Source organism: Pseudomonas sp. DW-iso3 (assembly GCF_058725305.1).
On record NZ_JBZXDZ010000002.1, the window covers coordinates 185,182 to 241,924 of the forward strand.

45 protein-coding genes and 8 pseudogenes (1 of these 53 cut by a window edge) are annotated in these 56,743 nt (G+C 61.0%); 21 read left to right on the forward strand and 32 right to left on the reverse strand.

The features are described 5' to 3' along the window. Nucleotides 1–204 precede the first annotated feature (204 nt). A complete protein-coding gene (locus tag AC4PS7_RS06555) occupies nt 205–1,914 on the reverse strand; it encodes an amidase (protein WP_492179239.1) in 1,710 nt (569 codons plus the stop codon). Nucleotides 1,915–1,967: 53 nt separating this feature from the next. Beyond that, nucleotides 1,968–2,756 carry a helix-turn-helix domain-containing protein gene (locus AC4PS7_RS06560; RefSeq protein ID WP_045792042.1) on the reverse strand — a complete coding sequence of 263 codons (789 nt, stop codon included), beginning with the start codon at nt 2,754–2,756 and terminating at the stop codon, nt 1,968–1,970. An 83-nt stretch (nt 2,757–2,839) separates the two neighbouring features. Between AC4PS7_RS06560 and AC4PS7_RS06565 the strand changes: the two genes are divergently transcribed. After that, the gene (locus tag AC4PS7_RS06565; protein ID WP_106119161.1) at nt 2,840–3,145 is read left to right on the forward strand and encodes a DUF2834 domain-containing protein; all 306 of its coding nucleotides are present in this window, start codon (nt 2,840–2,842) and stop codon (nt 3,143–3,145) included. 84 nt (nt 3,146–3,229) lie between these two features. Here AC4PS7_RS06565 and AC4PS7_RS06570 read toward each other — a convergent pair whose 3' ends face one another. After that, a complete protein-coding gene (locus tag AC4PS7_RS06570; protein ID WP_029529132.1) occupies nt 3,230–4,396 on the reverse strand; it encodes a GGDEF domain-containing protein in 1,167 nt (388 codons plus the stop codon). A gap of 109 nt (nt 4,397–4,505) precedes the next feature. Continuing rightward, the gene (locus tag AC4PS7_RS06575; protein WP_137206024.1) at nt 4,506–5,717 is read right to left on the reverse strand and encodes an MFS transporter; all 1,212 of its coding nucleotides are present in this window, start codon (nt 5,715–5,717) and stop codon (nt 4,506–4,508) included. A 98-nt stretch (nt 5,718–5,815) separates the two neighbouring features. Between AC4PS7_RS06575 and AC4PS7_RS06580 the strand changes: the two genes are divergently transcribed. Next, nucleotides 5,816–6,637 carry an AraC family transcriptional regulator gene (locus AC4PS7_RS06580; RefSeq protein ID WP_021492999.1) on the forward strand — a complete coding sequence of 274 codons (822 nt, stop codon included), beginning with the start codon at nt 5,816–5,818 and terminating at the stop codon, nt 6,635–6,637. On the opposite strand, the gene AC4PS7_RS06585 is transcribed toward AC4PS7_RS06580, so the two are convergent. After that, entirely contained in the window at nt 6,630–9,212 is a 2,583-nt protein-coding gene (locus tag AC4PS7_RS06585) for a bifunctional diguanylate cyclase/phosphodiesterase (protein WP_492179240.1), read from the reverse strand. The genes AC4PS7_RS06580 and AC4PS7_RS06585 overlap by 8 nt on opposite strands. 94 nt (nt 9,213–9,306) lie before the next feature. Between AC4PS7_RS06585 and AC4PS7_RS06590 the strand changes: the two are divergent. Then, nucleotides 9,307–9,408: pseudogene (locus AC4PS7_RS06590) on the forward strand (AraC family transcriptional regulator N-terminal domain-containing protein); the annotation flags it as partial. 48 nt (nt 9,409–9,456) lie between these two features. Here the strand turns inward: AC4PS7_RS06590 and AC4PS7_RS06595 are convergent. After that, a complete protein-coding gene (locus tag AC4PS7_RS06595; protein ID WP_010210129.1) occupies nt 9,457–9,960 on the reverse strand; it encodes a GAF domain-containing protein in 504 nt (167 codons plus the stop codon). A 51-nt stretch (nt 9,961–10,011) separates the two neighbouring features. Next, on the reverse strand, nt 10,012–11,514 hold the full coding sequence (proP, locus tag AC4PS7_RS06600; RefSeq protein ID WP_010210130.1) for a glycine betaine/L-proline transporter ProP: 1,503 nt from the start codon (nt 11,512–11,514) through the stop codon (nt 10,012–10,014). Nucleotides 11,515–11,667: 153 nt separating this feature from the next. On the opposite strand from proP, the gene AC4PS7_RS06605 reads away from it, so the two are divergent. Together AC4PS7_RS06605 and AC4PS7_RS06610 are read left to right on the forward strand one after the other, a co-directional pair. Further along, complete coding sequence (locus AC4PS7_RS06605; RefSeq protein ID WP_010210131.1) at nt 11,668–12,198, forward strand: GNAT family N-acetyltransferase; 531 nt, start codon at nt 11,668–11,670, stop codon at nt 12,196–12,198. Nucleotides 12,199–12,341: 143 nt separating this feature from the next. Next, nucleotides 12,342–13,745 (forward strand): MFS transporter, encoded by a 1,404-nt coding sequence (locus AC4PS7_RS06610; protein ID WP_010210132.1) that lies wholly within the window; start codon nt 12,342–12,344, stop codon nt 13,743–13,745. Nucleotides 13,746–13,782: 37 nt separating this feature from the next. Here AC4PS7_RS06610 and AC4PS7_RS06615 read toward each other — a convergent pair whose 3' ends face one another. The 3 genes from AC4PS7_RS06615 to AC4PS7_RS06625 form a co-directional block, all read right to left on the reverse strand. Beyond that, the gene (locus AC4PS7_RS06615) at nt 13,783–14,703 is read right to left on the reverse strand and encodes a bifunctional helix-turn-helix transcriptional regulator/GNAT family N-acetyltransferase (protein ID WP_010210133.1); all 921 of its coding nucleotides are present in this window, start codon (nt 14,701–14,703) and stop codon (nt 13,783–13,785) included. Between the two features lie 70 nt (nt 14,704–14,773). Then, the gene (locus AC4PS7_RS06620; protein ID WP_010210134.1) at nt 14,774–16,066 is read right to left on the reverse strand and encodes a PQQ-dependent sugar dehydrogenase; all 1,293 of its coding nucleotides are present in this window, start codon (nt 16,064–16,066) and stop codon (nt 14,774–14,776) included. Beyond that, complete coding sequence (locus tag AC4PS7_RS06625; RefSeq protein ID WP_044287268.1) at nt 16,063–16,476, reverse strand: DUF2231 domain-containing protein; 414 nt, start codon at nt 16,474–16,476, stop codon at nt 16,063–16,065. The genes AC4PS7_RS06620 and AC4PS7_RS06625 overlap by 4 nt, the downstream gene beginning before the upstream one ends. Before the next feature lie 172 nt (nt 16,477–16,648). Between AC4PS7_RS06625 and AC4PS7_RS06630 the strand changes: the two genes are divergently transcribed. Both AC4PS7_RS06630 and AC4PS7_RS06635 read left to right on the forward strand, forming a co-directional pair. Further along, entirely contained in the window at nt 16,649–17,680 is a 1,032-nt protein-coding gene (locus AC4PS7_RS06630; RefSeq protein ID WP_042572270.1) for a UV damage endonuclease UvsE, read from the forward strand. Nucleotides 17,681–17,783: 103 nt separating this feature from the next. Next, entirely contained in the window at nt 17,784–18,560 is a 777-nt protein-coding gene (locus AC4PS7_RS06635; protein ID WP_252959490.1) for a nucleotidyltransferase domain-containing protein, read from the forward strand. 40 nt (nt 18,561–18,600) lie between these two features. Here the strand turns inward: AC4PS7_RS06635 and AC4PS7_RS06640 are convergent, their stop codons facing one another. The 3 genes and pseudogenes from AC4PS7_RS06640 to AC4PS7_RS06650 all read right to left on the reverse strand — a co-directional run bounded on the left by AC4PS7_RS06640 (nt 18,601) and on the right by AC4PS7_RS06650 (nt 24,664). After that, complete coding sequence (locus AC4PS7_RS06640; RefSeq protein ID WP_492179350.1) at nt 18,601–19,368, reverse strand: methyl-accepting chemotaxis protein; 768 nt, start codon at nt 19,366–19,368, stop codon at nt 18,601–18,603. 87 nt (nt 19,369–19,455) lie between these two features. Further along, a pseudogene (locus AC4PS7_RS06645) lies at nt 19,456–20,550 on the reverse strand (cache domain-containing protein); the annotation flags it as partial. Nucleotides 20,551–20,689: 139 nt separating this feature from the next. Then, nucleotides 20,690–24,664: a bifunctional nitrate reductase/sulfite reductase flavoprotein subunit alpha gene (locus tag AC4PS7_RS06650; protein WP_492179241.1), complete on the reverse strand. Its 3,975-nt coding sequence runs from the start codon at nt 24,662–24,664 to the stop codon at nt 20,690–20,692. 576 nt (nt 24,665–25,240) lie between these two features. Between AC4PS7_RS06650 and nirB the strand changes: the two genes are divergently transcribed. Both nirB and nirD read left to right on the forward strand, forming a co-directional pair. Further along, complete coding sequence (gene nirB / locus AC4PS7_RS06655) at nt 25,241–27,781, forward strand: nitrite reductase large subunit NirB (protein WP_457244280.1); 2,541 nt, start codon at nt 25,241–25,243, stop codon at nt 27,779–27,781. Then, a complete protein-coding gene (gene nirD, locus AC4PS7_RS06660) occupies nt 27,781–28,143 on the forward strand; it encodes a nitrite reductase small subunit NirD (protein WP_010210145.1) in 363 nt (120 codons plus the stop codon). Before nirB ends, nirD begins: the two co-directional genes overlap by 1 nt. Before the next feature lie 52 nt (nt 28,144–28,195). Here nirD and AC4PS7_RS06665 read toward each other — a convergent pair whose 3' ends face one another. Further along, entirely contained in the window at nt 28,196–28,609 is a 414-nt protein-coding gene (locus AC4PS7_RS06665; RefSeq protein ID WP_021493010.1) for a MarR family winged helix-turn-helix transcriptional regulator, read from the reverse strand. 134 nt (nt 28,610–28,743) lie between these two features. Here AC4PS7_RS06665 and AC4PS7_RS06670 point away from each other — a divergent pair, with 134 nt between their 5' ends. After that, nucleotides 28,744–30,231: an FAD-dependent oxidoreductase gene (locus AC4PS7_RS06670; RefSeq protein WP_069672999.1), complete on the forward strand. Its 1,488-nt coding sequence runs from the start codon at nt 28,744–28,746 to the stop codon at nt 30,229–30,231. Between the two features lie 34 nt (nt 30,232–30,265). Here AC4PS7_RS06670 and AC4PS7_RS06675 read toward each other — a convergent pair whose 3' ends face one another. Next, on the reverse strand, nt 30,266–30,826 hold the full coding sequence (locus AC4PS7_RS06675; RefSeq protein WP_010210149.1) for a cysteine hydrolase family protein: 561 nt from the start codon (nt 30,824–30,826) through the stop codon (nt 30,266–30,268). A 164-nt stretch (nt 30,827–30,990) separates the two neighbouring features. Here AC4PS7_RS06675 and AC4PS7_RS06680 point away from each other — a divergent pair. From AC4PS7_RS06680 to AC4PS7_RS06690, 3 genes and pseudogenes are all read left to right on the forward strand, one after another. Continuing rightward, nucleotides 30,991–31,537: pseudogene (locus AC4PS7_RS06680) on the forward strand (GNAT family N-acetyltransferase). Beyond that, nucleotides 31,524–32,000 (forward strand): DUF6882 domain-containing protein, encoded by a 477-nt coding sequence (locus AC4PS7_RS06685; protein ID WP_010210154.1) that lies wholly within the window; start codon nt 31,524–31,526, stop codon nt 31,998–32,000. Before AC4PS7_RS06680 ends, AC4PS7_RS06685 begins: the two are co-directional and overlap by 14 nt. A 110-nt stretch (nt 32,001–32,110) precedes the next feature. Further along, complete coding sequence (locus tag AC4PS7_RS06690) at nt 32,111–32,533, forward strand: DUF7832 domain-containing protein (RefSeq protein WP_021493014.1); 423 nt, start codon at nt 32,111–32,113, stop codon at nt 32,531–32,533. Between the two features lie 176 nt (nt 32,534–32,709). On the opposite strand, the gene AC4PS7_RS06695 is transcribed toward AC4PS7_RS06690, so the two are convergent. The 3 genes from AC4PS7_RS06695 to AC4PS7_RS06705 all read right to left on the reverse strand — a co-directional run bounded on the left by AC4PS7_RS06695 (nt 32,710) and on the right by AC4PS7_RS06705 (nt 36,604). Beyond that, nucleotides 32,710–33,075, reverse strand: a complete 366-nt coding sequence (locus tag AC4PS7_RS06695; protein WP_010210159.1) for a hypothetical protein — start codon at nt 33,073–33,075, stop codon at nt 32,710–32,712. 262 nt (nt 33,076–33,337) lie between these two features. Further along, a complete protein-coding gene (locus tag AC4PS7_RS06700; protein WP_031291295.1) occupies nt 33,338–34,993 on the reverse strand; it encodes a methyl-accepting chemotaxis protein in 1,656 nt (551 codons plus the stop codon). Between the two features lie 708 nt (nt 34,994–35,701). After that, nucleotides 35,702–36,604: a LysR family transcriptional regulator gene (locus AC4PS7_RS06705; protein WP_044287262.1), complete on the reverse strand. Its 903-nt coding sequence runs from the start codon at nt 36,602–36,604 to the stop codon at nt 35,702–35,704. 123 nt (nt 36,605–36,727) lie between these two features. Here AC4PS7_RS06705 and AC4PS7_RS06710 point away from each other — a divergent pair, with 123 nt between their 5' ends. After that, nucleotides 36,728–38,158, forward strand: coding sequence for an aldehyde dehydrogenase family protein (locus tag AC4PS7_RS06710; protein ID WP_492179242.1), 1,431 nt, complete (start codon nt 36,728–36,730; stop codon nt 38,156–38,158). A 154-nt stretch (nt 38,159–38,312) separates the two neighbouring features. Here AC4PS7_RS06710 and AC4PS7_RS06715 read toward each other — a convergent pair whose 3' ends face one another. Together AC4PS7_RS06715 and AC4PS7_RS06720 are read right to left on the reverse strand one after the other, a co-directional pair. Continuing rightward, a complete protein-coding gene (locus AC4PS7_RS06715; protein ID WP_010210163.1) occupies nt 38,313–38,585 on the reverse strand; it encodes a hypothetical protein in 273 nt (90 codons plus the stop codon). Nucleotides 38,586–38,614: 29 nt separating this feature from the next. Next, nucleotides 38,615–38,962 (reverse strand): annotated as a pseudogene (locus tag AC4PS7_RS06720) (TetR/AcrR family transcriptional regulator); the annotation flags it as partial. Nucleotides 38,963–38,964: 2 nt separating this feature from the next. On the opposite strand from AC4PS7_RS06720, the pseudogene AC4PS7_RS06725 reads away from it, so the two are divergent. Next, nucleotides 38,965–39,477: pseudogene (locus tag AC4PS7_RS06725) on the forward strand (O-methyltransferase); the annotation flags it as partial. 60 nt (nt 39,478–39,537) lie between these two features. Here AC4PS7_RS06725 and AC4PS7_RS06730 read toward each other — a convergent pair. The 3 genes and pseudogenes from AC4PS7_RS06730 to AC4PS7_RS06740 all read right to left on the reverse strand — a co-directional run. Beyond that, on the reverse strand, nt 39,538–40,158 hold the full coding sequence (locus tag AC4PS7_RS06730) for a LysE family translocator (protein ID WP_492179243.1): 621 nt from the start codon (nt 40,156–40,158) through the stop codon (nt 39,538–39,540). Nucleotides 40,159–40,285: 127 nt separating this feature from the next. Beyond that, nucleotides 40,286–41,350 carry a methyl-accepting chemotaxis protein gene (locus AC4PS7_RS06735; RefSeq protein WP_412177532.1) on the reverse strand — a complete coding sequence of 355 codons (1,065 nt, stop codon included), beginning with the start codon at nt 41,348–41,350 and terminating at the stop codon, nt 40,286–40,288. A gap of 228 nt (nt 41,351–41,578) precedes the next feature. Then, a pseudogene (locus AC4PS7_RS06740) lies at nt 41,579–41,851 on the reverse strand (PAS domain-containing protein); the annotation flags it as partial. Between the two features lie 162 nt (nt 41,852–42,013). On the opposite strand from AC4PS7_RS06740, the gene AC4PS7_RS06745 reads away from it, so the two are divergent. Further along, entirely contained in the window at nt 42,014–44,212 is a 2,199-nt protein-coding gene (locus AC4PS7_RS06745; protein WP_021493020.1) for an OsmC domain/YcaO domain-containing protein, read from the forward strand. 182 nt (nt 44,213–44,394) lie between these two features. On the opposite strand, the gene dapA is transcribed toward AC4PS7_RS06745, so the two are convergent. Continuing rightward, on the reverse strand, nt 44,395–45,258 hold the full coding sequence (dapA, locus tag AC4PS7_RS06750; protein ID WP_492179244.1) for a 4-hydroxy-tetrahydrodipicolinate synthase: 864 nt from the start codon (nt 45,256–45,258) through the stop codon (nt 44,395–44,397). A gap of 385 nt (nt 45,259–45,643) precedes the next feature. Here dapA and AC4PS7_RS06755 point away from each other — a divergent pair, with 385 nt between their 5' ends. Then, complete coding sequence (locus AC4PS7_RS06755) at nt 45,644–46,540, forward strand: SGNH/GDSL hydrolase family protein (RefSeq protein ID WP_492179245.1); 897 nt, start codon at nt 45,644–45,646, stop codon at nt 46,538–46,540. On the opposite strand, the gene AC4PS7_RS06760 is transcribed toward AC4PS7_RS06755, so the two are convergent. From AC4PS7_RS06760 to AC4PS7_RS06780, 5 genes and pseudogenes are all read right to left on the reverse strand, one after another. Continuing rightward, a complete protein-coding gene (locus AC4PS7_RS06760; RefSeq protein ID WP_047541762.1) occupies nt 46,537–47,019 on the reverse strand; it encodes a VOC family protein in 483 nt (160 codons plus the stop codon). The genes AC4PS7_RS06755 and AC4PS7_RS06760 overlap by 4 nt on opposite strands. Nucleotides 47,020–47,096: 77 nt before the next feature. Next, nucleotides 47,097–47,231 (reverse strand): annotated as a pseudogene (locus AC4PS7_RS06765) (SDR family NAD(P)-dependent oxidoreductase); the annotation flags it as partial. Nucleotides 47,232–48,423: 1,192 nt separating this feature from the next. Further along, nucleotides 48,424–49,044, reverse strand: coding sequence for a LysE family translocator (locus AC4PS7_RS06770; RefSeq protein WP_187516816.1), 621 nt, complete (start codon nt 49,042–49,044; stop codon nt 48,424–48,426). A gap of 86 nt (nt 49,045–49,130) precedes the next feature. Then, complete coding sequence (locus AC4PS7_RS06775) at nt 49,131–49,673, reverse strand: ATP-binding protein (protein WP_045792055.1); 543 nt, start codon at nt 49,671–49,673, stop codon at nt 49,131–49,133. Between the two features lie 147 nt (nt 49,674–49,820). Further along, the gene (locus AC4PS7_RS06780) at nt 49,821–50,177 is read right to left on the reverse strand and encodes a VOC family protein (RefSeq protein ID WP_492179246.1); all 357 of its coding nucleotides are present in this window, start codon (nt 50,175–50,177) and stop codon (nt 49,821–49,823) included. Nucleotides 50,178–50,293: 116 nt separating this feature from the next. Here AC4PS7_RS06780 and AC4PS7_RS06785 point away from each other — a divergent pair, with 116 nt between their 5' ends. Next, entirely contained in the window at nt 50,294–51,067 is a 774-nt protein-coding gene (locus AC4PS7_RS06785) for an NAD(P)-binding domain-containing protein (RefSeq protein ID WP_492179247.1), read from the forward strand. Here the strand turns inward: AC4PS7_RS06785 and AC4PS7_RS06790 are convergent. After that, the gene (locus tag AC4PS7_RS06790) at nt 51,062–51,955 is read right to left on the reverse strand and encodes a LysR family transcriptional regulator (RefSeq protein WP_031291303.1); all 894 of its coding nucleotides are present in this window, start codon (nt 51,953–51,955) and stop codon (nt 51,062–51,064) included. The genes AC4PS7_RS06785 and AC4PS7_RS06790 overlap by 6 nt on opposite strands. A gap of 94 nt (nt 51,956–52,049) precedes the next feature. Between AC4PS7_RS06790 and AC4PS7_RS06795 the strand changes: the two genes are divergently transcribed. Together AC4PS7_RS06795 and AC4PS7_RS06800 are read left to right on the forward strand one after the other, a co-directional pair. Beyond that, complete coding sequence (locus AC4PS7_RS06795) at nt 52,050–53,216, forward strand: MFS transporter (protein ID WP_010210185.1); 1,167 nt, start codon at nt 52,050–52,052, stop codon at nt 53,214–53,216. An 80-nt stretch (nt 53,217–53,296) separates the two neighbouring features. Continuing rightward, the gene (locus tag AC4PS7_RS06800) at nt 53,297–54,427 is read left to right on the forward strand and encodes a saccharopine dehydrogenase family protein (RefSeq protein ID WP_492179351.1); all 1,131 of its coding nucleotides are present in this window, start codon (nt 53,297–53,299) and stop codon (nt 54,425–54,427) included. Here AC4PS7_RS06800 and AC4PS7_RS06805 read toward each other — a convergent pair. After that, nucleotides 54,424–55,761, reverse strand: a complete 1,338-nt coding sequence (locus AC4PS7_RS06805) for an MFS transporter (protein ID WP_021493030.1) — start codon at nt 55,759–55,761, stop codon at nt 54,424–54,426. The two genes, AC4PS7_RS06800 and AC4PS7_RS06805, sit on opposite strands and share 4 nt — an antisense overlap. A 235-nt stretch (nt 55,762–55,996) precedes the next feature. On the opposite strand from AC4PS7_RS06805, the pseudogene AC4PS7_RS06810 reads away from it, so the two are divergent. Next, nucleotides 55,997–56,185, forward strand: a pseudogene (locus tag AC4PS7_RS06810) (putative 2OG-Fe(II) oxygenase); the annotation flags it as partial. 13 nt (nt 56,186–56,198) lie between these two features. Here the strand turns inward: AC4PS7_RS06810 and AC4PS7_RS06815 are convergent. Continuing rightward, nucleotides 56,199–56,743, reverse strand: partial view of a methyl-accepting chemotaxis protein gene (locus AC4PS7_RS06815; RefSeq protein WP_042572287.1) — the final stretch only. 949 nt of this gene lie beyond the right edge of the window; the window shows 545 of its 1,494 coding nt (coding positions 950–1,494); the start codon falls outside the window, past its right edge — the gene reads right to left on this strand; the stop codon is at nt 56,199–56,201.

Consider the following 56,743-nt stretch of genomic DNA (forward strand, 5'->3'; position numbering starts at 1 on the left):
AGCCAGCTCCCACAGTTGGACCGCGTTCTGGCGTGTACTGTCGATGGCTTTATAGGTTGATGCACCGCTCAGTCAATTTGAAATGCGGTGAAAAATGTGGGAGCTGGCTTGCCTGCGAAAGCGGTGGGTCAGTCGGTATATCCGTCACTGAAAGACCGCATTCGCGAGCAAGCCCGCTCCCACATTTTGATTGCGTTGAGTCAGTTACATCGGCGCCAACGGCGGTGTGCGCGGTGGAATCTGGCGTTTGCTGCCCGTCGCTTCATACGCCGAGGCAAACCGCAGCAGCGCCGAATCATCATAGGCGCGCCCGGCGAATGTCAGCCCTATCGGCATGCCGATATCCGCCATTACACCCATCGGCACGGTAACGGTCGGCACGCCCAGGTGGCGGATGGCGAGGTTGCCGTTAGCCACCCAGACGCCGTTGCTCCAGGCGATGTCGGCAGAGGCTTCGTTCACGTCGGCGTCCGCCGGGCCGACGTCGGCGACGGTCGGGAACAGCACTGCGTCGAGACCGAGCTTATCCATCCAGTCTTCCAGGTCGATCCGCCGGGTCTGTTCCAACCCGCGCAGGCCATCGGGGACTGTGCTGATCTCGTTCCACGGGGTGATGCCGCGTTCGGCCATGCGCACGTATTCGTCCATGCCGGCGGCCAAGTCGTCCTCACGGTTGGGCAGGGTGCCGGGGTCGTGGGGGAAGATCTTCGGCCCGTCCACATCGGCCAAGCGGTTGAGCGCCGGGTCGTTGTTGGCGCGCAGGAAGTCATCGAAGGCCCAGGCCGACAGTTCCCACAGTTCATCGTGGAGGAATTCCTTGGACACCAGCCCCCGGGTGAACACGGTGGGTGCGCCAGGGCGGTCGCCTTCGCAGTTGGACACCAGCGGGAAATCCACATCGATCACTTCTGCGCCGGCGGCTGTCAGCGCCTGGCGTGCGTCTTGCCACAGGTCGATCACGCTGGCGCGGGCGTTGATTTTCTGCCCGGTCGGGCCACCGATCCCAGGTTTTTCGCTGGTGCCAGCGTCGGGGTCGGCGTTGATGTACATGCGCGGCACGCCAAAGCGTTTGCCGGCGAGGGACTCGGCAGTCGACGCCAATTCAGCGTAGCAAGCAGGGCGTACCGAGGTGACGCTCGGGATCGGCACCCACGGCTGCAGGCGCCACAGGTCGCCACGGGTGTCCGGGTCTTCGGCGACTACCACGTCGAGCACTTCCAGCAGGTCGGCCATGGTGCGGGCGTAAGGCACCACCACGTCCATGGTCGGCGTGAGCGGCCAGTTGCCGCGCACCGAAATCACCCCGCGGGACGGGGTGTAGGCGCACAGGCCATTGTTGGACGCCGGGCCGCGCCCGCTTGACCAGGTTTCTTCTGCCAGGCCAAAGGCCGCAAAGCTCGCCGCCGTCGCGGTGCCAGCGCCGTTGGACGAGCCGGAGGCAAACGGCGCGGTCAGGTAATCGGCGTTATACGGGCTTTCTGCGCGGCCATACACGCCACGTTGCATCCCGCCATTGGCCATCGGCGGCATATTGGTCTTGCCCAGGCAGATGGCACCGCCGGCGCGCAGGCGCTCGATGGTGAACGCATCACGCTGGGCGACCAGCTTGGCAAACGCCGGGCTGCCGGATGCCGCAGTCAGGCCCTTGACCAGGTAGCTGTCTTTGGCGGTGTAAGGAATGCCATCCAATGGCCCCAGGGTTTCGCCTTTGGCCCGGCGTGCATCGGACGCCTCGGCTTCCTTCAGCGCTTCGGGGTTGCGCACCACCACGGCGTTCAAGGCGGTGGCGGTCTGCGGACCGTCATAGGCATCGATCCGTGCCAGGTAGGCTTTTACCAGTTCTACGGCCGTGGTCTGGCCGGATTCAAGCGCAGCGCGCAATTGGGCAATGGAGACTTCGGTAACTTGCATCACGTTTTTTCGCCGCCTTCAAATGGGGGTATGGCGGCAGTCTACGTACAGATATTTCACAAAACCAGCGTCGCATAATCCGCATAGGCGCCGCGCATCACCTGCCACGTGGCCTCGTCAGCGGGAATCAGGTGTTCGATACGCAGGGAGGTGAGGGTGATGTCCTGGGGCATGCCGAAGGTGGTGAAGGTGGACAGAAAATTCAGCTCGCCCTGGCTTGAGCGCACACGGGTCAGCACCAGCGGTGGCAGGTGCGCAGGCAGGTCGGTGTTGGCGGGTGTCGGCAACCCCGCCAGCAGCGCCGCCAGTTCGGGGTTGCCCAGCGCTTCTCGGGTGGCGCGTTGCCAGGCCAGGATGCGGATCTCGTCGGCATTGATCAGATGATCGCCCAGGCCGCCAGGTTGCAGCAGCGTCGTCAGCAAGTTCACGCCCTCGGCCGCATCCTGACGAATACCCACCAACTCAAATAACACGCCGGTACTGGCATTCGCCGCCAGCACTTGCCACTGGCTGCCCAACAGAATGGCCGGGGCTGGATTGTTGGCGTGCAGTACATGGCTGACCGCTTCACGAATCGCCGCCATGGCGGGCGAGGCGAGTGGGGTGGCGGCATAGCGTGGGGCGTATCCGGCGGCGAGGAATATGCGGTTGCACTGCTCCAGCGGTGCCTCCAGCGCGGTCAACAGGTTGTGTAACGTTCCGGGACTCGGCTTGGCGCGTCCGGTTTCGATGCAACTGAGGTGGCGCTGGGAAATGCCGGTGATCAGGGCCAGGTCGAGTTGGCTCAACGTGGCGTGCCGGCGCAATTGGCGCAGTTGTTCGCCGGCAGTAACAGGGTTGTCCATGGCGGAATCATGACCTCCGAGGTCATTGCGAAGGGCCGAACCCTATCACTAACGTGGGCCTTTATCACTTCAAGGACGCGACCATGAAAAGACCTTATGTTGCCCTGGCTGGTTTGCTCGGGTTTTCGCTGTACACCCTGGCGACGATGCTCACGGCTGATCAGTCGCTGCTGGCCTTTGGACAGGAGCTGCTGTCACGGCCGGACACCGCGCAAGTGGTGATCGACCTGTACCTGATGGCGGTGCTGGCATGCGTATGGATGTACCGGGATACGCAGCGGCGCGGTCGGTCGGTGGCGTCGGTGCTGCCCTATTTTTTGCTCACGGCGGTGTTTGTGTCGGTGGGGCCGTTGCTTTATCTGGTGGTGATCGGAGGCCGGGATGAATGAGCGTTTGCACCTCGATGCGCGGTGTGTGCTGACGGGGGCGGTGAGCGTGCTTGCGTTCGTCACGAGCACGCTCGTTGACGAGCTCTAGCCGTAGGAGCTGGCGCCGGTCCGGTCCACCAGACGAATATTGTCGCGCCCACCGCGCTTGGTTTCATACAGCGCGGTATCCCCTTGCTCAATCAACGCCGCCAGGCTCGGCGGCGGTTGATCGAACAGGTTGGCGCCGATGCTCAGGGTCACTGGCGCCGGGGTGTTGAAGGTCTGCGAGGCGAGTTGGTGAAACTGGTCGCGCAGGCTGCTGCCCAGTTCGACGATCTGTTCGGTGGACGCCGGGTTGAGCAGGATCACGAATTCATCCCCGCCCAGGCGTGCCGCCAGCGCGCCCTGGGGCACCACGCCGCGGATCATTTCGCTCAAGGCGATCAGCAGGCGGTCGCCGGCGGTATGGCCGTGGAGGTCGTTGACCGATTTGAAGTTGTCGATGTCGATCAGCAACAGCGCTCCCGGTTGCGCCGGCGACACTTGGGCAAGCAGGCGCGGTGCGCGCAGGTCGAGGGCGCGGCGGTTGTAGAGGGCGGTCAGCGGGTCGCGGGCGGCGAGGCGGGCGATCTGTTGTTCGCGGCGGTAGCGTTCGGAGCCGGTCATCGACAGTGCAATCAGCATGATCGCCATGGCGCCTTCCACCAGGGAAATCTGAATGATCTCGCCTTTGAAGGCGGCCAGGTCGATCAAGGTGCCGGGGATCAGCACCGACAGCGCCTTGGCCACATAAAACCCACCATGAATCAGCAGCACATACCGCAACTGCACCGCGCCGATGCTCAAGGATTTGCCGTGGGGCCGTAGCAGGAAACTGGCGCGCAGCGTCGGCAATGCCACTAACAGTGACTGCACAGCCAGCATCGCTTTGGACCATAAAGGGTCGGCCGGCAACATCAGCATGCCCAGCCAGACCACCAGCATCAGCAGCCACAGTCGCGACAGGCGCGTTTGGGTGAACCGCGCCACGCCGAGCAAAAACAGGAAGTGCGCAGTCACCAGCAAGCCGTTGGCAAACCAGATGCCGATCATCAGGTAGCCATTGATGCGCAGCAGGGCGAGGGTTGAACCGATGCAGATGGTGGCGAAACCGGTGCTCCAGCACAGCAGCGAAGGTTCGCGCACGCTGCGCCATTCAACGGCCAGGTACAGGGCGGCAGCGGCTGCCAGGGCAACGGTGAGTGCCAAAATCGTAGGAGGGTCGAGCGTCATTTCTTGCCGGGTCTGCCTGGTGTGCGTTTAGAACCGGGATTGTAAGCGCACACGCAGGTTTTTCAGAGCGTTCATCGTGATGGCACACAGCCAGGCGATGATCGGCAGGTCAGGCGCCTTTGGTCGTGGGCAACAAGACCGTGAGGATGCCCACCAACGGCAGGAACGAGCACAGTTTGTACACGTACTCGATACCGTGGGTATCGGCGAGCAAACCGAGCAACGCCGCACCGATCCCGCTGAAGCCGAACATCAGGCCGAAGAAGATCCCGGCGATCATGCCCACGTTGCCGGGCACCAGTTCCTGGGCATACACCACGATGGCCGAGAAGGCCGACGCGATGATAAAGCCGATCACCACACTCAACACCGCCGTCCAGAACAGGTCGACGTAGGGCAGGGCCAGGGTGAACGGCGCGGCGCCGAGGATGGAGAACCAGATGACTTTCTTGCGGCCGATCTTGTCGCCGATCGGGCCGCCCGCAAAGGTGCCGACGGCCACGGCGCCGAGGAACAGAAACAGGTACATCTGGGAGCTGGAAACCGACAGCTGGAATTTCTCGATCAGGTAGAACGTGAAGTAACTGGTCAGGCTGGTCATGTACCAGTATTTGGAGAACACCAGCACGGCCAGCACCACCAGGGCAAACGTCACGCGGCCTTTGGACAGGCCGTGGGTGGCTTTGCCGCCTTGCTTGAGCTTGAACAGGTTGAGGTGGTGGCGGTACCAGCGACTCAGGCCGTACAGCACAAGGATGGCGAACACCGCAAACAGCCCGAACCAGGCGATATGGCCCTGGCCGTAGGGAATGATGATCGCGGCCGCGAGCAACGGGCCCAAGGCGCTGCCGGTGTTGCCGCCGACCTGGAACGTCGACTGCGCCAAGCCGTAGCGCCCGCCGGAGGCCAGGCGCGCGACGCGGGAGGTTTCCGGGTGGAAGGTCGACGAGCCAACGCCGACCAAGCCGGCAGCGAGCAGAATCGCCGGGAAGCTGCCGACAAACGCCAGCATCAAAATGCCGATCAGGGTGCACACCATACCCGCCGGCAGCAGCCATGGTTTTGGGTGGCGGTCGGTGTGGTAGCCGATCCATGGCTGCAGCAGCGAGGCGGTCAGTTGGAAGGTCAGGGTGATCAGGCCCACTTGGGTAAACGACAGGCCGTAGTTGGCCTTGAGCATCGGGTAGATCGACGGCAGCACGGCCTGGATCAGGTCATTGATCAAATGCGCCAGGGCGCAGGCGCCGAGGATACGCATGACCAAGGGGCTGGCTTGGGGTGTCGTGGTTGCAGCGGCGGGTGACGCAGTGAGGGTCGACATGCAGGCATTCCATACAAGGCAGCTAATCAGAGGCGGCCACTTCTTAAGTCGGCCATCCATTACAAAATGATTCGGCGTTCATGCTAGATTCGTCAGGAATGCCTGTCTCGCGTAATTCGGGCGACAACTATCGCAAAAAGGGCGAAATGATTAAACCACTGAACGAATTCCTCCAGGAAATCAATGAAGGCGCCTGGGCGGTCATCAGTTCCGCCACGGATTACCCGGAAAACTGGGTGATCCCCGAGCATAGCCACGAGAAGCACCAACTGCTCTATGCCATCGAAGGCGTGATGGTGGTGTACTCGGCGCTCAACCAATGGACGGTGCCGCCCAATCGCGGGATCTGGATGCCCGCCGGGCAGGTGCATTCCCTGCGTTGCGTGGGCACCCTGAAAATGCGCAGCGTGTTTGTGCGCCCGGATCGCTTCCCGAACATGCCCGGCGAGCCGAAGACCGTGAGCATCTCGCCGTTGCTGAGCGAGCTGATCAAGGCGTCGGTGAGCCTGAAACCGCCGTACGCCGAGGACTCGCGGGACGCGCGGATCATGCACCTGATCCTTGACGAACTCGCCATCCTGCCCGCATTGCCACTGTCTTTGCCCCAGCCCGCCGACCCGCGCCTGCAGCGCATCTGCCTCGCGTTGCAAGATGAACCGGGTGACGCTTCGACTGTGGCGCATTGGAGTGAGCGCCTGAGCCTGGACCAGAAAACCATCCAGCGCCTGTTCCGCAAGGAAACCGGCATGACCTTCGGCCAGTGGCGCCAGCAGGCGCGCTTGCTGCTGGCGTTGGAGCGCATTGCGGTGGGGGAGAAGGTGATCGATATCGCCCTGGAGCTGGGCTATGAAAGCCCGAGCGCCTTTACCAGCATGTTCAAGAAGCAGTTCGGCAAGACGCCGAGTCATTTCTTCAGGTAGCACCCTGCGTGACGTTGGCGTGCAGGTCCAGCAGGCCGTTGAACCCGTCGAAGTCCAGCGGTCGGCTGAGGAAATAGCCTTGGCCCTCTTCAGAGGCCACGCTCTTGAGCATTGCCAAGTGCTCAGCGGTTTCGATGCCTTCGGCTGTCACCGTCAGGGCCAGGGCTCGGCCCAGACCGACAATCGCGTGGATGATTGCCTTGTCATCGTCGCTTTCTTCCAGGCGGGTCAGGAAGCTGCGGTCGATCTTCAAACCATCGAATGGGAACGCCCGCAGATAGCTCAGGGATGAGTAGCCGGTGCCGAAATCATCCATGGCGATGCGTAGGCCCAAGCGCTTGAGCGTGTGCATGACCTCCAGTGCGCCGCTGGCATCTTCAAGCATGACGCTTTCGGTGATTTCAAGTTCCACCCGCGCCGGGTCGATACCGGAGACCGCCAGTGCCTGGCGTGTGCGCTCCACCAGGTTGCCCCGCTTGAACTCGGTGGGTGACAGGTTCACCGACACAAACAGATGTTCCGGCCATTGGGCAGCGCACGCGCAGGCGGTTTCGAGTACCCAGTCGCTCAACGCCAGGATCAGCCCCGATTCTTCGGCAATCGGGATGAAGGTGTCAGGTGCAATCAGCCCACGCACAGGATGTTGCCAGCGCACCAAGGCTTCGGCGCCTACCATTTGCCCGTCGGCGATGCGATAGCGCGGCTGGAAATACAAGCGCAGCTCGCCGTGCTTGATGCCGTAGCGCAGATCGCTCTCCAGGCGTCGACGTTCGATGATCCGCGCGTTCATGTCGCCGGAGTAGAACCGCCAGGTATTACGGCCTGCCGCTTTGGCTTCGTACAGGGCAATGTCAGCGTAGCGCAGCAGTTCCGCGGCCTCGCGGGCATCGTTGGGGGCGATGGCGATCCCGATGCTGGCGCTGACGAACACCTCTTGCTCGTCGATTCTGATCGTGCGCTCTATGGATTCGATCAGGCGCTTGCACAGGATTTCGACTTCGTCTTGCGTACCTGCATCCGTCAGGATCAGTACAAACTCATCACCGCCAATACGGGCGACCAGATCGCCATGGCGTACGCAGTCGGCCAGTCGGGAAGACACTTCGTTGAGCACCCGATCACCGGCAGCGTGTCCAAGCAGGTCATTGACCGGCTTGAATCGATCGAGGTCCAGGCTGAGCATGACCAGGGGCTGCTCCGAGGTGGGCATGGCCTTGAACTTGCCTTCCAGGAACGCTTGCAGCCGCGTGCGATTGGGCAGCCCGGTGAGGGCGTCATGCTGGGACAAGAACTCGATGCGTCGACGGGCTTCGACTTCTTCCGTCACATCGGTGGCGGTGCCGCGAAACCCGCCACACGGCATCTGCCGTGCGGACAGCCGGGTGCTGCGTTCCAGCCCCAGTGCATCGACGTAACGACACTGCACGCTGATATCCGGGCGACGCCCAGGTGCGCTGAGCCACTGGGACAGCAGGCCGGTTTCGGTTTCCAGCAAATCGTTTATCGTGGCGCCGATCCAGGCATCGCGCACCAGCCCGGTCACACCTTCGAAGCGTTCCGACAGGTAGGTAAAGCGCCAGTCGCCGTCGATTTCCCAGACCCAATCGGAACTGGCTTCCACCACATCGCGAAAACGTGCTTCGCTGGTGGCCAGGGCATTCTGGCTGTTCTGCAGCGAGGAATGGCTGGCGTCCAGGGCGAGCGCGGCCGCCGTCGTGCGGCGCGAAATGACCCAAGACATCAAGCACACCAGCAACGCAGCCAGGCCCAACAAGGGCAGGCCTACACTCATCAGGCGCAAACCGGGGCGAGCCGGCTCCCAGTGCAGGCTGCCGGCCGCACCGTTGTCGCCGAGGGGCAAGAGCAAGGTCTTGCCGATTTCATCGGGGGTAGCGATGTGCAGTTTGTCCACGCCGAACTCATCGCCGATCGCTGTCAGTTTCGCGCTGTCCAGGATGTCGACAAAGATCAGCACCGACGCCGGTCGGCCGTCGGGCAACACCGTGGGGTCGGTGCCGGGGGTGATGGCGGCGGCGGCCACCAAAGCAGGGCTGCCGCGCACGTTGATAAAGGTCGTGGCGGATGTCTCGCTGTCTGCACCGGCGCGAGCCTGCTCGATAATTCCAGTGATGGGCCCGTCGAGCCACTGGGTGAGTTCGACTGTCTGCAATTGGCCGTCAACGACGGCATACACCGTGCGGTTGGCGTCGTCGACCACGAACAGGCCTTGAAAGCCGAAGTCGTCGAACAGCGACGCGCCGATGTTGCCCCGGACAAAGGCCCAATCGTCGTCCACTTTCACGTGCAAGTGCCGGTAGGCATCACTCCAGAAGGCGTAGTCCTTGACGGTCACCCGCAGGGATTTTTCCAGAGACTGCACGGCTCTACGGGTGTAGAACGCGCTTTCAACCTGCTCGGAGCGGTCCAGTTCTTGGGCAAGGAAAATCAGCGAGTAAGCGGCGACTGCAAAGACCACGGCCAGCAAGGCCATGAACCTGAAGAGTGAGGTGCGCGCCAGCGACAGGCTGGTGCGATCGGACAGTGAGCGGACGATAGGAGCGAGAGAGTTCGGCATTGTTTCCCGCAGGGCGTCGCTGCAAGTCAGGGGGTATCACGTGCTATCGGCTGCGCCGGGAAAATATTGAGACCGCTGGCGCGTGCTGCCAGCCACGGCGACCGATGGCATGCTGGCGTCGTTCGCGCGCCTGGCGGCGCTGCTCGATGAGCCTGAAGCAAGCCCCGTGCTAGCACCATTGATCCAGCGTGGCGTTCAAGGTGGCTATGAACGCCCTTCGCAGTTCAGCCGTGAGTACGGCCGGTCAATGATCGGACGTCAAATTAGCAAAGAATATGCAGCCGATCAGTCGCGCAAACAGGCTCAGGGTTTCCGGCAGGTTGGGGTCTTCAAACAGCATCGCCCTGGAATCGAGCGCACACAGCGCGCCAAAAAGGCGGCCATCGGGCAGAAAGATCGGGGCGCCGGCGTAACTCTCGATGGCGAATTGCTTGACCACCGGGCGGGCGGCGTAGCGGCCGTTCTGGCTGATCTGCGGGATGAACAAGGTTTGCGGGTTGATGCAGAACTCGCTGCACAGGGTGGTTTCCAGGGCGAGCACGTCGTCGACATGGATGCCCAAGTCGATGGTGTCATGGACTGAACACACCACCCATTCCAGGTCGGTGAATTTGGCGATGCCGGCGAAGCGCATCCCGGTCAGGCGGGTGACCAATTGCAGGATGCTGGTGGTGGCTTCTATTTCGGCGATAGCGGCGCGTTCGTTTGCGCTGAGTAAGGACTGCGAAGCGGTGACGCTTGGAACCATGGGTGACACTCCAATGGCAGGGTGGCCAGGGCCACCCTGTATGTTCAGGTTTTAATTGATGCGCGGATGCTGCTCTACAAGGTTCTTGCGCTTGGCTTCCAACTCGGCAATCTCGGCATCGATGTCTTCGATCTTCTGCTCGATGTTGTCGTGATGTTCCTGCAGCAATTCCTTGGCTTCTTCCATGTCCGAAGCCGCCGGTGCGGCGCCACGCAGCGGCTTGTTGGCGGTTTCCTTCATGGTCAGGCCGGTGATCAGGCCGACCACGGCAAACACCATCAGGTAGTAGGCGGGCATGTACAGGTCGTTGGTGCTTTCCACCAGCCAGGCCACGGCGGTCGGGGTGAGGCCGGCGATCAGTACCGACACGTTGAACGCACTGGCCAGCGCACTATAGCGCAGGTGGGTGGGGAACATTGCCGGCAACGTCGAAGCCATCACGCCGATGAAGAAGTTGAGGATCACGGCGAGAATCAGCAAACCGGCGAAGATCAGGCCGATCTTGCCGCTGGTGATCAGCATGAACGCAGGGATGGACAGGAACAACAGGCCGATACTGCCGGCAATGATGAAGGGCTTGCGGCCGATCTTGTCGCTGATAAAACCAATGAAAGGCTGCACGAACAGCATGCCGACCATGATCGCGATGATGATCAGTACGCCGCTGTTTTCTTTGTAGTGCAGGTTGTGCGACAGGTAGCTCGGCATGTAGGTGAGCAACATGTAGTAGGTCACGTTGGTCGCCGCAACAATCCCGATGCAGGTCAACAGGCTACGCCAGTGCTTGGTCGCGACTTCCTTGAACGAGACTTTGGGGCCGTGTGTCAGGCCTTCGCGGTCACCTTGCTCCATTTTGTCCATGTGCTGCTGGAAGGCTGGGGTTTCCTCCAGCGCATGACGCAGGTACAGGCCGATGATGCCCAACGGCAGGGCAAGGAAGAACGGCAGGCGCCAGCCCCACGACTCGAAGTCGGCTTCGCCCAGGATGCTGGAAATCAGTACCACCACGCCCGCGCCCAGCACGAAACCGGCGATGGAGCCGAAGTCGAGCCAACTGCCGAGAAAGCCGCGCTTGCGGTCCGGGGCATACTCGGCGACGAAGATTGACGCGCCGGTGTATTCACCCCCTACCGAGAAACCCTGGGCCATTTTGCACAGCAACAGCAAAATCGGCGCCCAGATACCAATAGAGGCGTAGGAGGGGATCAGGCCGATGGCGAAGGTGCTCAGGGACATGATCACGATGGTCGCGGCAAGGACCTTCTGCCGCCCGTACTTATCGCCCAGTGCGCCGAAGAACAGGCCACCCAGTGGGCGGATCAGGAACGGCACGGAGAAGGTGCCGAGTGCGGCGATCATTTGTACGCTGGGTGAGGCGTCCGGGAAGAACACCTTGCCCAGCACATAGGCGACAAAACCGTAGACGCCAAAGTCGAACCATTCCATGGCGTTACCCAGGGCTGCGGCGGTGATTGCCTTGCGCACCTTGGTGTCGTCGACGATGGTGATGTCTTTCAATCCGATGGGCTTGACGCTTTTCTTACGTAATTTCATGCGGAGCACTCTAAAGCAGAACAGGGGAGGTGCCATCGTTGCGATGGCACCGCTCTGTCAGTTCAGATACAAGCGGACATGAAATAATTCAGCTCTATTTGCGTTTTTTTGCAGAAAGCTTGAACTTTACAGATTCACAGGGGAGTAATCCGTATGTCGGCCGTCGCGTCACGCCTGATCTACCGCCCACCCCAAGCGTGCGACGTGCAGCGATTGTTCGCGATCTACGGCGATCCGCAGACCAATGTGTTCAACCCCTCTGGCCCCATCGCCAGTCTTGAGGGGGCGCAACGCTTGCTGGATAAATGGCTTGAACAATGGGCCACCCAGGGCTACGGCTGGTGGGCGATTGCACGCACTGAAACGCCGCATCACATCATAGGCTTTGGTGGAATCGCGCCGCTCGACTACCTGGCCGAACGGCGTATCAACCTGGGGTACCGTTTTGCGGTGCAAGCCTGGGGGCAGGGCTACGCCACCGAGTTGGGCCGTGATGCCTTGGCGCTGGCATTCCAGACGCTCGGCCTGGGCGAGGTGTTCGGCCTGGTGCGACCGGACCATGGGGCATCAATCCGCGTACTGGAAAAGATCGGCATGCAGCGTTTCGGCGTGCTCGATGATGTGCCGGGGAAGGCACCAAGCCTGGTTTTTCGGATTTGTCATCCTACAACTGATTTTTCCTGATATTTCAAATACCCACGCAATACCGGGATAAGCGGCAATCTTTCAGATTGACAGCGTTCAGGCGTCCCGATATAAAAGCCACAGTTGTACGACGACATATGACGTTACATATGTCCTATCTAACAAAAATAAAAAGTGATGCCATGAACTTGAACGAGCCCATCAACGCGCACCGCGTTGGCCAAGCTGTAGGCAACTATCGCTGGACCATCTGCGCGATGCTGTTTTTCGCGACCACCGTCAACTACCTCGATCGCCAGGTGCTCAGCTTGCTGGCGCCTCAGTTGTCGACGCAATTTGGCTGGAGCAACACTGACTACGCGAACATTGCGGCTGTGTTCCAGTTCGTCTACGCGATCTCCATGCTGTTTGCCGGGCGCTTTGTCGACAAGATCGGCACCAAGGCGGCTTATGTGGTGGCAATCGCCATCTGGTCCACGGGCGCTATCATGCATGCGTTCTCGGTGCCCATGGGCGAGGGCATTGCGGCCATCAGTGGTGCGATTGGCCTGGCGGTGATCCCGGTGTCGATTGCCGGTTTCATGTTGTCCCGTGCGGTACTGGCGATTGGCGAAGCGGGCAACTTCCCGATTGCGATCAAGGCGACTGCTGAGTATTTCCCCAAAAAGGAACGCTCGCTGGCCACGGGTATCTTCAACTCCGGTGCCAACGTCGGCGCAATCCTGGCGCCGATCTGCGTGCCGTTGATTGCCGGTCTGTGGGGGTGGGAAGCGGCGTTTATCGTGATCGGCGGCCTGGGCTTCGTGTGGGTTGTGGTGTGGATCGCGCTTTACCAGAAGCCGGAGGAGCAGAAACGCCTGTCGCCCGAAGAACTGGCGTATATCCGTAGTGATCAGACCGTGCAGCCCTTCACCCCAGCGCCGGCCGGCGCCCCGGAAAAGAAAGTCTCCTGGTTCAAGTTGCTCACCTACCGTCAGACCTGGGCGTTTGCCTTCGGCAAGTTCATGACGGACGGCGTGTGGTGGTTTTTCCTGTTCTGGCTGCCCACCTACCTGTCGGCGCAATACGGCATGAAAGGCGCCGATATCGTCATGCCGCTGGCGGTGCTGTACAGCATGACGATGGTCGGCAGCATCGGCGGCGGCTGGTTCCCCAGCTACTTCATGGCGCGCGGTGATGCACCCTACGATGGCCGCATGAAAGCCATGCTGGTGATCGCGCTGTTCCCGCTGGTGGTGTTGCTGGCACAGCCGTTGGGCTACATCAGCTTCTGGGTGCCGGTATTGCTGATCGGCGTGGGCGCCTCGGCGCACCAGGCGTGGTCATGCAACATCTTCACCACCGTGTCGGACATGTTCCCGCAGAAAACCGTGGCCTCGGTGGTCGGTATCGGCGGCATGGCCGGCGGCCTGGGCGGCGTGGTAATGACCAAGATCGGCGGTTGGGTGTTCGACTACTACAAGTCGGTCGGTGACATCCACACCGGCTACATGATCATGTTCGCCATCTGCGCGCTGGCCTACTTGGTGGCCTGGAGTGTGATGAAGACACTGGTGCCGCGTCACAAGGAAATCACTGACTTGTAAGGTCCGATGTCCCGCGCCGCAACGGCGCGGGCCTCTTTCACAACGCACGGGCCCAGGTCTGGCTGACCAGGGATTTGCCGAAGCTGTCCATCGTTTCTTCCTCGACCAATTCGAACCCGGCTTTCTGATAGAGCTTGCGCGCATCGCTGAGGACGTCCACCGTCCACAGCTGCATGCGCTGGTAGCCGACCTGCCGGGCAAAGCGTACGCACTCATCCACCAGCCGTTGGCCGATACCCATGCCCCGCGCGCTGGCATCCACGTAAAGCATGCGCAGCTTGGCCGTGGTGTCGTCGTGGCGGATCACGAACACCGAACCCACCACTTCAGCGTCTTTTTCCGCGATCCAGCAACGCTCGCAGGTGGGATCAAACGCCCTCAGGTATTTGGCGACAGTCTCCGCCACCAGCGCTTCGAACTCCCAGTTCCAACCGTATTCACGGGCATACAACGCGGTTTGTTGCTGCACCACCACGCCCATGTCGCCGGGTTGAGGATCGCGCAGCAGGTAGTTGGGCGCCGTGCCTTGCAGCAGGGCCTGGATGCGTTTCATGGCGTCGGTGAGTTGCCGCTGTTGTGGTTCAGGCAAGTTCTCGAGCAGGGTGATGACTTCGTTCTGGGTCTGCTGTTCCAGGGGCTTCAGCACCGCACGGCCGTGGTCGGTGAGATGCAGTTGCACCGCCCGTGCATCGGTAGCGGAGCGGACTTTCTGGATCAGGCCCTTCTTTTCGAAGCCACTGGTCAATCGGCTCAAGTAGCCCGCGTCGAGGCTGAGCATCTGACACAGGTCCGCGCTGGTGAGATCGCCGCGGGTAGACAATTCGTACATCACGCGGATTTCGGTGAGCGAATAGTCGCTTTGCAGCAGGTGTTCCTGCAGTACGCCGATCTGGTGGGTGTAGAAGCGATTGAAACTGCGCACGATGCCGGCGCGTTCGACAAGCAAGGGAGTGGACATGCTGAAATGCTCGAATAGTTGCCTGAAGCAATTATATTGTTGCTTCAGGCAACCATGTCAAACGGTTTGCTTAGCGGTTACGTGTCACCCGCCAAATGGTATTGGCCAAGTCATCGGCGATGATCAGCGCACCTTTCGGATCCACCGTCACGCCGACCGGGCGCCCACGGGTCTTGCCGTCGTCGCCGCGAAAGCCGGTGGCGAAGTCGATCGGCTCGCCGGACGGTTTGCCGTTGCTGAACGGCACGAAGATCACTTTGTAGCCCACCGGGTTGTCGCGGTTCCAACTGCCGTGTTCACCGACGAATACGCCGTCTGCAAACTGCTCGCCCATTTCGGGGATAGAGAAGTCCACGCCAAGGGCTGCCACGTGGGAGCCCAGGCTGTAATCCGGCTTGATCGCGGCGGCAACCTTGGCCGGGTTCTGTGGCTGGGCGCGCGGGTCGACATTCTGGCCCCAGTAGCTGTACGGCCAGCCGTAGAACGCGCCTTCACGCACGGAGGTCAGGTAGTCTGGCACCAGGTCGGGGCCCAGTTCGTCGCGTTCGTTCACAACGGTCCACAGTTGACCGGTGTCAGGCTGCAGGGTCAGCGCCGTCGGGTTGCGCAGGCCCGTTGCATAAGGCTTGTGCGCGCCGGTCGCGGCGTCGATCTGCCAGACCATCGCGCGATCGATCTCCACTTCCATGCCACGTTCGGTGATGTTGCTGTTGGAGCCGATACCCACGTAGAGCTGGCTGCCGTCAGCACTCACCGCCAGGGACTTGGTCCAGTGGTGGTTGATCTGCGCCGGCAGGTCGGTGACCTTGGTGGGTGGGCCAGCGGCCTTGGTCTGGCCGTCGGCGTAGTCGAAACTCACCAGTGCATCCTGGTTGGCCACGTAGAGCTTGCCGTTGGCAAATGCCAGGCCGTATGGCGCGTTGAGGTTTTCGGCGAACACGGTCTTGAGTTCATAGGTGCCGTCTCCATCGGCGTCACGCAGCAACGTCAGGCGGTTGCCGCTCTTGACCTTGGTGTTGCCTTCGGCCTTGATCAGGCTGGCGATCACATCCTTGGGCTTGAGCTTGGCCGCGCTGCCGCCACGGCCTTCGGCAACGAGGATGTCGCCGTTGGGCAGCACCAGGGTCTGGCGCGGGATGGCCAGGTCAGTGGCGATGGCGGTGACGCTGTAGCCTTGCGGCACCTTGGGTTTCTGTTCGCCCCAGGGGGCCGGCTCGGCAATCTTCATGCTGGGTAGCAGGCTGCTTTGCTGTTCCGGCAACTTGGGATCGGGGCCACGGGCCTGGGTCTTGTCGCCTTCACCACCACATGCGGTCAGCAGCAGCGCAGCGCTTAATAGGGTCAGGGTGCTGGACGTTTTCATTTAACACCTCCCGAGCGCAGGCCGGTCCAGGTGGCCGCCAACGTCAGCAGCAAGACAATCGCCGACAGGATCAGGCCGCCGGGCATCGAGGCGTAGGCGTCCTTGGCGTGTTGGAAGGCATTGACCAGGCCGAGTATCCAGGTGACCAGCAGCAACAGGACATATCGTGTGGGTTGCCCGGCCTTGCGTTCGGCACGGAGCAGGTTGACCAGCGCAAACAAAAACGCAAAGCCTGCGAATACCAGTGCACCGGCAATCAGCCAGGCCGAGAAGTTGGCCCATTGAATCTGGTAGGTCTGGGTGTAAGCAATGTCGCTGAGCAAGGCACCGAGAAACAACGGCACGGTGCCGGCGAGCAAGGTCGCATGCAGCGGCCCGGGTGCGTATCGGTAGGCGGGAAGGGTAGTCATAGGGGGGCGGCTCCTTGTTGTACAACGCCCCTGGACGGGGCAGCGCATAAGAAGTGAACGCAGCGTGTGTGAGAAAGTTCAGCGTGAAACGTTTCGAAATAGTGGGAACCCTCTAGGGCGGCGCCGGCCTAACGCCGTATCATTCCATTCTTTGCTTTCGCCAGGCGCCTCCATGACCCACCCCCGCATCGGCTTTGCGTGCCAGTACCGACATCCCGAGCGCCTGCTGTCCGCCAGTGCCTTGAAGTTGATCGAAGGCCCCTTCAACCCGCGCACCACCACGTTGCGCTGGATGGACAGCGTCACGCCGCAAGTGGCCCGCGACAAGCTGGTGGAAGTGGTCACTCACAACCTGGCCGCCCAATTGCGCTTGCTGGCCTATGTCGCCGAACTGCCGCCGACCTTGCGCATGCTGCGCCTGAGCAGCGATTTGCTGCCGTTTTACAGCCACCCAAAAGTCGCCGCCGTGTACACAGACCCGGCCATCGAGCGTCAATTGGAGGAAGGCTTCGCGGCCATTGGCGAGCTGGCGCGTGCGTCGGATATCCGCCTGTCGTTCCACCCCGGCCAGTACTGCGTGCTCGGTTCGGAGAACCCCGGTGTGGTGGAAAACAGCCTGGCCGAGTTTGAATACCACGCCGACATGATCCGCATGATGGGCTACGGCCGGCGCTTCCAGGACCTCAAATGCAACGTGCATATCGCCGGTCGCCTGGGTGTGGAAGGCACCCGCGCGGTGTGGGCGCGGCTGTCGGAAGTGGCGCGCAACTGCATCACCTTCGAGAACGACGAAAAAACCTATGGCCTCGACCATTGCCTGCAAGTTGCCGACCTGGCGCCGGTGGTGCTGGATATCCATCATTGCTGGATCAATGAAAACGAGTACATCGACCCGCACTCGGAACGGGTCGCCCGCGTGATTGAAAGCTGGCGCGGCGTGCGCCCTACCATGCATTACTCTCAGCCCCAGGAAGTCTTGCAGGCGCTCGGTTTCGACGCCGAGCACAAACTGGAAATGGATGCGCTGTTGAAGGTGGTCGCCAAGCGCGACCTATACGCCCACAGCGCGCAAATGTGGAACCGCTGGACCAACGACTACGCGCTGCAGTTTTTCGATCGCTTCGACATCATGCTGGAGTCCAAGGACAAGAATGTGGCAGCGTGGGCGTTTTATGAGCATTTCAAGCGACGTTCAGTTCAGTGAGGGAGCCTGCAACCATGCCAACCCTGCAGCTATTGTGCGGCAAGATCGCCTCGGGCCAATCAACGTTCGCGTGGGAGGAGGGGGGGATTGAGGTGCTTCGTTCGTGAGTGCAACGCATTTTAACGGCGTCGACGCCGAAGGTTTTGTCCTCACAATCCCAGAAACGCCCGTGCAGAGCGAGTTTCAGTCATTGCTTGAAGATGCCTGCACCACGCTCTCGCACGAAGAGCTAGGAGTGGAGGGCATCTACCTCTATGGCAGTGTGGCGCGCGGTGATGCCGTCCCTGGTGTTTCCGATCTTGATCTCACGCTGGTGCTGCGCCAGCCGCCGACTTCACAGGTACTGGAACGGTTGGAAGCAATCCGGCGCGACCTGGAGCGCCGGCATTCGCAAGTCACCAAGGTCGATTTCGATATTGGCAGCCGTGGGGAAGTAGTGGCGGCCGAAAACCTGAACAGCTGGGGATTCTGGCTCAAGCACCATTGCCGATGCGTGTGGGGGGAGGACCTTGCGCTGCACGTTGAGCGGTTTCGGCCTTCCGTGGAAATTGCCTTGGCCATGAACGGTGACTTCGAAAAGGTTTTGACCGACTACCTCACACGCATCGCAGGCGCCGACAGCGAATTGGAGCGGCTTCGCTGGCAGCGTGAGGCGTCACGCAAGTTGATCAGGGCGACCCATGTATTCCGTTCGCCCGATGCGGCTACGTGGCCGCAGACACTCGAAGAGCACGTTGCGCTGTTCGTCCAGGTGCATCCGACGATGATGATTCAGGTGGCGTTCTTCCTGTTTGAAGCCCGCAACCCTAGTGCCGATGGTGAAAAATTCTCAGCCCGACTTCAGGCCTTTCTGAGCTGGATGGTTTCACAGCGAGCGTAGTGCTACGGGTGCTCGCCGGTATAACCAAACCACACGGGTCCTACGACTCGAACCGTCCCACCAGCCCATTCAACTCATCCGAGAGGTTGGACAACCGTCCCGAATCGTCCTGCGCCGAGTTGGCCAGGCTTTCCACCAGGCGGGCCTCGTCGTAGATCTGCTGGATGTGCCGATTGATCTCTTCCGCCACGCTGTGTTGTTCCTCGGCGGCGGCGGAGATCTGCAGGTTCTGGTCGCGGATTTCGTTGACCGACGTCTGGATGCCTTCAAAGCTGTCCCGCGCGCTTTCGATGGACGACACGCTGGCCCGCGACAGGTCCAGGCAACTGCCCATCTTTTGCGTGACTTCCTGGGTCTTGTTTTCCAGGGTGCCGAGCAGTTGTTCGATTTCGCCGGTGGAGTCGGAGGTGCGTTTGGCCAGGGCGCGTACTTCGTCGGCCACCACCGCAAAACCACGGCCCTGATCACCGGCACGGGCGGCCTCGATAGCCGCGTTGAGCGCCAGCAGGTTGGTCTGTTCGGCAATCGCACGGATGGTGCCGAGGATCTGGTTGATGCTGCGGCTGCCGGCTTCCAGTTCGACCATGGCCTGGGATGATTCCGTCAGGCGGCGCCCCAGGCGGTTGACGTTATCGGTGGTGACTTCGATCTGCTGCTTGCCCTCGGCCACGCGACGGTGCCCGTTCTCGGCGGATTCCGCCGCGCCGCTGCAGGACCGTGCGACTTCGTTGGCAGTGGCGACCATCTCGTTGAACGCAGTGGATACAAGCTCGACCGCCTCACGCTGGCGTCCGGCCGCCTCATTCATATTGTGCGCCACCTCACTGTTGACCTTGGAGGCGTTCTGCAAATTGGCCGAGGCCGCGCCGATGTGTTGGATCAGTTGACGGATCGCCGCGAGAAACTTGTTGAACCAGCCTGCGAGTTCGGCGGTTTCATCCTTGCCCTGGACCTGCAGTTCGTGGCGCAAGTCGCCTTCACCCTGGGCAATGGACTGCAACCCGGTGCTGACCTGCCCGATAGGCTTGACGATGACCTTGGAGAAGGCCGCCGCGATCAGTCCGAAGATCAGCACCAGCACACCGACAATAAGGGCGGTGAGGTAGGTCATGCGTGTGGCTTCGGCCATGACTTCACGGTGTTCGATCAGCCCGATATAACGCCAGCCCAGACCGGGGGACGTCCACACGTTGGCCATGTAGTGCACGCCGTCGATCACCACGTCAGTGGAGCCCTGTGGTGTCTCGGCCAACTGTGCATAGGCCGCGCCCAGGCCCTTGAGCGGCTTGAAATTGTGCGCGGCGTTGCGCGGGTCCACCAGCACCACGCCGTCTTCGACCAGCATCACGTAGCCGCTTTCGCCCAACTTGATGCTCTTGACCAGTTCGGTGAGGTTTTTCAGCGAGACGCTGACCACGAATACGCCCTTGGCCTTGCCGTTTTCCAGCAGGGCGCGCGCGGTGCCCACCAGGGCGACGTCGTCTTTGTCGTAGTAATACGCGGGGGTGCGCACGGTCTTGCCGGGGCTGGCCATGGCTGCTTTGTACCAGGGCCGGGTGCGCGGGTCGTACTTGGCCAGTTGCGGGTCATCCGGCCATTTGGCGTAGGTGCCGTCTTCCAGGCCGATGGACAGGATCGCTGCTGCTGGGTGTGTGGCGCCATAGCGCGCGAAGCGCTCGATCACCGTTTGCGCTTCGGCGGGCATGGGCTGGCTGGCCGCGTCCGCGGGCTGATAGTTCTTCAGTGTGTTGACGGAGGTGTATACAGAATCGGTGGCCATCTGATCGACGTTCTGCAGCGTGCCGTCGAAGAATTGGCGGATGTTGCCATCGATCTGGCGGATTTCCCGGGTGCTGCCGTCGATGAACTGATCCACCGCTTCGGTTCGTGCGTTCATGACTGAAATCACGGCCACCAGGCTTACCGGAATGAAAGCAACCGAGACAAAGGCGAGTACCAGCTTATTTTTTATTTTCATCGAGACGACCATCAGCGTGAAGGGCGGCCAAATCGTCGCGCGCCTGTATCAGGTTTGCGGCGATTTGCTATCACTGCTGTTTCGGCCCGTAGCCGGTAAATCTTTAGGGTTTTTTGTACACAATACAAAGTGCTTATTGTTCTGTATCCAATCAGTACACATCACGCAAATAACGCTTCTGCTCACTCAGCTGACGCCAGTAATCCACGGCACCCTCAACGCCAAGCCCGCCGTGGGTTTGCGCGACGTGGCGCAGGGCCTGGTCGACATCTTTCGCCATATGGCTGGCATCGCCGCAGATGTACAGCTTGGCGCCATCCTGCAACCAGCGCCACAGCTCGGCACCCTGTTCGCGGATGCGGTCCTGCACGTAGACCTTTTGCGCCTGGTCGCGGGAAAACGCCAGGCTCAAATGGCTGAGCAGGCCGTCGCGTTGCATGCCTTGCAGTTCATCCTGGTAGTAGAAATCACTGGCCGCGTGCTGTTCGCCGAAAAACAACCAGTTGCGACCCTGATGACCCAGCGCGCGACGCTCCTGCAAGAACGCACGGAATGGGGCGATTCCTGTACCGGGGCCAATCATGATCATCGGCACGTCGCCGTCAGTGGGTGTGCGGAAGTGTTTGGAGGGCTGCACGAACAGCGGCACTTCGCCGTCGCCGACACGGTCGGCCAGGAAGGTCGAGGACACGCCCTTACGCTTGCCATATCGCACGGCAGCCACGGTGAGGTGCACTTCATGGGGGTGGGCCTTGGCGCTTGATGCGATTGAATACAGGCGCGGTTGCAGGCGTTTGAGCGTGCCCAGCAGCTCATCCGCCGAACACTCGATGGGGTATTCCTGTAGCACATCCGCCAGTTGCCGGCCCCACAGCCAGTCATTCAGTTCGGCCTTATGCTCGGGGTTGAGCAAGTGCTTGAGGCCAGGGTTGGCGCTGCGCTCGGCGATGAAGGCGAGGGTGTCGCTGCTGGGCCGGGCGATTTCGAAGTGCTGAGTGAGGGCCTGTTGCAGGGGCACGTCGCCGAACGTGTCGACGTTCACGCAGGTACTGGCCTTCAAGCGGGTGAGGTCGAGCAGTTCGTTGACCAGTTCGGGGCAGTTGCGTGGCCGTACGCCCAGCGCATCACCGGCTTCATAAGTCAGCCCGGAGTCGGCTAGGTCCAGGGCGAACTGGCGGGTTTCCTTGTGGGCGCTCAGCGGGTTGAGCTGGCGGTTAAGCAGCAGGCGTGAACCATACAGCTTGGTTTTACCCGCGGGTGTGGCGAGTGCGACGGGTTTTGCCGGGGCGAGGGTTTGCTGGAAGCGCACTAGCCAGGCATCGGCCAGCGCTTCAAATTCGGTATCGCAGTCGACGCGTTCCAGCAGGCGGGTGGCGCCCAGTTCCAGCAGGCGTTGGTCGAGTTGTTTGCCGTGGTTGCAGAACTGGTCGTAATTCGGATCGCCCAGGGCCAGCACCGCGAAGCGCAGCGACTCCAGGCGCGTCTCGGCGGTGCTGAGGCTGTGCCAGAAACCTTCACCGTTGTCCGGTGGGTCGCCGTCGCCAAAGGTGCTGCTGATCAACGCCAGGGTGTGGGTGCTCGCCAGTTTGCTCGCCGGGAAGTCCGACATCGCGCTCAGTTCCACGCTGATACCCGCGTCGCGCAGGCGCTTGGCAAAACGTTCGGCCAAGGCCTCGGCGTTGCCGGTTTGCGAGGCCCACAACAAGGTGACGGCCGGGGAGGGGGTTGCGAGGGATTCTGTAGGGCTGAACAGTGCGCCGAGCAAGCCGTTCAGCCACAGCCGCGAGGCATCCGCCAATGGCGCATTCGTGGGCATGGTCGGGATGCCGACGGCCTGGCGTGCGGCGTTGGCTTGCAGGCCGCTGAGGAAGCCAGCGAGGTAGGTGCGCTCACTGTCGCTCAGTGGCGGCGCAGACAGGTGGCGGATGCCGGCGATTTCGGCGAAGGCGTCGAGGCGCGACATGGCGGTGTCCTCAGCTACAGGGGAAGGGCGGTCGAGGGACTGCAGGCCGATCAGCTCAACGCGGGCCAGGGCGACGGCGCAGCATTTGAACTCCGGTTGCAAGGAGATCGGGTCGACGGCGTCGTTGGTCACCGCGTTGATCGCCAGGTTGTCGCCGAACACATCGTTCCAATGGAAGGGCGCAAAGCAGTTGCCTGGCCGCACGCGGTCGGTGATCACGGCGGGCAGCACCGCGTGGCCGCGGCGGGAACGTATTTCAACCCGGTCCTTGTCTTTGACGCCCAGGCGGGCGGCGTCTTCGGCGTGCAATTCGACGAAGGGGCCGGGGTTGAGTTTGTTCAGGGTGGCGACCTTGCCGGTCTTGGTCAGGGTGTGCCATTGGTGCTGCACACGGCCGGTATTGAGCACAAAGGGGAACGCCTCATCGGGCAGTTCCGCCGGCGGCATATGAGGTCGGGCGAGGAACTGGGCTTTGCCGTTGTCGGTGGCGAAGGTGACGGGGCCTTTGTCCACGTAGCGGATCGGGTTGCGGTCCGCTGCAGCGTCCGATGCGCAGGGCCATTGCAGCGGCTTCTCACGCAGGCGCGGGTAACTCGCGCCGCGAATGTCGTAGCCGGTCTTGGGGTTCCAGGCGCGTTTGATTTCCTCAAACACCTCGGACGCCGAGGCGTAAGTGAAGGCCTCGGCAAAACCCATCTCACTGGCGACCCTGGCGATGATCTGCCAGTCGGGCAAGGTTTCGCCGGGAGCGTCGACGGCCTTTTGCATCAATGTCAGGTTGCGCTCGGAGTTGATCATCACCCCTTCGGCCTCGGCCCAAAGCGCGCCGGGCAACAGGATATCGGCGTAGCGGTTGGTCTCTGTGTCGAGAAAGGCGTCCTGGGTGATCACCAGCTCGGCGGTTTGCAGGCCCTTGATGACGGTTTGCCGATTGGGCACGCTGGCGACCGGGTTGGTGCAGATGATCCAGCAGGCCTTGATCTGCCCGGCGGCCATCTGTTCGAACATCGCCACGGTGCCCGCTCCGGCCTGGCGCGGCAGGCTGTCAGGGGGGATCTGCCACAAGTCCTCGATAAAGGCGCGGTCGGCCTCGACCAGCACCGAACGTTGCCCCGGTAACCCAGGGCCCATGTAGCCCATTTCGCGCCCGCCCATGGCGTTGGGTTGACCGGTGAGGGAAAACGGCCCGCTGCCTGGTCGGCAAATGGCGCCGGTGGCCAGGTGCAGGTTGCACAGGGCGTTGGTGTTCCAGGTGCCGTGGGTGCTCTGGTTGAGGCCCATGGTCCAGCAGCTCATCCACTTCGCGGCCTGGCCGATCCAGTCGGCGGCTTGGCGGATATCTGCTTCGGCCAGGCCGGTGATCACGGCGACGTGCTCTGGCGAATAGTCCTCCAGGAACGCGGGCATCGCCTCCCAGCCGTCGGTGAAGGCGGCGATAAAGGCAGGGTCGGTGTGGCCGTTTTTCACCAGCAGATGCAGCAAGCCATTGAGCAGCGCAAGGTCGGTGCCGGGTTTGATCGGCAGGAACAGGTTGGCCTTGTCCGCCGTGGCATTGCGCCGTGGGTCGACTACGATCAGCTTCGCCCCGGCCTTGACCCGGTCCATCATGCGCAGGAACAGGATGGGGTGACAGTCAGCCATGTTTGCGCCGATCACGAAGAACAGGTCGGCCCGATCGAAATCTTCATAGGACCCCGGCGGGCCGTCGGCGCCGAGGGAGAGTTTGTAGCCACTGCCGGCGCTGGCCATGCACAGCCGAGAGTTGGACTCGATGTGGTGGGTGCGTACGAAGCCCTTGGCCAATTTGTTGATCAGGTACTGGGCTTCCAGCGACATCTGCCCTGACACATAGAACGCCAATGCCTGCGGCCCGTGCGTGTCGAGGGTGTGGCGCAGGCGGCGCGCGGTTTCGCTGATGGCTTTGTCTATACCGATGCGCACCGGGTCATGCTCCCGGGCCTGGCGGACATATGCGTTTTCCATGCGGCCGGAGTCGGCGATGGCTTGCCCGCAGGTGGTGCCCTTGGTGCACAGACGGCCGAAGTTGGTGGGGTGGGCCGTGTCTCCGATCACCTTGACCACTTTATTGTTTTCTACCTGCATGACGATGCCGCAGCCCACGCCACAATAGGGACACACACTGCGTATGCTCTGATTGGCCATCTAAAACCTGCGTAAACAAAAAAGGCGCCTTGCAACCCTCCGTTGAGAACGGGGATTACACGGCGCCTTTGTCGTGAGAGGGCAGTCAGCGTTGACTGCTTGGTTGGGGTGTCCCTAGCAAGTCACGCGCCAGGTTGTCCAAGGCGCGGTTTGTTGAGGAACGCGGCCTGTCGTGATGAGCGGGCCTGCCCCGCACCGGGCTGCGCAGCAACTCTCCTGAGACCGAGGCGCGGGGCAAGTCCGCTCACCCCAGAAAACGGTTCGGCAGAGGATGGGGTGTGCACATTTATGAAGCGGGGCGCACCAGTTGGAGGCGCCGCGGGCGGTGTTTTAGCGTGGGTTGTCGACGCCAGCGGCGTTGCAGCGGGGTATCCGACGGCTTGGCACAGACCCTGCAAGCTCCCCCTCAACCCACTTCGGTCAACGACGATCGACACCAGGGGCAATAGCGGAGAATCCGGCGCAGTCGCCTGATCCGAACCCGCATAAGAACAGGCAAAGACGCCTGGAACCGCAAGGTTTCAGGCGTTTTTTTTTGCTTTTTTAAACCGTGATGAGCTTTGTCGGGTGCTTTATATGAACAATCTCAAAACCTTGATCGTCGTCGGCAATGGCATGGTCGGCCACCACTGTGTGGCGCAATTGATCGAGCGCGGCGCACTGGATCACTACCGTTTGCATGTGTTCAGCGAGGAGCCGATGCGCGCCTATGACCGGGTGCATCTGTCCGAATATTTCAGCGGGCGCGACGCCGAGTCGTTGGCCTTGTCCGACGCCTCGTTGTACCAGACGCCGGGTGTAACCCTGCATCTCGGCGTGCCGGTGTTGGAGATTGACCGCGCCCGCTGCGAGGTGATTACCGCTGACGGCTGCGTCGCCTATGACAAGCTGGTGCTGGCCACCGGCTCCTATCCGTTCGTGCCACCTATCGACGGCGCCGAAGGTGATTCACGACTGGTGTATCGCACCCTTGAAGACTTGGACGCGATCCGCAAGGCCGCTGCCAATGCGCGGCGCGGCGTGGTGGTGGGCGGAGGACTGCTGGGCCTGGAAGCTGCCAACGCGCTGAAAAGCCTGGGCCTTGAAGCCCATGTGGTGGAGTTCGCGCCGCGCTTGATGCCGGTGCAACTCGACGACTTTGGCGGCCTGGCGCTCAAGGCGCAGATCGAGCGGTTGGGCGTGGGGGTGCATTTGTCGCGCGCCACCCAATCCATCAGTGCGGGCGAGCACTACCGTTACCGCATGAATTTTGCCAATGACGAGTTCCTCGAAACCGACCTGATCGTGTTCTCCGCGGGCATCCGCGCCCAGGACGCGTTGGCGCGGAAGGCAGGCCTGGACATCGGCCCGCGCGGCGGCGTGGTAATCAATGATGAGTGCCTGAGTTGCGACCCGAACATCTACGCAATCGGTGAGTGCGCCTCTTGGAACGGTAGCCTGTTCGGCCTGGTCGCACCGGGCTACCAGATGGCCCGAGGCGTCGCTGCGCTGCTCTGCGAGCAGACCGCCGAGCCGTTTGTGGGCGCCGACATGTCGACCAAACTCAAGTTGCTCGGCGTGGACGTGGGCTCTATCGGCGACGCCCATGCCCACACCCCCGGCGCCCGCAGCTATCAGTTCATCGACGAAGCCAGCGCCAGCTATCGACGCCTGGTGGTGGATGCCTCGGGCAAGCAGGTGATCGGCGCCGTATTGGTGGGCGACAACAGCTACTACGACACCCTGCTGCAATACATGCAGAACGGCATCGCACTGCCATCCGAACCGGCCAGCCTGATCCTGCCATCCTCCGCCGGCGCGCCGACCCTGGGCCCTGGCGCGTTGCCGGAATCGGCCACCGTGTGCTCTTGCCATAACGTGACCAAAGGCGCGATCTGCTCGGCCATCGACAGCGGCTGCAGCGACCTCGGCCTGCTCAAATCCCAGACAAAAGCCTGCACCGGTTGCGGTGGCTGCGCCGGGTTGCTCAAGCAAGTGTTCGAGCATGAGCTGATTGCGCGTGGGGTCAGCGTCGACAAGAGCCTGTGCGAACATTTCGCCTATACCCGGCAGGAGTTGTACGCCCTGGTGCGCGTGGAAGGCATCATTACCTTCGACGAACTGCTGGCCAAACACGGCCGTGGCCATACCGGTTGCGACGTGTGCAAACCGGCGGTGGGTTCGATCCTGGCCTCGTGCTGGAACCAGCCGATCATGGATGCGTCCCTGGTGCCGTTGCAGGATACCAACGACACGTTCATGGCCAACATGCAGAAGAACGGCACCTACTCGGTGGTGCCGCGTATTCCGGGCGGCGAGATCACCGCGGATAAACTCATTGTGATCGGCGAAGTGGCGAAGAAATACGACCTCTATACCAAGATCACCGGCGGCCAGCGTATCGACCTGTTTGGGGCGCAACTGCACGAACTGCCGGATATCTGGAGCGAACTGATCGCCGCCGGGTTTGAAACCGGGCATGCCTACGGCAAATCCACGCGCACGGTAAAGTCCTGCGTGGGCAGCACCTGGTGCCGCTACGGCGTGCAGGACAGTGTGAAAATGGCGCTGCAGATCGAAGACCGCTACAAGGGCCTGCGCTCGCCGCACAAACTCAAGTTCGCGGTGTCCGGGTGTACCCGCGAGTGCGCGGAGGCCCAGAGCAAGGACGTCGGCGTAATCGCCACCGAGAAGGGCTGGAACCTCTACATCGCCGGCAACGGTGGCATGCGCCCGCGTCATGCGGAACTGTTCGCCACCGACCTGGACGACGCCACGCTGATCCAATACATCGACCGTTTCATGATGTTTTACATCCGCACCGCCGACAAGCTGCAACGCACCTCGGTATGGCGCGAAAGCCTGGAAGGCGGCCTGGATTTCCTCAAGGATGTGATCCTGCACGACAGCCTGGGCCTGGGTGCCGAGCTGGAAGCGCAGATGCAACAAGTCGTCGACCGTTACGAATGCGAGTGGGCCAACGCCCTCGCAGACCCGGAAAAACTCAAGCGCTTCCGCACCTTCGTCAACGACAAACGCCCCGACCCGGACATCCACTTCGTCCAGGAACGCGGTCAGCGTCGGCCGATCATGGCGGCCGAACTCAACCTGATTCCCGTCACCGAGGAGATTGCCTGATGAGTCAGCTCAATACCCAACGCAACCTGGCCACCTGGAAACGTGTGTGCAGCGAGTCCGACCTGGTGAGCAATTCCGGCGTGGTGGTGTGGTTGGACGGCGCGCAAGTGGCGCTGTTCTACCTGCCGGGCGCGCAGGACCAGACCTTGTACGCGATTGACAACCATGACCCGGAATCCGGTGCCAATGTTATCGGACGTGGCTTGATCGGCAGTATCAAGGGCGACCTGGTGGTGGCGGCGCCGATCTATAAGCAGCATTACCGCTTGGAAGATGGGCAATGCCTGGAGGCACCGGACCAGCGCCTGCGGGTGTGGCCGGTGCGGTTGAACGGTGGGGGGGTGGAACTGGCACTGGATTGACGCAGTGTGGCGAGCGGGCTTGCCCCGCTTGCCACAGGAAACGTAGATGGCCCTAGGCGATGCCCTCCGTCGCACGCACTGAATCGGCCTTGATGTCCTCTGCAAACTTGCGCATCAACCGCACCAGGTTGTCGAAATCACCTTCCTCCCAAGTGGAGAAGATCGACACACCGATCCTCTCCCGCGCGTCATCGACACGGTCAGTCATGGCCTTGCCTTTATCGGTAATCACCGACTCTCGCACGCGGCGATCAATTGCGCTTGCCTGGCGCAACACCAGGCCCAAGCTTTCCAGCTTGGTCACCTGCCGGCTCACCGTGGTGTAGTCGCGGCCTACGCGGTCGGCCAGTTCGACCACACCAATCGGACCCAGCCGCTCTACCAGCACCAGCAATGGAAACAGGGCGCGGTCCAGGGAAATCCCAGCTTCGCGGACCATCGCCTCGTCGCGTTGCGGGCGGTTCATCACCCCCACGATCTCAACTAATGAGCCATGCAGGTCACGCAGTTGGGCAGATATATGTGCGTTTTGCACATATTTTATTGACACAGTGTTGGCCTCTCTTAATATGTGCGTATTGCACATATAGGTGATCCAGTATGAAAACGCAATTCGCTGTCGATGTACTGATTTGCGGTGCCGGTGCCGCTGGCCTGACCTTGGCGATCGACCTGGCGAGAAGGGGCATCACCTTTCGCTTGATCGAAAAGAACCAGCAGCCTTTCCCCGGCTCCCGTGGCAAGGGCATCCAGCCCAGGTCTCAGGAAGTCTTCGAAGACCTGGGGCTTCTCGATCGTTTGATGGCCGTGGGTGGAGTCTATCCGACTGACCGGCGCTACCGCGACGATGGCAGCTACCGCGACGTCGAATTCACCCAAACCAACGCCCCGACACCCGCTGAGCCCTACCAGCAACCGTTGATGGTGCCGCAGTTTTTGACCGAACAGGTGATGCGCGAACGTTTGCTTGAACTGGGCCACCAGCCTGAGTTTGGTTGTGAGCTGGTGGGGTTCGAACAGGATGCCGAGGGCGTCACCGCGCGACTGCTCGGCAAAGCCGGCGAAGAAAGCGTTCGCGCACGTTGGCTGGTGGGTGCCGATGGCGGTCGCAGCTTTGTCCGGCACGCCCTGGATATCGGCTTCCCCGGCAAGACCCTTGGCGTACACGCCCTGGTGGCGGATGTGGTACTCAGCGGCCTCACACGTGATGCCTGGCACCGCTTCGGAGAGGGGGATGGGCAGCGCCAGATTGCGATATGTCCACTGGCCGGCACCGACCTGTTTCAGATCCAGGCGCCGATCCCGGCGGATGTCGACATCGACTTCAGCGCCGAAGGGCTCACGCACCTGCTCGCCCAGCGCACCGGCCGCGGCGATCTCCAGGTACACAGCGTGACCTGGTCGTCGGCCTACACCATGAACGCACGCTTGGCTGATCAATACCGCCAGGGCCGGGTGCTGCTGGTGGGGGACGCCGCCCATATCCATCCGCCCACCGGTGGCCAGGGCCTCAATACCAGTGTGCAGGACGCCTACAACCTCGGCTGGAAGCTGGCTGCGGTGGTGCAGGGAGCGCCCGATGGTTTGCTCGACACCTACGAACAGGAGCGCCGGCCGGTCGCCGCCTCGGTGCTCGGTTTGTCCACCCAACTGCTCGGCGAGATGAAGAGCGGCGAGCTGCGGCGGGGCAGGGAAGTGCACCAACTGGACATCGGCTACCCCACGTCCTCGCTGGCGTTGCAGCACCCCGTGCGCAACGGCGTTGCCGCCGGCGACCGAGCGCCGGACGCGCCGGTCCGGGGTGTCGCTGGGCAGGCATTGCGGTTGTTCAACCTTTTTCAGGGACCCCACTGGACACTGCTGGGCTACGGCGTGGCGGGTGGCTTAGTCAAGGCGCGGCCTGGTGTGCAGATTCATACGGTTGGGGCCGGCGGCGAGCTGATCGACGACCAGGGGCACTTTCAACGCATCTATGGGCTGGCGATTGGCGAGTGGGTGCTGGTGCGTCCTGATGGGTATGTTGGGGCGGTGGTTTCTTCAGCGCATGTCGATACGCTGGAAGACTATCTTCAGCGGGTCCAATGCTGACGCATTCGGTGCACCGAATGCATGACGGCTCCACTCAGCAATGAGCCAGTATTTCGTCGGTCTCTACAACCCCGGCATAGTCCATCGCCAGGTTGCTCAGCGACAACGCATGCACGTCTTCAGCAGGCCAAAGGCGCCCGGATAAATCGACTTGATCGAAGGTGTAGCAGGCGTCTGAAACCACCGTCACCGCAAAGCCCAGGTTGCCGCCTGAGCGTGCCGTGGACTCGACCGAGTTGTTGGTGATCACGCCGGCGATCACCAATTGCCGGATCCCACGCACGTGCAGCCAACGCTCCAACCCTGTCGCGGTGAACGCATCCGGAACGTTCTTCTCCACCACATGCTCCAGGGCAAGCGGTTGCAGCGCGGGCTGGAACTCGCACCCCGGCTGGCCCGGCCAAAACACCGAGTCGGGCGAGCGGGACATGTGCCGGATGTGCACGACCGGGCGGTTGGATTGCCGCCACGCCTTTAGCAGGCGCTGCATCTGCACTTCAGCATCCGCGTTGTTGCGTCGCCCCAGCTTCGGTTCGTTCATGCCTTGCTGCATGTCGATGATCAGCAGTGCGGCGTTGGTGGCTAACGGTTGCATGGCACCTCCCTTTGCGTGAGGCTCGAAACATATCAGCCTGCGTGTGCTTCCAGACAGCGAATTTTTCGAAGCCTGAAAAGGTGGCGGATTACTGAATGAAAAAATAAATCCGTTACCTGTATTCGCTATCGTTGTTGTCCAGAGTACGAAGCAGGAATACTTCAATGATCCGCAAGGCATTACCCTCTGATGCAACGACCATTGCCCAGGTGCATATCAGCAGTTGGCAAGCCGCGTATCGTGACCTGATGCCTGCTCAATACCTGAGTTCGCTGGAAGCCACCCTGGCTCAGCGTGAATCCTTCTGGATGCGCGCGTTAGAATCGGATGAGTCCAACGTGTGGGTCGCGCAGGTGGATAAGCAAGTAGTTCGGCTGGATCTCTGTGGGCGCCAGCCGTGACGAAGATGCGGCTGGGGCAAACACCGGCGAAGTCATGGCCATCTACGTGTTAGCCCGGTATTGGCAAACGGGCGCCGGGCTGGCCTTGTGGAAGGCCGGCCTGCAGACATTGAGGGAGTGTGGATTTCAGGGGGTGACGCTTTGGGTGTTGAGCCTTAATGAAAGAGCGATCCGGTTTTATCGCAGGGCAGGCTGTGTCGCGGATGCCGGCAGTGAGCGCAACCTGATAAGGGGCGGCGTGACACTGGAGGAAGTCAGGTATCGGCTGGCTTTTGCTGCACAACAAGGAGACGTCCATGACGGACCATGAATTTGAAGCATTTTTGGCGCAAGTGATGGATGAGCTGTCACTGAAACAGACGGAGTTGAGCCGGGTTTACTGGCTGGGCGAAATGGCCCGTTGGTGGTTCGAACAATCCACGGGGGTACTCCAGTTCTTCGACAGCCACGACAGGCTGGCCGTCGTGGCAGACGTCGTAAGCATCGGCAGCTACTCGGGTAAATTCAGCGCCTGGAAATGGGCCTGGAGCAACCCTAGCGTCGACCCTGCATTGCGCGAGGTCGCGCTGCCGCTCAAGCAACTTCAAGCCATTACGGGGTTTGACCTGTTTGGCGACGACCAGGCCTTTGCCATTCAGGATGAAAGCATGGCCTGGGAACTGACCGCCGCAGCGGTTCATCACCTCCAGGCGCAAGGGTGCTATCGGGGGCCGTCCGGTCCCGATGGGCCGACGACCTTCCTGGCGATCACGTCGATAAGGACGGTTCAATGACCCAAGATACTGCGTGGGGTGGCTGAACGTTAAAACAGACCTACCTTATCCCTGCGAAATCGTGATAAATCAAACTCCCGTTTTCAACGCAAAACATCTCAAGGACGCCCATGAAATACGATGATGCAAGCTGGCACCATGGCGGAGACTTTCCAGCAGGCCAACCACCGGAACATGGCGGCACACACATAGCGCTGTTCTTAAGATGGTGTTTTATTAAAGGCTGGGCTGGCGACTTTCACGCCGAGGAAGAGCCTGAAGCCGTCGCCCGCGTGATCAGCGGCGAACTCTCCGCCACCGAGTTTCTCTTTAGGTATTGCGATGGCAAATTTACCGAGGAGGACTTGAATGACGCTGGAAATGAGATTGCGCAACAGTATTACGGGAGCAATGGCCTTTACCTTCAAGACTACGCCGACCACTTTGGCAACTTGATGTATGTTGCCCCGGAATCCGCGCACGATTTTAAGGCGTTTTCCGCGATTCTGGATGCGCGGGTTAAGAGTGGCGTGCTGATTAAAGCAGAGGCGTAACCGTGCTCCTAGGCGAAAACAATCGCTGATCGGCTCTGCGCCGCACATCCTTCATTACCTGTATGGCACACAGAAGTGTTCGCTTCGGGTCTAAAGCGGTCAGTCGTGACCGGCTGCTTTCGACCCAAAGCAGTCATCTGAACCGCATTGATCGACAGAAATGTCCACCGCCAATCCTAAAATCGTGAAGGTGGCTCATTTCCGGTCTTGATATTCGAAAAGACCTCATCTGGATCTGCCTGACACCAATATCTGAACAGAAGGCGAGGTTCGGTATTTCCGAAATATTGATCAACGGTGCTTTCGGGCGGCACGGTCAATTTAGGTGCTGGCCATTGCTGCGCTAAAACACCTATTGGTTTGTCAGACGACCAAATAATCCAAGTAGCCTTGCCTCCATTGATACCCGGTAAGTAGCCGGCTTCTTGTATCACTTCGATTAAGGCGCGCAGCGTTGCTGATGGATCGAGTGTGATCGACGTCGCATGGCTTCCCAGATCATCTCCTGCATGAACGCTATCTCGATCAATGGCAACTTCCAACGTGACTACTCCTTTTTTACCGCTGTGCTGTCACTAGATTGTCCAGCGTAGAGACATCAACGGCTACCTGTCCACAGTCTGCTTTTGGCCAAAAGCAGACGCTCAAAAATGGCAGGTATTGCACAATTGTGGTCAGACCATAAGGCCGCTAGGAAAATGGCCCCCGCTGTTGCTACAGGAATCGGACCATTACCTGCGTCCTGCTGCTAATTGGGGGCCATTTCTCGCAGCAACGCGGCTTGCGATGAAACGGCAACAGACCCTAGAGCTGAAAGCGCGAGATGTTCTCTCGCAATGTCACGCTGGTGCGTGCCAGTCCTTCGCTTTCCTGCTGAGCGCTGCGGAAGGCTGCAGCGGATTGCTCGGCGCTTTCGCTGACGGTCACGATGCCCCGGCTGATCTGCTCGGCAACGGTACTCTGCTGCTCGGCGGCAGCGGCGATTTGGTGGTTCATGCCGTTGATCCGCTCGATCATGGTTACGATCGTGCTTACCGCGTCACCGGCCTCGGAAACGCCGGACACCGACTGCGCACTGGAGCTCTTGCAGCGTTGCATATGCTGCGAGGTCTCGTCGGCAATTTTCTGCAGACTGGCGATCAGCCCCTCGATCTCTGAGGTGGCCTTCTGGGTACGCTGTGCCAGGCTGCGCACCTCGTCGGCTACCACCGCGAAGCCGCGTCCGGCCTCGCCAGCACGGGCAGCTTCGATGGCTGCATTGAGGGCCAGCAGGTTGGTCTGGTCGGCCACCGACTTGATCACTTCAAGCACGCCGCCGATATTGCCGGTTTCATTCTTCAGCCGGCCCATGGCCATGTTGGACTGTTCGATTGTCTCGGCCAGCTCGCTGATCATGTTCACGGCATCTTTGGCCTTCTGCTGGCTGTACAGGGCCGCGCTATCGGCCTCGCTGGCGGCACTGGCGGCGGATTCGGCGTTGCGCGCGACATCCTGCACGGTGGCGGCCATTTGGTGAACGGCGGTGACGATCTGCTCGACCTCGCACTGTGCCATGGCCACGCTTTCGGCGTTTCTCAGGCTCGATTGGCTAAGCTCCTGGCTGGATTCGGCCACGGTCTGTGAAGACAGGTTTATGCCCTTGGTCATGTCCCGCAGGTTCTCCTGCATGCTCAGCAGGGCGGCCATGATGCTGGCTTGTGGTGGCTCAATCGTGCGTTCGCTAGCGCGCAAATCGCCGTTGGCAACCCGTTGGGCGAGCTGGTTGAGTTCACTCGGTTCGGCACCCAGCGCGCGCAGCAGGTTGCGGCTGATGACGTAGCCCAGTACCGCTGCTAGTAAGACGGCCAGCGCAGTAATGGCGAGCAGAAGGTTGCGTTGTGACAGATAGTGTTCGTCATTTTCGCTGACCTGCAGGTCTGCTCTCTGGTTGGTGTAGCGCAGGTATTCGCCAATTGCCTGTGTCAGCTCGGCCAGTAATGGTGTGCACTGCTCGCTGACCATGCGCAGGGCCTCATCGTTTTCACCCTTGAACAGGTGTTCGGCAATGGTGTGCGCTACCGGTTCGTAGCGGCTCTCGACCTGCTCGATGGTTGAGAACAGTTCACGTGCTTTGGGCGACACATCACCATGGTTATCAGTTGCCTGGCGTAGCGCGGCGAGGCTGCTGGCCACCAATTGTTCGTTGGCGGCAATCGCGCCTCGCTGCTGTCCTCTCGCGGTGACATTGCTGTTTAAGGCGATGTTACGCAGGGCAATCGCACGCTGGGCGGCGGCGTCGTTCAGTGTGTTGGCCAGGCGGGTACGTGCATCAACGCCATTAACGTAGAGAAAAAAGTCCTTATTACTGTTAGCCAGGGCGTACAGCGAGATAGCGGCGATCAGCAACATAAACGCGAGCAGGCTGGCATAGCCGGCATAGAGACTGGTCCGTGTAGAGAGCCGGGGAGTGTGCGTTGGCATGATGTACCTGCGTAGTGGGAGGAGCAATTTAGGGACACCTGCAAGGGTATGTATTCGCCCTTGGTCCGCATCCTGCGCAGGCATTCTTTTGTTCGACGGCAACGAGTCGCGGCGTTATTTCCTAGTCGGTGGAATCTTGTACAAGAATTTGTTCTTGTACAACTCTTGTACAACTATATCGGAGTGATGTCGTCATGACATCACTCAATCCCGATGAACGGTCAGTAACCTCCGGTTTCTGGCAAGCGCCAGGAATAGAGGCCCGGCTATCGGGCTGACTACTGTTTGGCGGCGATACAGCCCAAGGCCCTCTTTGGGCCGATAGAATCCTGCGAGCGCTGTAAAAATGCGTAGTGCTATTTCTGTACAGGTATTTTGTAGGGGGGTGAGCCAGGGCACGCTAATTGTGAGCATGCTTTTCGCTAGGGGCTGTTGCCGTTTCATCGCAAGCCGCGTTGCTGCGAGAAATGGCTCCCGGTTATGGGGGGCAGGTTTGCCCGGAGTGCGGCGAGGGGGTTATGCAAATGGCGAGCGATGGCGTTGACTGCCCCACTTGCGGGACATTCATGCCGGCTGGCCGAGCATGAGAGGGACTAGCGGATTGATCGACATGAACGTCTGATTGGCCGATTTTGCCAACTTATCAGCCGCCGTTTATCTCCGACGTTAATGTCTGCTTTTGGCCGAAAACGGCCCATAGCGACATGCTCAAACCACAGTGGGCCGCAGCGCGTGCGCCAGATCAATCAATGCGCGTAATCGCGGCGGTACGAAGCGATGGCCCGAGTAGTAAAGCCTCAAACCGCCGAACGACGGGCACCACGGTACCAGCACTGGCACCAGGGCGCCGCTGGCCAGTTCTTCCTGTATGAACCACTCGGAAATGAAACCGATGCCAAGGCCCAACACCACGGCCTGTTTGATAGCCAGCATCTCGTTGAAAATGAAGCGCACCGGCAGATTCATCTGCAACTTTTCACCGTTTCGCTCCAGTTCCCATTGGTAGAGGCCGCCGTGGGCCATGCGCATGCCAATGCTCTGGTGGCTGAGCAGGTCTTGCGGATGCTCGGGCACACCCTGGCGTTCGAGATACTCGGGCGTTGCCACCACAAGCATTCGAATGTCATCTGACAGTTTTACGGCAATCATGTCTTGTGGCACCGACTCTGCCAGGCGAATCCCCGCGTCGAAACCTCCGGCGACGATGTCGACCATGCCTGATTCGCTGACGATGTCGATGCGCACGTCGGGATAGCGCTGAGCGTACTGCTTGAACAGCGGCTCCAGCAGCAGATAGGCCCCGCCATGCGGTGCATTGATACGCAGTGTGCCGCTGGGCTTGTCGGGGCCGACGCTGGCCTCTTCGCCGGCACTTTTGATCTGTGCCAACGCCGGGGCGATGCGTTCCACATAGCGTTGCCCGATGTCGGTGAGGGCAACGCTGCGCGTGGAGCGATTGAACAGGCGCACCTTCAGGCGCGCTTCCAGGCCGGCCACCGCACTGCTCACGGCGGTGGTGGACATGCCCAACTCTTGTGCTGCGCCACGAAAGCTGCTGCGGCGAGCAACGGCCAGAACCACTTCCAGTTCGGTCATTCCTGTTCTGTGCATGGATTGTCCTGAAATTGCGGATGCTTCATAAGTCAAAGGATAGCTTATCGGAACAATGATCCCTTCTTAAACTTCCTTCACAGAGGCTCGGTTCAGGCGAGTCATTTTGAGTGAGGAGTTGCCATGCAACGCATTGAACACATCTACATCAACGGTGAGTTCGTCATTCCAAACGGTCAGGAATGGTTCGACCTTCATAACCCGAGCACCGAGGAAGTCATCGGTCAGGTTCGGCTGGGCGATGCGCTGGACGCACAGCGTGCCATCGCCGCCGCCAAGGCTGCGTTCCCGGCGTGGGCGCTTACCAGCCGGGAGGAGCGCATTGAGGCACTGCGACGCATGCACCGGGCCGTGGCGGCAAAGGAGGAAGAACTGCTGGAAGCCATCCTTGTGGAATATGGCGCACCTATGGCCCGCGGGCGCTCGATGGCGACTTATGCGGCTGACGTGATCGCGCAAGCAATCAATGTACTGGAAGCGTTCGAATTCGAGGAGCAGGTCGGCATGGCCAGGGTCATTCTGACGCCCCTGGGCGTTACCGGTCTGATCACACCCTGGAATAGCAATGCGGGTTTTATCTGCAACAAGCTGGCCACCGCGCTGGCGGCAGGCTGCACCGCCGTCATCAAGCCCAGCGAGATGAGCGCGTTGCAGACGCAGGTCGTGGTCAGGGCGTTGCACGAAGCGGGGCTGCCACCGGGTGTATTCAATATCGTCAACGGACGAGGCAATGTGGTCGGCGAGGAAATCGCCCGTCACCCCGACGTTGCCAAAATCTCGTTCACGGGGTCGTCCGCTATCGGCCAACATCTGGTCAAAACCGGTGCTGACACCATCAAGCGCGTGACGCTGGAACTCGGCGGCAAGTCGCCCACCGTGGTGCTTGACGATGCGGATTTCCAGGCAGTCATGCCGCTGGTGTTGCAGGCCGGATTTCTCAACAGTGGCCAGGCTTGCATCGCGGGCACTCGCATCCTCGTGCCGCGCAGCCGGCTGGCAGAGTTCGAGCGGATTGCCAAGGAGGGTGTCTCACAGATTCAATCGGGCGATCCGCGCAACGCCGACACCGACATCGGCCCCATGGTGAGCCAGAAACAGTGGGAACGGGTGCAGCGCTACATCCGTATCGGCCAGGAAGAAGGCGCGAGGTTACTGTCGGGTGGCGAAGGGCGCCCGGAAGGCTTTCACGCCGGATGGTTCGTGAAGCCCACGATTTTCACTGAGGCCAACAACCGGATGCGCATCGCGCGTGAGGAAATCTTCGGCCCCGTGCTGACAATCATCCCCTACGAGGATGACGCTGATGCGATCAGTATTGCCAACGATACGGACTATGGGCTGAGCGCCCTGGTGCTGGGAAAAAGTCCCGAGCGTTGTATGAACCTCGCCCTTCAGATCGATTCGGGACGCGTGCTCATCAACACCCTGGCCCACGAACCGCGCGCCCCCTTCGGTGGATTCAAGCAATCAGGCCTTGGGCGCGAAATGGGCAGGTGGGGGATGAGCGCGTATCTGGAGCCGAAGACATTGGTCACCTATGACCCGTTGAAATGACCAGGTCGGGTTCCAGTCCGGGCGTGCTGGGTGGATAGAGGCGGAAGCAGGGCGGCAATCGTTCCTGGTTTCCAGCAGAGCTGGAGGCTGAGGTGGATCGAGTGGCCGCTTCTGGCTGATAGCTCCCCCTCAAAACGGTCACCAATAAACACTGCTAAACCACGCTCTCCCGATAAACACCCCTTACATGCCCAACCCCTGCCGCCTGTAACCGCGCCACCAAATCTTCCCGCGCCGCGCGCCCACCTGTGCGCACGTCTTTCTCGACGGTGCCCACGGACTGCCAGTGTCGGTCCAGGCATTCGGCGGTGGCCAGGCGAGCGGCGTGGTTGGCGGCGTCGGGTTCGGGCGACTCCGCTGCATTGGGCGTAGGCGCAGGTACTTCCGTTTTTGTCGATGAGCCGAACAGTTTCTTGAAGAAGTTCATGTGCAGTCCGTTGCTGGGGTATCGGCGCTTCAGGAATAGTTGAGCGCGCTCACATAGGCACGAAACATATCAGCCATGCCATCGGCGTAAACAGCGATTTCTTCAGGTGTGCGTGGACTGCCGGAGAAATCCTTGCCGACCGAACTGAGCGTGGTCAGGATCAGATCGCAGGCCAGTGTGCGGGTTGGCTCGGTCACCTCGGGCAATAACTCCAACATGAACGCCTCGAATATCTGCTGCCCCGCTGCGCGCACTTCCAGGGCTTCCGGGGCATCGCGATAGAGCGGCGCCGCGTCATTCAGCGCGACGCGCATCGGGGCCTCTTCGCATTCTGATCTGATGAAGGCATGCACCAGTGCGCGCAGGCGATGCAGGGGCGCTGTATTCGATGCTCAAGGACCTGTGGCTACCGGTGTCGCGGGACACCGGCAAACTGCTCTACATGCTGGCACGCAGCAGTAAGGCGCGGGCGATTGTCGAGTTTGGTACCTCGTTTGGCCTGTCCACGTTGCACCTGGCTGCTGCGTTGCGTGACAACGGTGGTGGTGTGCTGATCGGCAGCGAATTCGAAGCTTCGAAGATCGCCCTGGCGCGCGAGCATTTCATCGAAGGCGGCGTGAGTGACCTGATTCATATCCGCGAAGGCGACGCGCTGGTCACCCTGGCCAGCGACCTGCCGGACAGCGTAGACCTGCTGTTGCTGGACGGCGCCAAGACGCTGTATGGCGACGTGCTCGGCCTGGTGGAAAGCCATCTGCGCCCCGGCGCACTGGTGGTGGCGGATAACACCGATTACTGCCCTGAATACCTGGCCCATGTACGCGCACCGGAGAACGGCTACCTGTCCGTGGCGTTTGCCGATGACATCGAACTTTCAATACGCCTGGGCTAATCGCGGACGCAACTCGTGCACGTATTTGCCACTGGAGCCGCCGGCTGGGTGGGTTCCGAATCAGCGCTTGCTGAACGCCAGCCGCGCAGCGAACAACACAAAGATCATGCCGGTGGTGCGGTCCATCCACTGAATGACTTTTTCACGGCGCAGGAAACCGGACAGTGGTTGCGTAGCACCGATCAATACCAGTGACCAGGTCAGCCCGAGCAGCACATGGATGCTGACCAGACCGAATGTCCAGAGGATCAACGGTTGGCCCTGGGGGATGAACTGCGGCAGGAACGACACGTAGAAAATCCCCACCTTGGGGTTGAGCACGTTGCCCAGCATGCCCTTGATCAACCAGTTGCCCGTGGGCTTGGCATCCGCCCCGGCGTTGGTCAATGAGCGACGGGGACGCAGCAACATGTTCAAGCCCAACCAGGCCAGGTACGCGGCGCCGCAGTACTTGAGCAGGTTGAAGGCGACTTCCGACACCGCAACCAACGCCCCCAGGCCAAACGCAACCGCCGCGCCCCACAGCAGACAACCGGCGTTGATCCCCAGCATGGCTTGCAGCGCCTGGCGCTTGCCTTCGACCGTGGCGGTCCTGAGCACCAGAGCGGTGTCGAGACCGGGTGTGAGCGTCAGCAGTGTGGCGGCGAAGGTGAAGGCGAGGAGGTTATCCGTGATGGACATGGTCGGGCTTCGTGCTGGGTGGAGGTGGTGCCCAAGCATATCGCCATTATCGTGTGGTTCGCGATTTTCTTGTGGCAAACGCGCTCACCCCAGGAAGCGCGCTTGCCACGACACGTTCAGTGCAGGCTCAGCGGTTGAAGCGCTCGACCAATGCGTATTGGGTGGACGCGGTGTTCGTCAGCTCCTTGCTCAGGTCAGTGGATTGATGGGCTTGTAGCGAGGTCTGGTCGGCCAGTTCGGCGATGGTGGTGATGTTGCGGCTGATTTCCTCGGCGACGGCGCTCTGTTCCTCGGTGGCAGCGGCGATCTGGGTGGTCATGTCGGTGATATGCGACACGGCTTCGCTGATGCCCACCAGCGCCTGGTCCGCCTCAAGCACCCAGGCCACACCTTCCTGGGCCTGGCGTTGACCGTTTTCCATGCTTTGCACGGCGTTGTTGGAGGACGCCTGCAGCTGGGTGATCAACCCGTGGATCTGGGTGGTGGACTGCGACGTGCGCTGCGCCAGTTGGCGCACTTCGTCAGCCACCACGGCAAAACCACGGCCTTGCTCGCCGGCCCGTGCGGCTTCGATGGCGGCGTTGAGGGCCAGCAGGTTGGTCTGGTCGGCAATGCCTTTGATCACGTCCACCACGCTGCCGATTTCGTTACTGTCCTTGGCCAGTTGCGCCACGGTGACGCCGGTTTCGCTGACCACCGCAGACAAACGCTCGATCGCCTCACGGGTATCCCTTGCCACTTCACGACCGCGGCCCGTCAAGACGTTGGCCTGCTGGGTGGCGTCGGCGGTGCGTTGCACGTGGCTGGCGACTTCCTGGGTGGTGGCCGCCATCTGGTTGACGGCGGCCGAGACCTGTTCGGTTTCAACGCGCTGACGGTCCAGGCCTTTGGAGCTGGCGGAGGCCAACTGATCGGATTGCCCGGCCAGGGCACTCAGTTGCTCGGCGCTGTCCTGCAAGCGGGTGAGGCAGGTCTTCAGGCGCGCGTTCTGGCTGAGGAACGCCGTTTCGAGGCGTGCCTGAGGCCCACGTGCGTCGCTGTACATCTGCGCGATCAAGGCATCCGAGGTCGACGGCTCCACGCCGTGCAACAGCCGCAACGTGCTGCCTTGACGCCAACGCGAACAGAGCACGCCCACCGGTACTGCGACGGCAACGGCCACAGCGATGGCGACGGGCGCACTGAGGAACATGCCGGCGAGGCTGCCGGTAAGCCCAGTTGCCACATACGGGACACAATTGATAGCGGCCGGCAGCCAGGCGTCCTGGCGAGGAACACCCGGTTTGCCCTGGCTTATGCGTCGGTACAGGGCCTGGGCCCGGCGGATCTCATCGGCCGTGGGCTTGACCCGCACGGACTCGAAACCGACGACCTTGCTGCCGTCGAAGATGGGCGTGACGTAGGCATTGACCCAATAATGGTCGCCGTTTTTCGAGCGGTTCTTGACGATACCCATCCAGGGCAGGCCCTGTTTGAGCGCGCCCCACATGTGCGCAAACACGGCGGGGGGCACATCCGGGTGACGGACGATGTTTTGCGGTGCCCCAATCAGATCCGCACGTTCAAAGCCGCTGATATCGACAAAGGCGTCGTTGCAGTAAGTGATGACACCTCGGACATCTGTGGCGGAAATGAGTTTTTGCGAAGGCGCGAGGGAAATCTCACGCTGTGTTACGGGCTGGTTATTGCGCATTCCGACTACTCCATGGTTGCACTCAGTCCATCGGCGCCATCTGCGAAAAGGTTAATTCACATTGGTCAATTCGCCAGCCACTGGTCAAAAGCCTGAAACTTCCCGATGAAACCCCTCATAATGGCGGCCATTTTTGTTTAGCCGTTATTCTGGTGTGCCCCCATGGAAATCAAGGTCAACTTTCTCGACAACCTCCGACTTGAAGCCAAGTTCGACGACTTCACGGTGATTGCCGACCAGCCCATCCGCTATAAAGGCGATGGCTCGGCACCGGGGCCGTTCGATTACTTCCTGGCGTCGTCGGCGTTGTGCGCGGCGTACTTCGTGAAGTTGTACTGCCAGACGCGCAATATCCCCACCGAGAATATTCGCCTGTCGCAGAACAACATTGTCGACCCGGAAAACCGCTATAACCAGATCTTCAAGATCCAGGTCGAGTTGCCCGCGGACCTCTCCGACAAGGACCGCCAAGGCATCCTGCGCTCCATCGACCGTTGCACGGTCAAGAAAGTGGTGCAGGCCGGGCCTGAGTTTGTCATCGAAGAAGTCGAGAACCTGGACGCCGACGCCCAGGCCTTGTTGATGCCCAACTCAACCTCCGAGGGCGGCACCTACATCGCCGGCAAAGACCTGCCGCTGGAGCAGACCATTGCCAACATGTCCGGCATTCTCGCCGGCTTGGGCATGAAGATTGAAATCGCGTCGTGGCGCAATATCGTACCCAACGTGTGGTCGCTGCATATCCGCGATGCGCATTCGCCGATGTGCTTCACCAACGGCAAGGGCGCGACCAAGGAGGGCGCCTTGGCGTCGGCACTGGGCGAGTTCATCGAGCGGCTCAACTGCAACTTCTTCTACAACGATCAGTTCTGGGGTGAAGAACTGGCGAATGCGCCATTCGTGCATTACCCGGATGAGCGCTGGTTCCAGCCGGGGCCCAACGACGAGCTGCCAAGTGAAATCCTCGACACCTATTGCCTGAAGGTCTACAACCGCGAGGGCGAGCTGCGCGGCTCGCACTTGTTCGACACCAACTCCGGCAACGAAGAGCGCGGCATCGTTTCGCTGCCGTTCGTGCGCCAGTCGGACGGCGAGGTGGTGTACTTTCCGTCCAACCTGATCGAAAACCTATACCTGAGCAACGGCATGAGCGCTGGCAACACCCTGGCCGAAGCCCAGGTGCAGTGCCTGTCGGAGATCTTCGAGCGCGCGGTGAAACGTGAAATCATCGAGGGCGAGTTCGCCTTGCCAGACGTGCCGACCGAGGTGCTGGCCAAGTACCCAGGCATTCTCGCCGGTATCCAGGGCCTCGAAGCCCAAGGCTTCCCGGTACTGGTGAAAGACGCGTCCCTGGGTGGTGAGTTCCCGGTGATGTGCGTGACCCTGATGAACCCGCGCACTGGTGGCGTGTTCGCCTCCTTCGGCGCGCATCCGAGCCTGGAAGTGGCGCTGGAACGCAGCCTCACCGAACTGTTGCAAGGTCGCAGTTTCGAAGGCCTGAACGACTTGCCGCAACCGACGTTCGAAGGCCAGGCGGTGACCGAGCCGAACAACTTCGTCGAGCACTTCATCGACTCCAGCGGCGTGGTGTCGTGGCGCTTCTTCAGCGCCCAGTCGGACTACGAATTCGTCGAGTGGGACTTCACGGGCGCAGGCGAAGACTCGAATGCCCAGGAGGCCGCGACCTTGTTCGGCATTCTGGAAGGCATGGGTAAAGAGTCCTATATGGCGGTGTACGAACACCTCGGCGCCACCGCGTGCCGCATCCTGGTGCCGGATTACTCGGAAATCTACCCGGTGGACGATCTGATCTGGGACAACACCAATAAGGCGTTGTTTTTCCGCGAAGACATTCTCAACCTGCATCGCCTCAACGAGGAAGAGCTGCAAGCGTTGGTCGAGCGCCTGATCGAGAGCGAACTGGACGACTACACCGATATCACCACGCTGATCGGCATTGAGTTCGATGACAACACCGCCTGGGGCCAACTGACCATCCTGGAGCTGAAGCTGCTGATCTTCCTGGCCTTGCAGCAGTATGAAGAGGCCAAGGAGTGCGTGGAGATGTTCCTGCAGTACAACGACAACACGGCTGAACGTGGCCTGTTCTATCAGGCGATGAATGCGGTGCTGGAGATGGAGCTGGACGATGACCTGGAACTGGCGGATTACGAAGCCAACTTCCGTCGCATGTTTGGCAATGAGCGGATGGATGCGGTGATTGGCTCGGTGCAGGGCGACGTGCGCTTCTATGGTTTGACGCCGACCAGCATGAAGCTGGAAGGGCTGGACCGGCACCAACGCCTGATTGAGAGTTACAAGAAGCTGCACTCGGCTCGCGCCAACATCACCTCAGCCTGACGCTGATCCCTGTGGGAGCTGGCTTGCCTGCGATGCAGCCACCTCGGTGTTTCAGATGTATCGCGGTGATGCTATCGCAGGCAAGCCAGCTCCCACATTTGATCGGTTTCGGCTGTTAGATTTTTGCCAGGGCTTGGACTAGGTCCACCCGTACGGGCCGTTGCGTACATCCGCCAGGCACGTTAGCGGGTCGGGTTCAGTACCTGCTGCAAGCGCGCGACAACGGCGGTACTGGCGGCGTGCATCGGCGCACGCAATTCGCTGCCGATCAAGCCTTGCAGGGCCAGCGCGGCTTTTACCGGTGCGGGGTTGGGCTCCATGAACATGGCGTTGATCAGTGGCAGCAACTCGAAAAAAGTCGCTCGCGCCTCTGCCAGCTGATTGTCCCGCACCAACTGGCACAGCGCCACGAACTGCTCGGTCTGCAAGTGAGCCGAAGCCGCAATGGCACCGGTCGCACCGAGGCACAAGGCGTTGAAGATCTGCACGTCTTCACCACACAACACCTCCACATCACCGCTGGCCAGCAGTGCAAGGGTGTTGCCAAGGTTGCCACCACAATCCTTGATCGCCACGATGCGTTCATGGGCGACGATGTTCAGCAAGGTGGCTTGCTCGAAGGTAGCGCCGGTGCGGTAAGGAATGTCGTAGAGAATGATTGGCACGCTGGAGGCATCGGCCACGGTGCGGAAGAACGCCTCCAAACCCGCTTGGGACGGGCGGATGTAACTCGGTGCCGGCACCAAAAGCCCCGCCACCGGGCGTTGCAGGATTTCGCGCTGGACCTGCAGCAGCTCAATCTGGTTATAGCCCGCCAGACCCATCACCACGCGGTGCGCCGGTACCCATTGCAACACCGCATCGAGCACCGCCAGTTGTTCCTGGCGACTCAGCGCCGCCGCTTCCCCAGTGGTGGTGCACACCATGATCCCGGCCACGTGTTTCTCCAGCAAGTGGCTAACCAGACGGTGCAGGCCGGTGAAGTCGATGGCGCCGTCATGGAACGGCGTGACCACGGGAACCCAGATACCTTGAAACGATGACATGCACTTTCTCCTGATGATTGACCGCTGGAGTCACCGTCAGAAGGGCAGAGGGGAATTGTGCGAATCGGGCTCAATGTCCTGTCAGCTCATCTGACGGGACAGCGCGCCCCGGTCACATGAGCGACTGTTTCTTCGATTTGAGGGCGTGCGCAACGCAACCTTGCGCCTTGGCAAGAGAGCCAATGGCGAAAAGGTTGACGGAAGACGTTGCAGACATGGGATGGCACACCCTGAATAAGGCCCCCATCTTCATGGAATATTACGAAGCGTGTCAACGGGGCGCGTTTGAGTTTATGCAGCCGTCGCCGGATATGTGCGGGTCGCAATTATGCGGCCGTGCTTTCAACCAGCCGGTAGTCTATCCACACACTCCGGGAGAACCTCGATGATCCGACGCGCGTGTTTGGCCGCTTTGCTGACCCTGTCTGTCTCGACCGCCTTTGGCGCCTCGACCTATGATCATCTGTATGCCTTTGGCGACAGCTACTCCGACAATGGCGCGGGCGAAGCGCTCACCACCCGGCTTACCGCGCAAAAGGTCAAAGGCGCCCAGGCACTGCCCGGCCCACTGTACTGGAAAGGACGCTGGAGCAATGGCCCGACCGCCGTTGAAGGTTTGGCCCAGGCATTGACAACACCGTTGACCGACTACGCGGTGGGCGGCGCCAAAAGTGGCCACGGCAATTACTACACGTGGATGATGCCAACCCAGGACACAGGCTTGCTCGGCCAAGTCGCCGAGCATTTGCAGGCCGCCAAGTCCCACAAGGCCGACCCCAAGGCGCTGTATTTCATCTTTATCTCGGCCAACGATTTTTTCGAATGGGCCGACTTCTCCCATCCTGAAAGCATTGAAGCCCTGAGCGAATCGAGCCTGGCCAACATCCGCAGTGCCACCGAGCAACTGGTGGCGGCGGGGGCCAGGCATGTGATGGTGGTGGGTACTACGGACCTCAGCCACGTGCCCGCCGTGGTGCAGGGCAACCACGTCGACAACGCGAAGAAGTACCAGCAATTGCTCGCGCAGAAATTACCGTCCGTGTTGGCGCAGATCGGCGTGGCGAAGGTCACTTACTTCGACCACTTGGCGTTCAGCGACGCGCTACGTGCCAATCCGCAAGCCAATGGGTTCACGGACCTGGACGCGCCGTGCCAGCCCACCTACCCGGAAGTAAAACCGGTGTGTGCCAATGCCGATGCGCATTACTACTGGGACGAATGGCACCCGACCCGCGAGGTCCACGCCCTGGCGGCCAAGGCCATGCTCAAGGCGTTGCCTTAGCCCGCGGCCACCGCCGCTTCAATCGCGGCGATGTCGATCTTCTTCATGGTCATCATCGCATCGAATGCGCGCTTGGCCGTTGCTCGATCCGGGTGGGTCACGGCGTCCGTCAACACGCGCGGTGAGATCTGCCACGACACGCCCCACTTGTCCTTGCACCAGCCACAGGCGCTTTCCTGGCCGCCGTTGCCGACGATGGCGTTCCAGTAACGGTCGGTCTCGGCCTGGTCATCGGTGGCAATCTGAAATGAAAACGCCTCGGTATGGGGAAAGATCGGGCCGCCGTTAAGGCCGATGCACGGGATGCCCAGCACCGTAAAATCCACGGTCAATACGTCGCCCTGTTTACCCGACGGGTAATCGCCGGGGGCCAGGTGCACGGCGTTGACCCTGCTGTCTGGGAAGGTCTCGGCGTAGAAGGTTGCCGCCTCCAGGGCGTTGCCGTTGTACCAGAGGCAGAGGGTATTTTTGCGGGCCATGGTCGGTCTCCATGAAGAATCGGTGTGTGAAGTTTAGACGACGCGTTCGTCTCTGCTCACACCGTGATCCGCCGGGCGGCCACGCCGTCCTTGTAATCCAACTGCTCGGGGCGGCTGCGGGACACGCCGATCAGCGTGTCCCCAGGCTCGCCGCGACCTTCGATCAGGGCTTTGCCCAGTCCTTTGCTGGTGCCTACTACCAGGGTTTTCATCGAATCTCTCCTTGATCTGGCTGATTGTTATGGGGGGCAGTCATGCGAGCAGACGATGCTTTGGTCGGCAATCGAGAGGCTGTTTCCAGATGTTATTAAGGGGGGGCAACTCAGTCTTGGCGTTGGCCGGTTGGCAGGTCTAGCCTGCGTAGATGAAGCGGACTTTATTGCGTTTTTGAGGTGGTTATTTATGCCGACTCGGTATAAGAAACTGTCAGTTCTTACAGGTTACACCGTGTGTATTTGGTCCCAATGTTCAGTAAACCTTCGCGCTAACAACTAAGGACGATACGGGTCATGAGCACATCGAACGGTAAAACCTCGTTTATCTATGCCGCTATCGTCATCAGTGCCTTCATCTCTACACTCGCCCCCGCAGACGAGGTTTACAACAAGGCGGGTCAGTATAAATGTACCGCTCCCAAGTGGGGAGATATTAGAAGCATTCGGGTCACTTTGATTGGGGGGGGAGGTGGTGGTGCTGGCGGTGGTTCCAATACTGGTAATTTTGTGGAGACGTATGTGTCTAATTTGGGCATAAATGGAATCTCCGGTGGTGGTGGCGGAAGTGGTGCAACTACAGTCTGCAACTTTTATCCTCCTTCAAAGGACCTTAATGTCCAGGCCATCACTATTAATGTTGGCGCTGGAGGTAAGGGGGGCATGGGAGGTGCTACCGACGATTCTGGAGGACATAAAGGGGGGGATGGAGGATCTAGCAGTATTACGACGGTTAATACAAACGTAGCGGCGTATACCCCGGTATATGGGAGTCAGAGTGGTGTGATCGCTGCTGGAGGCTCAGGTGCTACTGGTGCTTTTGAACGTTCAAGCGTCACTGACAACGGTGCGGGTGGTGCGGGAGGGGGGCTGAGTGTGGAGTGTCGCAAGCCCGACGCTGTTCCTGAGTCAGCCACGCCAGGCCGTGCCGGTGAAAGCGGAAAAAGGGATGTACCAGGTGCTGGAGCATCGGGAAGCTCCTTGGAGGCTTGTAAAGGGGCTGGCGCAGGAGGCAAAGGAGGTCTAAATGGTAGCGTCGCTGCTGCTTCAACGCCCGGACTTCCTGGGGAGAGCGGCTCAGATGGTTGCGTCATTCTAGAGCTCGTAAAATTTTGAAGGTGTTTGTTTAAAACCAAATGGCCAGAAGGTAGCTGACCTCAAGAGCGGTCGGGCTTTGCAAACAATGCATTGCTCAAGCCCGGCGCGCCATCAACAACACCGTCGCCGCCGCCGACAGCAACCCCGCGCAGCACCGATTGAAGATCCGCTTGCCCCGAGGCTCGGCAAACCAGCGCCGCATGTGCAGGCCCATATAGGCGTAGGCGCTGATGGCGATCCACTCCAACACCAGGAACATCGCGCCGAGCAGCGCGAATTGTGGGGTGACTGGCTCGCCGGGGACCACGAATTGAGGCAGGAAGGCGGTGAAGATCAAAATCGCCTTCGGATTGCCCGCCGCCACTAAGAACTCCTGCCGCGCCAACGCCCACAGTCCCACCCTGGCCGTGGCCGATTGCGCCTCTGCTTCCGGATTGGCGCGCCACAGCTGAAGCGCTAGATAAAACAGGTACGCCGCGCCGAGTATCTTGATCCCATAGAACAACAACTCCGACGTTTGCAACACCACGGCCAAGCCGGCCGAGGCGAGGGCGATCATCCCGGCAAAGGCGAGCAAGCGACCGATGCCGGCCAGGCATGACGTGCGGTAGCCGTAGCGCGTGGAATTGCTCACCGACAGCAGGTTGTTCGGGCCGGGCGCCATGTTCAGGGCAAAGCAGGCGGGGAGGAAAAGGGCGAGGGTGGCGACGTCCATGGCGGCTCCGGGTTCGCGTGGGCGGGGAGCTGTGAGGATAAGGGCAGTGGACGTCGTTGGACAGCCTCAGCCGTTCATGTTTCCAGCTATTGCGCCATGTTCGACACCGTATGAACGACCGCCGTCACCATTGTTTCAACACTGTCAGCCCCGTCGACCCGTAAGATCGGGGCCGTCAGTTGTGATAGCCACGCCTCGTGCAACGCCCGGTTGCGCCCCGAGAAATTCGGGTCGTCATACTGCGAAGCCCATTCCCGAAAGGCCAAGTGGATCTGATGCATATCACCTTCGGGTGCGATTCGATCTCCATAGCGCGCCTTTTCGCGGGCAGCCAGTCGTTCCAGGCGTAGGGGCGTTGGCGTGACGACGAACACAATCACGTCTGCATCAGCAATCAACGCGTCTCCCCAGACCATGCAAGAGCCGGTCAGCACCCAACCGTCGTCACCGAGTGCCTGTTGCATCAGTGACACGCGTTCGCTGGGTGGTCGCTTGGTTGTGAACGGAGGGTCGGTGGGCATCCAGTAGAAATCATCGACATCGACCTGGCGCAGACCGAGCCGAGTGGCGAGGTGTTGTCCCAGTGTGGTCACGCCGGCGCATGAAGCCCCTGTAATGTAGATCCGCATGTGTCCTCCATTCATGCACGACAAGCTGTTCCAGCCCCATTTATGTAGACGAGGGCTTGTCAGATGACCATTGGCTACAGTGTGAAGAGTAGGGCCATGGGCATCCGTTCACTCTGCTGTTGGGTATCGCGCTCGTATCCCAGGCGCCTAGGTTTGCGCAGTCCAGACTGCTAGTTCGTACCCATCCGGATCCATGAAGTGGAACCGGCTTCCACCAGGAAACGTAAATGTCTCGCGGGTAATGAGCGCATCCAGGGCTTTGAGCCGCTGCTGCGTCGCATGGAGATCATCGGCGTACAAGATGACCAAAGGCCCACCCGGCCGCACCGGCTCCCCCGTTGTGAATCCCCCAGTCAGACGGCCATCGCTGAACTCGGTATAGGTGGGGCCGTAATCGACGAAGGTCCAGCCGAACGCACCGCCGTAGAAGGCTTTGCTCCGGGCAATATCGCTGACATTGAGTTCGATGTTGTCGATTTGTCGGTCTTTACCTTGAGTGCCCATGCTTGCCTTCCTGGCTGATCTTCAGAGCAGCGAGTGTAGCGTGAACCCATGCCTGCATGAATACGGGAATCGTGCCTATGATGGCCTCGACTACAGAATTGATCGGAGTAGACAGCGTGTTGAAGATTGGAATCCTGGGCGTCGGTGAGTTGACGGAGAAGGTTGTGATCGGTCTGCGTCGCAGCGGGTTTGAGGGGCGGGTGTTGCTGTCGCCGCGCAACCAGGAACGTGCGCAGCAACTCGCTAAACAGTGGAACTGCGAGGTGAGGGCCGACAATCAACAGGTCGTCGATGGCGCCGATCTGTTGGTGCTGGGTGTGCGCCCGGAGGTGGTTCAACAGCTTTCTGATGAAGTGCAGCTTAGAACTGAGCAAACGCTGGTGTCGTTGGTGGCTGGATTGAAGCTTGTGGAACTGCAGCGCCGTTTCCCGCGGGCGCGTGTGGTCCGTGCCATGCTGTCCTATGCCGCCCAGATCAACCAGACCACGGTGGTGGTCACGCCCGGCGGTGAACCCCATGCAACGCTGCTGGGCGCGCTGGGGTCATTGGTTGTTTTGGACGAGGAGGAGGCGTTCGAGTTGGCCACTGTCGCGGCCTGCATGAACGGCTGGTTCTATTTCTTCCTGAGCGATCTTCAGCAGTGGTTTACCGACAAAGGCCTGTCCAGAGAGCAGGCCGCCCAACTGGTGATGGGCAACCTGCAAGACTGCCTGGCCAGCGCCCGCCACCAGCCGTCGGCCAGCCTGGAGGCGTTGGGTCGCGCCATTGCCACACCTGGCACCTTCACGGCGGCGGGGCTGGAGGTGCTCAGAGATAAAGGCGCGACGCAGGCATGGCGAGAGGCCGCTGATGAGGTGCTTGAGCGCCTGCACAAGCCTGCGCGTTTATAGCCGGTGATGTTCGAGCAAGAAGTCCACAAACACGCGGATCCGCGCCGGCATGCTCGCACCGCCGACAAACACCACGTGGATCGGCTCCCGGTCGCCAGGGTTCCAGGGCTCCAGCAGCGGCACCAGGTGACCGCGTTGCAGGTCCTCTGCAACCGTGAACGTGCCGATGCGCGCGATACCGGCGCCTAGTCGCGCCAGTTGAGCAAGTGCTTCGCCACTGCTGCATTCGATATTGCCGTTTATCTTCAGCGAAAACGTCTTGCCGTTCTGCGCGAAGGGCCAATCGGGTTGGGCCCGGCGGAAGTTGAAACGCAGGCAGTTGTGCCGCAACAGATCGTTCGGCTCCAGAGGCGTGCCGTGTTGCTGAAGGTAGTCAGGCGACGCCACCACGACCTGGCCGGTGTCGCCGATGCGGCGCGCCGTCAGCGGGCTGTCTGGCAGGTCGCCAAAGCGTATCGCGACGTCGGCTTGGCCGCCGAGGATGTCGACTATTTCGTCGCCCAAGGTCAGGTCCACCACAATGTTCGGATAGCGGGCGCTGAACGCTGCCACCAGGGGCACGATGGCCATGCGGCCGTGGCCCAGGGCCGCACTGACCCGCAACCTGCCTTTGGGGGCACCCTGGTCGGCGATGGCGTCCTCGACTTCGGCCATGTCGGCCAGGATGCGCCGAGCGCCGCGAAGGTAAACCTCGCCTTCGGCGGTGAAGGCGATGGCCCGGGTCGTGCGAATGAGTAGGCGGCTGCCCAGGCGCTGTTCCGTGCGCGCGATGACCCGGCTGACGGCTGAAGGTGTCAGTCCCAGTGCCCGTGCCGCGGCCGAAAGGCTGCCTTCCTGCGCCACCATCGCGAATACAGCCATCTCACCCGACCTGCCGTTGAAATCCATTTTTGCCTCGCGCGCAAAGGTGATTGCCAATTAAACGGTCTAGTGCCGTTAAAGCGTAGATCGTAGCATTTGCGGCATAAATGAGGAGTCTTCCATGCGTATCAATCCACCCCTTGTAGCCCTTGCTGTCGGTGCCTTTGGCATTGGCGTCACTGAGTTCGCGCCCATGGGCATGTTGCCCACTATTGCCAATGACCTTGGCGTTTCGATTCCCACTGCGGGGCTGTTGGTCAGCGCCTACGCCCTGGGGGTATTGCTCGGCGCGCCCCTGATGATCTTGACCACCGGCAAGATTCCCCGTCGTCACTTGCTGGTCGGCCTTATGGCCATTTTCACCCTGGGTAACGTGATGTCGGCGCTTGCAACCGGCTATTACGACCTGTTGATCGCCCGCGTCATCACTTCGCTCAACCATGGCGCGTTTTTTGGCGTCGGTTCCATCGTCGCCGCCAGTGTGGTCGCGCCGGACAAGCGCGCCGGAGCCGTCGCGGCGATGTTCATGGGCCTGACCCTCGCGACCATTGGTGGCGTGCCACTGGCGACCTGGTTTGGTGAACTGCTTGGCTGGCGTACGGCGTTCTGGGGCATTGGCGGACTGGGCCTGGTGACCATGGTCGCGCTGTGGTTCGCGCTGCCAAACCTGCCGCTGCCGAAAAGCGACGGTGTGCTGGCCGAAATCAAGGTGTTGGGGCGCGGTTCGGTACTGGCGGCACTGGCCCTGACCGTGGTGGGTTCCAGTGCTATGTTCACCGTGTTTACCTATATCGCGCCGATCCTGAGCAACGAGACCCATGCTTCTACCCCCTTTATCACGGCCATGCTGGTGTTGTTCGGTGTCGGGTTGACGCTGGGCAATATATGGGGCGGCAAGGCGGCAGACCGCTCGATCGACCGGACCCTGATCGTTTCGCTGAGCGCCCTGATCCTGGTCCTGCTGGCCTTCGCATTCCTGATGCGTTGGCCGATACCCGCAGCGGTGAGCATCCTTATCTGGGGGATCGCCAGCTTCGCAGTCGTGCCGCCTTTGCAGATGCGCGTAATGGAAGCGGCCAAAGACGCGCCGAATCTGGCTTCGGCCGTGAATATCGGCGCCTTTAACTTCGGTAACGCGATTGGCGCCGCAGTGGGTGGCGCGGTGATCAACGCAGGGCTGGGCTATCCGGCGATCTCCCTGGCCGGTGCCGCGATGGCGGGCTTGGGGCTGTTGATGGTCGTGACGTTCGCCTGGGGCGCCAGAGGCCGCATGGCTGCGGCGGTCTAGGAAATCGAGTATCGTTGGCCGCCTCAGCTGCCAGCCTGGTGCAGGCGCAGCGCATGATCGATGGTTCAGGGAAGACTGGAATGGCACTCAGGGTGATGGTGATCGGCGGCTACGGCAATTTCGGCAGCATCGTGTGCCGACATTTGGCCGCAGCGCCGGGCATTGAGCTGGTGATCTCGGGCCGTGATCCACACAAGCTGCAGCGCAAACTCGACGAGTTGAATGCGCAGCCCGGCACTGTCTGCGAAGGCTGGTGTGGCGACGCGATGGGGGCCGGATTCGCGGGTGTTTTACTGTCGAAGCACATGCAGTTAGTGATTCATACCGGCGGGCCGTTCCAAGGGCAGTCCTATGCAGTTGCCCTGAGCTGCATCGAAGCCGGGGTGAACTACTGCGACCTGTCCGACTGCCGCACCTTCGTCAATGGCGTGGGCGTGCTGGACGTGCACGCCAAACAGGCGGGCGTGGCCATTCTCAGTGGTTGCAGCTCAGTGCCGACGCTGTCGTCTGCGCTCATCGATCAGTACCGGTCTCGCTTCTCGCGCATCGACTCGATCGAACATGGCATTTCCTCGTCGGCCAAGATGCCAGGCCTGTCGACAATCGAAGGTGTGCTGGCCTACGCGGGCAAACCGATCAAGCAACTCAGGAATGGCCAGGTACACGAAGTGCTGGGTTGGCAGGACCTGACGCTGCGCAAAATGCCGGTGTTGGGCACGCGAGTGCTGGCCAATGTGGATGTGCCGGACATGGACATCTTCGCCGGTCGGTATGGCGCCCATACCTTGCGCTTCAAAGCTGGCGCGGAGCTCAAATTGGGGGGTGTCGCCAACTGGGTGCTGGCTCAGGCACTGAAGCTGGGGGTGGTACGGGATCATGTGGCCTGGGCGGCGCGGCTGCACCGCCTGGGCACCTGGTTCGAGCGATTTGGCGACGGTAAAAGCGCGATGTACATCGATGTGCAGGGCTTGGGGACCGACGGCGGACCTTTGTCATTGACCGTGCAATTGACGGCCTTGAATGACAAAGGCCCGGAGATCCCCAGCTGCGCTGCCGTGGCCCTGGCCATCAAAATCGCTCAAGGTTACGTACCCATGCCTGGCGCGCGACCGTGCGTAGGTGAGATCACCGTGGATGAATACATGGCCGCGATCAACGATCCGGCGAACCTGAGTCTGGCCGTGCGGTTCTCTGACGAGCAGGGCGTTTAACGCGAAAGCACGGGCGCGCTGCTTTTGTCCTCGGGCCCCACGTCGTGCAAGGAAATCCGCGAAGTTTCCGGCAACGCCAATCCACCGGCCAACGCCAGCAACGCCACTGCAATCAGGTAGAACGCCGGTGACAGATTGCTGCCCGTGGTGCTGATCAACCAGGTCGCCATCAACGGCGCGGTGCCGCCGAAGATCGTATAGGCCAGGTTGTAGGTGATCGCCGAGGCGGTGTAGCGCGTACGGGTCGGAAACGTCTCCGACAGCAAGGCTGCCGTGACCACACCACACAATACCGCCCCCACCGCCAGCAACATCACGCCGACAATGGATGCCGCGAACGAACCGGAACTGGCCATCAGGAACGACGGATACACCACGACCATCAACAACACACAGGCCGTCATCACGGTGGCGCGCCGCCCGACTCGATCGGAATACAACCCCGCCAAAGGGCAAATTGCCGCGGCGAAAATCAATGCAATCAGCGACACCAGCAACGCCATCGCCCGACTCAAGCCTCCTGCCACCTGCAGATACGTCGCGAAATACGTGGTGAACATATAGAACGACAGCGCCGTCAGTGACACAAAAGCGCCCAGGCAGCAGATCGCCGCACCATGGTTGCGCAGGGTTTCCTTGAGCGGGGAGTGGGCGACGGTGTGTTCTTCCTTAACGGCCTGGAAGGCGGGCGTTTCGTCCAGCTTCCAGCGCAGGTAAAGCCCCACCAGGCCGAGCGGCGCGGCGATCAGGAACGGCAAGCGCCAGCCCCAACTGCCCATGGCCTCGGCGGACAACGACGCTTCCAGTGCATACGCCACCACCGCGGCGGCGGCGAAAGCGGAAAACGTCGACACCGGCACGAAGCTGCCATACCAGGCGCGCTTATCGCTGGGCGCGTGTTCCATCAGATAGGCACAGGCCCCGGCGTATTCGCCCCCGGCGGAGAACCCTTGGGCGCAGCGAATCAGCGACAAGAGGATCGGCGCCGCTACGCCGATGGCGGCATAGGTCGGCAGCAGGCCTATCAAGGTAGTGGCGCCGGCCATCAGCAGGATCGTCATGGCCAGGGTACGCTTGCGGCCGATGCGGTCGCCGAGCATGCCGAAGAAAATCCCGCCCAGTGGCCGGAAGGCAAACGCCACGGCGAACACGGCGAAGGTTTTGAGCAATGCCGCGCTGGCGTCGCCGCTGGGGAAGAACTGCTGGGCGATGGTCGTGGCGAGGAAGCCGTAGACGGCGAAGTCAAACCACTCGACAAAGTTACCGATGCCGGCGGCGATGATGACCTTTCGCAGAGTCTGGGGGCTGACCTGTTCGGTGGAGGGGCTCGTCATGGGGGAAGGCCTCGGGATAGCGATGGGGATGACTGATTATCGGGGCAGGCTGTTGGGCGGCGGGGCCCAAAAGAGTCGTCCGCGTAGTCAGCAGCGACTTGCGGGTATTGGGGGGAGGCAGGAATTGGGCCAGGTGAGGCAAGGAGCCTGTGCGCAACTGTGATTAAGACTTTAACAATGGTTTACATCGCTGAACCTTTGATGCCGGTATGGTTTGTGGCTACTGGCAAACATCATGGTCGCCTCGACCTACAATCCCGCCTTGCGCATGCGGGTCGAGGATTGCCTGACGGCCGGGTTCAGCAGCACCTGTGTCGCCAGTAGCGGGACATTGATTATGTTTCCATCCTGGTTGATGCACTCGGTACGACGCTTTAAGGGAACGCGGCCACGGATCTCGATCGCGTTCAACTTCGGTACATGACGCCCCTTAGGTTTCACTGATGGAAGCGTCTGCCCAACGCATCCAACCGCACCGCAATCGGCGGCAGCTGCTCACTGCTGCGAGCCAGGGTTTCCACATCGTTGGCGGTGCTTTGCGCAATGCTCTGCACCGACTGCAACCGCCCGACAATCTCCAAGTTCGCCTCGGTCTGCTCGCGGGTGGTGGTCACGATTCGCCCGTTCAGGTCGTCGATCTGTGCGATGTCGCTGCCCACCGCGCGGAGCATATCGACGGCGACCTGGCTGTCTTCCACGCAGCGGTCCACGCCTTGGCGGCTGTCGTGCATGGCTTCCACGGCCTGGCGGCTGCCGTGTTGCAGGCTCTCGATGATGGTCTTGATTTCCTGGGTGGACACTGCCGTGCGCTGCGCCAGGTTGCGTACTTCGTCCGCGACCACGGCAAAGCCACGGCCTTGCTCGCCGGCGCGGGCGGCTTCGATGGCTGCGTTGAGGGCGAGCAGGTTGGTCTGGTTGGCGATGCTGCTGATCACATCGAGCACGGTGCCGATCTGCTCGGCCTGTACGGCCAGGCCTTGCA

Coding starts and splice junctions, on each gene's coding strand:
- AC4PS7_RS06775 (WP_045792055.1), bottom strand. CDS start 49,673: ATGCGGATCTACATTACAGGGGCTTCATGCGCCGGCGTGACCACACTG.
- AC4PS7_RS06560 (WP_045792042.1), bottom strand. CDS start 2,756: ATGGACAACCCTGTTACTGCCGGCGAACAACTGCGCCAATTGCGCCGG.
- AC4PS7_RS06760 (WP_047541762.1), bottom strand. CDS start 47,019: ATGGCCCGCAAAAATACCCTCTGCCTCTGGTACAACGGCAACGCCCTG.
- AC4PS7_RS06730 (WP_492179243.1), bottom strand. CDS start 40,158: ATGTCCATCACGGATAACCTCCTCGCCTTCACCTTCGCCGCCACACTG.
- AC4PS7_RS06625 (WP_044287268.1), bottom strand. CDS start 16,476: ATGACTACCCTTCCCGCCTACCGATACGCACCCGGGCCGCTGCATGCG.
- AC4PS7_RS06605 (WP_010210131.1), top strand. CDS start 11,668: ATGTCGGCCGTCGCGTCACGCCTGATCTACCGCCCACCCCAAGCGTGC.
- AC4PS7_RS06595 (WP_010210129.1), bottom strand. CDS start 9,960: ATGGTTCCAAGCGTCACCGCTTCGCAGTCCTTACTCAGCGCAAACGAA.
- AC4PS7_RS06790 (WP_031291303.1), bottom strand. CDS start 51,955: ATGGATTTCAACGGCAGGTCGGGTGAGATGGCTGTATTCGCGATGGTG.
- AC4PS7_RS06575 (WP_137206024.1), bottom strand. CDS start 5,717: ATGTCGACCCTCACTGCGTCACCCGCCGCTGCAACCACGACACCCCAA.
- AC4PS7_RS06565 (WP_106119161.1), top strand. CDS start 2,840: ATGAAAAGACCTTATGTTGCCCTGGCTGGTTTGCTCGGGTTTTCGCTG.
- AC4PS7_RS06755 (WP_492179245.1), top strand. CDS start 45,644: ATGATCCGACGCGCGTGTTTGGCCGCTTTGCTGACCCTGTCTGTCTCG.
- AC4PS7_RS06715 (WP_010210163.1), bottom strand. CDS start 38,585: ATGAACTTCTTCAAGAAACTGTTCGGCTCATCGACAAAAACGGAAGTA.
- AC4PS7_RS06670 (WP_069672999.1), top strand. CDS start 28,744: ATGAAAACGCAATTCGCTGTCGATGTACTGATTTGCGGTGCCGGTGCC.
- AC4PS7_RS06610 (WP_010210132.1), top strand. CDS start 12,342: ATGAACTTGAACGAGCCCATCAACGCGCACCGCGTTGGCCAAGCTGTA.
- AC4PS7_RS06795 (WP_010210185.1), top strand. CDS start 52,050: ATGCGTATCAATCCACCCCTTGTAGCCCTTGCTGTCGGTGCCTTTGGC.
- AC4PS7_RS06800 (WP_492179351.1), top strand. CDS start 53,297: ATGGCACTCAGGGTGATGGTGATCGGCGGCTACGGCAATTTCGGCAGC.
- AC4PS7_RS06700 (WP_031291295.1), bottom strand. CDS start 34,993: ATGCCAACGCACACTCCCCGGCTCTCTACACGGACCAGTCTCTATGCC.
- AC4PS7_RS06640 (WP_492179350.1), bottom strand. CDS start 19,368: ATGAATGAGGCGGCCGGACGCCAGCGTGAGGCGGTCGAGCTTGTATCC.
- AC4PS7_RS06570 (WP_029529132.1), bottom strand. CDS start 4,396: ATGACGCTCGACCCTCCTACGATTTTGGCACTCACCGTTGCCCTGGCA.
- proP (WP_010210130.1), bottom strand. CDS start 11,514: ATGAAATTACGTAAGAAAAGCGTCAAGCCCATCGGATTGAAAGACATC.
- AC4PS7_RS06735 (WP_412177532.1), bottom strand. CDS start 41,350: ATGTTCCTCAGTGCGCCCGTCGCCATCGCTGTGGCCGTTGCCGTCGCA.
- AC4PS7_RS06585 (WP_492179240.1), bottom strand. CDS start 9,212: ATGCCGAACTCTCTCGCTCCTATCGTCCGCTCACTGTCCGATCGCACC.
- AC4PS7_RS06805 (WP_021493030.1), bottom strand. CDS start 55,761: ATGACGAGCCCCTCCACCGAACAGGTCAGCCCCCAGACTCTGCGAAAG.
- AC4PS7_RS06770 (WP_187516816.1), bottom strand. CDS start 49,044: ATGGACGTCGCCACCCTCGCCCTTTTCCTCCCCGCCTGCTTTGCCCTG.
- AC4PS7_RS06620 (WP_010210134.1), bottom strand. CDS start 16,066: ATGAAAACGTCCAGCACCCTGACCCTATTAAGCGCTGCGCTGCTGCTG.
- AC4PS7_RS06665 (WP_021493010.1), bottom strand. CDS start 28,609: ATGAACCGCCCGCAACGCGACGAGGCGATGGTCCGCGAAGCTGGGATT.
- AC4PS7_RS06710 (WP_492179242.1), top strand. CDS start 36,728: ATGCAACGCATTGAACACATCTACATCAACGGTGAGTTCGTCATTCCA.
- nirD (WP_010210145.1), top strand. CDS start 27,781: ATGAGTCAGCTCAATACCCAACGCAACCTGGCCACCTGGAAACGTGTG.
- AC4PS7_RS06580 (WP_021492999.1), top strand. CDS start 5,816: ATGCCTGTCTCGCGTAATTCGGGCGACAACTATCGCAAAAAGGGCGAA.
- AC4PS7_RS06705 (WP_044287262.1), bottom strand. CDS start 36,604: ATGCACAGAACAGGAATGACCGAACTGGAAGTGGTTCTGGCCGTTGCT.
- AC4PS7_RS06690 (WP_021493014.1), top strand. CDS start 32,111: ATGAAATACGATGATGCAAGCTGGCACCATGGCGGAGACTTTCCAGCA.
- AC4PS7_RS06675 (WP_010210149.1), bottom strand. CDS start 30,826: ATGCAACCGTTAGCCACCAACGCCGCACTGCTGATCATCGACATGCAG.
- AC4PS7_RS06615 (WP_010210133.1), bottom strand. CDS start 14,703: ATGTCCACTCCCTTGCTTGTCGAACGCGCCGGCATCGTGCGCAGTTTC.
- nirB (WP_457244280.1), top strand. CDS start 25,241: ATGAACAATCTCAAAACCTTGATCGTCGTCGGCAATGGCATGGTCGGC.
- AC4PS7_RS06630 (WP_042572270.1), top strand. CDS start 16,649: ATGACCCACCCCCGCATCGGCTTTGCGTGCCAGTACCGACATCCCGAG.
- AC4PS7_RS06745 (WP_021493020.1), top strand. CDS start 42,014: ATGGAAATCAAGGTCAACTTTCTCGACAACCTCCGACTTGAAGCCAAG.
- AC4PS7_RS06650 (WP_492179241.1), bottom strand. CDS start 24,664: ATGGCCAATCAGAGCATACGCAGTGTGTGTCCCTATTGTGGCGTGGGC.
- AC4PS7_RS06685 (WP_010210154.1), top strand. CDS start 31,524: ATGACGGACCATGAATTTGAAGCATTTTTGGCGCAAGTGATGGATGAG.
- dapA (WP_492179244.1), bottom strand. CDS start 45,258: ATGTCATCGTTTCAAGGTATCTGGGTTCCCGTGGTCACGCCGTTCCAT.
- AC4PS7_RS06780 (WP_492179246.1), bottom strand. CDS start 50,177: ATGGGCACTCAAGGTAAAGACCGACAAATCGACAACATCGAACTCAAT.